The organism is Labilibaculum manganireducens (assembly GCF_002843385.1).
GTDB classification, from domain to species: Bacteria; Bacteroidota; Bacteroidia; order Bacteroidales; family Marinifilaceae; genus Labilibaculum; species Labilibaculum manganireducens.
This window is the reverse complement of the sequence record NZ_MVDE01000006.1, coordinates 115,343-173,013: the sequence shown is the minus strand read 5'-3', so window position 1 is coordinate 173,013 and position 57,671 is coordinate 115,343. Positions and strand designations below refer to the sequence as shown.

The 57,671-nt window shown below is 37.0% G+C and carries 40 protein-coding genes (2 of these 40 running past the window's edge); 7 read left to right on the top strand and 33 right to left on the bottom strand.

The genetic code is table 11. The features are described from left to right. From BZG01_RS06260 to BZG01_RS06155, 21 genes are all read right to left on the bottom strand, one after another. Positions 1-647 carry the 5' portion of a glycosyltransferase family 4 protein gene (locus BZG01_RS06260; RefSeq protein ID WP_101308971.1) on the bottom strand. Its footprint begins 436 nt before the window's first position, so only the first 647 of its 1,083 coding nucleotides appear in the window; its start codon is at positions 645-647; its stop codon lies off the left edge, out of view. 45 nt (positions 648-692) lie between these two features. Further along, complete coding sequence (locus BZG01_RS06255; RefSeq protein ID WP_101308970.1) at positions 693-1,628, bottom strand: polysaccharide deacetylase family protein; 936 nt, start codon at positions 1,626-1,628, stop codon at positions 693-695. Continuing rightward, complete coding sequence (locus tag BZG01_RS06250; protein WP_101308969.1) at positions 1,615-2,697, bottom strand: GNAT family N-acetyltransferase; 1,083 nt, start codon at positions 2,695-2,697, stop codon at positions 1,615-1,617. The genes BZG01_RS06255 and BZG01_RS06250 overlap by 14 nt, the downstream gene beginning before the upstream one ends. Positions 2,698-2,848: 151 nt before the next feature. Next, a complete protein-coding gene (locus BZG01_RS06245) occupies positions 2,849-3,922 on the bottom strand; it encodes a GNAT family N-acetyltransferase (protein ID WP_101308968.1) in 1,074 nt (357 codons plus the stop codon). A 3-nt stretch (positions 3,923-3,925) separates the two neighbouring features. Continuing rightward, positions 3,926-5,185, bottom strand: coding sequence for an O-antigen ligase family protein (locus BZG01_RS06240; RefSeq protein ID WP_101308967.1), 1,260 nt, complete (start codon positions 5,183-5,185; stop codon positions 3,926-3,928). A gap of 181 nt (positions 5,186-5,366) precedes the next feature. Then, the gene (locus BZG01_RS06235; RefSeq protein ID WP_101308966.1) at positions 5,367-6,329 is read right to left on the bottom strand and encodes a glycosyltransferase; all 963 of its coding nucleotides are present in this window, start codon (positions 6,327-6,329) and stop codon (positions 5,367-5,369) included. Positions 6,330-6,356: 27 nt separating this feature from the next. After that, positions 6,357-7,307 carry an aspartate aminotransferase family protein gene (locus tag BZG01_RS06230; protein WP_101308965.1) on the bottom strand — a complete coding sequence of 317 codons (951 nt, stop codon included), beginning with the start codon at positions 7,305-7,307 and terminating at the stop codon, positions 6,357-6,359. Between the two features lies 1 nt (position 7,308). Next, on the bottom strand, positions 7,309-8,556 hold the full coding sequence (locus tag BZG01_RS06225; RefSeq protein WP_101308964.1) for an ATP-grasp domain-containing protein: 1,248 nt from the start codon (positions 8,554-8,556) through the stop codon (positions 7,309-7,311). Positions 8,557-8,560: 4 nt separating this feature from the next. Continuing rightward, positions 8,561-9,730, bottom strand: coding sequence for a DegT/DnrJ/EryC1/StrS family aminotransferase (locus BZG01_RS06220; protein ID WP_101308963.1), 1,170 nt, complete (start codon positions 9,728-9,730; stop codon positions 8,561-8,563). Then, the gene (locus tag BZG01_RS06215; RefSeq protein WP_101308962.1) at positions 9,709-11,169 is read right to left on the bottom strand and encodes an MOP flippase family protein; all 1,461 of its coding nucleotides are present in this window, start codon (positions 11,167-11,169) and stop codon (positions 9,709-9,711) included. Before BZG01_RS06215 ends, BZG01_RS06220 begins: the two co-directional genes overlap by 22 nt. A 12-nt stretch (positions 11,170-11,181) precedes the next feature. Next, entirely contained in the window at positions 11,182-12,417 is a 1,236-nt protein-coding gene (wecB, locus tag BZG01_RS06210; RefSeq protein WP_245870282.1) for a non-hydrolyzing UDP-N-acetylglucosamine 2-epimerase, read from the bottom strand. 314 nt (positions 12,418-12,731) lie between these two features. Then, the gene (gene wecC, locus BZG01_RS06205) at positions 12,732-14,006 is read right to left on the bottom strand and encodes a UDP-N-acetyl-D-mannosamine dehydrogenase (RefSeq protein ID WP_101308961.1); all 1,275 of its coding nucleotides are present in this window, start codon (positions 14,004-14,006) and stop codon (positions 12,732-12,734) included. Between the two features lie 16 nt (positions 14,007-14,022). Further along, positions 14,023-14,550, bottom strand: a complete 528-nt coding sequence (locus tag BZG01_RS06200) for a UpxY family transcription antiterminator (protein ID WP_101308960.1) — start codon at positions 14,548-14,550, stop codon at positions 14,023-14,025. An 815-nt stretch (positions 14,551-15,365) separates the two neighbouring features. After that, a complete protein-coding gene (locus BZG01_RS06190) occupies positions 15,366-17,630 on the bottom strand; it encodes an NADP-dependent malic enzyme (protein WP_101308958.1) in 2,265 nt (754 codons plus the stop codon). 732 nt (positions 17,631-18,362) lie between these two features. Then, positions 18,363-18,647 (bottom strand): hypothetical protein, encoded by a 285-nt coding sequence (locus BZG01_RS06185; protein ID WP_101308957.1) that lies wholly within the window; start codon positions 18,645-18,647, stop codon positions 18,363-18,365. Then, positions 18,634-19,359, bottom strand: a complete 726-nt coding sequence (locus BZG01_RS06180) for a hypothetical protein (protein ID WP_218973022.1) — start codon at positions 19,357-19,359, stop codon at positions 18,634-18,636. The genes BZG01_RS06185 and BZG01_RS06180 overlap by 14 nt, the downstream gene beginning before the upstream one ends. A gap of 114 nt (positions 19,360-19,473) precedes the next feature. Next, positions 19,474-21,123 carry a patatin-like phospholipase family protein gene (locus BZG01_RS06175; RefSeq protein WP_101308955.1) on the bottom strand — a complete coding sequence of 550 codons (1,650 nt, stop codon included), beginning with the start codon at positions 21,121-21,123 and terminating at the stop codon, positions 19,474-19,476. Between the two features lie 742 nt (positions 21,124-21,865). Continuing rightward, the gene (yidC, locus tag BZG01_RS06170) at positions 21,866-23,704 is read right to left on the bottom strand and encodes a membrane protein insertase YidC (RefSeq protein WP_101308954.1); all 1,839 of its coding nucleotides are present in this window, start codon (positions 23,702-23,704) and stop codon (positions 21,866-21,868) included. 106 nt (positions 23,705-23,810) lie between these two features. Next, a complete protein-coding gene (locus tag BZG01_RS06165) occupies positions 23,811-25,409 on the bottom strand; it encodes a CTP synthase (protein WP_101308953.1) in 1,599 nt (532 codons plus the stop codon). A gap of 270 nt (positions 25,410-25,679) precedes the next feature. Further along, the gene (locus BZG01_RS06160) at positions 25,680-27,716 is read right to left on the bottom strand and encodes a DUF349 domain-containing protein (RefSeq protein ID WP_101308952.1); all 2,037 of its coding nucleotides are present in this window, start codon (positions 27,714-27,716) and stop codon (positions 25,680-25,682) included. A gap of 315 nt (positions 27,717-28,031) precedes the next feature. Then, the gene (locus BZG01_RS06155; RefSeq protein ID WP_101308951.1) at positions 28,032-28,466 is read right to left on the bottom strand and encodes an Hsp20/alpha crystallin family protein; all 435 of its coding nucleotides are present in this window, start codon (positions 28,464-28,466) and stop codon (positions 28,032-28,034) included. Between the two features lie 269 nt (positions 28,467-28,735). Between BZG01_RS06155 and trmD the strand changes: the two genes are divergently transcribed. Beyond that, on the top strand, positions 28,736-29,413 hold the full coding sequence (gene trmD, locus BZG01_RS06150; RefSeq protein WP_101308950.1) for a tRNA (guanosine(37)-N1)-methyltransferase TrmD: 678 nt from the start codon (positions 28,736-28,738) through the stop codon (positions 29,411-29,413). A gap of 41 nt (positions 29,414-29,454) precedes the next feature. Here trmD and rbr read toward each other — a convergent pair whose 3' ends face one another. Then, complete coding sequence (gene rbr / locus BZG01_RS06145) at positions 29,455-30,033, bottom strand: rubrerythrin (RefSeq protein ID WP_101308949.1); 579 nt, start codon at positions 30,031-30,033, stop codon at positions 29,455-29,457. 536 nt (positions 30,034-30,569) lie between these two features. Between rbr and BZG01_RS06140 the strand changes: the two genes are divergently transcribed. Then, complete coding sequence (locus tag BZG01_RS06140; RefSeq protein ID WP_101308948.1) at positions 30,570-31,322, top strand: TorF family putative porin; 753 nt, start codon at positions 30,570-30,572, stop codon at positions 31,320-31,322. Positions 31,323-31,536: 214 nt separating this feature from the next. Here the strand turns inward: BZG01_RS06140 and BZG01_RS06135 are convergent, their stop codons facing one another. Continuing rightward, on the bottom strand, positions 31,537-32,172 hold the full coding sequence (locus BZG01_RS06135) for a 7-carboxy-7-deazaguanine synthase QueE (protein WP_101308995.1): 636 nt from the start codon (positions 32,170-32,172) through the stop codon (positions 31,537-31,539). A gap of 240 nt (positions 32,173-32,412) precedes the next feature. On the opposite strand from BZG01_RS06135, the gene BZG01_RS06130 reads away from it, so the two are divergent. After that, positions 32,413-33,858: a bifunctional metallophosphatase/5'-nucleotidase gene (locus BZG01_RS06130; protein WP_180327237.1), complete on the top strand. Its 1,446-nt coding sequence runs from the start codon at positions 32,413-32,415 to the stop codon at positions 33,856-33,858. Positions 33,859-33,911: 53 nt separating this feature from the next. Here the strand turns inward: BZG01_RS06130 and BZG01_RS06125 are convergent, their stop codons facing one another. Further along, positions 33,912-34,823 (bottom strand): hypothetical protein, encoded by a 912-nt coding sequence (locus BZG01_RS06125; protein WP_101308946.1) that lies wholly within the window; start codon positions 34,821-34,823, stop codon positions 33,912-33,914. A 274-nt stretch (positions 34,824-35,097) separates the two neighbouring features. Between BZG01_RS06125 and BZG01_RS06120 the strand changes: the two genes are divergently transcribed. Together BZG01_RS06120 and BZG01_RS06115 are read left to right on the top strand one after the other, a co-directional pair. After that, a complete protein-coding gene (locus tag BZG01_RS06120; protein WP_101308945.1) occupies positions 35,098-37,881 on the top strand; it encodes a TonB-dependent receptor in 2,784 nt (927 codons plus the stop codon). Between the two features lie 20 nt (positions 37,882-37,901). Further along, the gene (locus BZG01_RS06115; RefSeq protein ID WP_101308944.1) at positions 37,902-39,032 is read left to right on the top strand and encodes a phytase; all 1,131 of its coding nucleotides are present in this window, start codon (positions 37,902-37,904) and stop codon (positions 39,030-39,032) included. Positions 39,033-39,075: 43 nt separating this feature from the next. Here the strand turns inward: BZG01_RS06115 and BZG01_RS06110 are convergent, their stop codons facing one another. The 5 genes from BZG01_RS06110 to BZG01_RS06090 all read right to left on the bottom strand — a co-directional run bounded on the left by BZG01_RS06110 (position 39,076) and on the right by BZG01_RS06090 (position 48,894). Further along, complete coding sequence (locus BZG01_RS06110; protein ID WP_101308943.1) at positions 39,076-42,456, bottom strand: PAS domain S-box protein; 3,381 nt, start codon at positions 42,454-42,456, stop codon at positions 39,076-39,078. Positions 42,457-42,564: 108 nt separating this feature from the next. Continuing rightward, on the bottom strand, positions 42,565-43,026 hold the full coding sequence (locus BZG01_RS06105) for an Lrp/AsnC family transcriptional regulator (protein WP_101308942.1): 462 nt from the start codon (positions 43,024-43,026) through the stop codon (positions 42,565-42,567). A gap of 372 nt (positions 43,027-43,398) precedes the next feature. After that, the gene (locus tag BZG01_RS06100) at positions 43,399-46,218 is read right to left on the bottom strand and encodes an alpha/beta hydrolase family protein (RefSeq protein WP_101308941.1); all 2,820 of its coding nucleotides are present in this window, start codon (positions 46,216-46,218) and stop codon (positions 43,399-43,401) included. A gap of 34 nt (positions 46,219-46,252) precedes the next feature. Then, the gene (gene cysQ, locus BZG01_RS06095; RefSeq protein WP_101308940.1) at positions 46,253-47,068 is read right to left on the bottom strand and encodes a 3'(2'),5'-bisphosphate nucleotidase CysQ; all 816 of its coding nucleotides are present in this window, start codon (positions 47,066-47,068) and stop codon (positions 46,253-46,255) included. Positions 47,069-47,112: 44 nt separating this feature from the next. After that, entirely contained in the window at positions 47,113-48,894 is a 1,782-nt protein-coding gene (locus BZG01_RS06090; protein WP_101308994.1) for an SLC13 family permease, read from the bottom strand. A 187-nt stretch (positions 48,895-49,081) separates the two neighbouring features. On the opposite strand from BZG01_RS06090, the gene BZG01_RS06085 reads away from it, so the two are divergent. Beyond that, positions 49,082-49,651, top strand: a complete 570-nt coding sequence (locus tag BZG01_RS06085) for a DUF2284 domain-containing protein (RefSeq protein ID WP_101308939.1) — start codon at positions 49,082-49,084, stop codon at positions 49,649-49,651. Between the two features lie 55 nt (positions 49,652-49,706). Here the strand turns inward: BZG01_RS06085 and BZG01_RS06080 are convergent, their stop codons facing one another. The 4 genes from BZG01_RS06080 to BZG01_RS06065 form a co-directional block, all read right to left on the bottom strand. Next, entirely contained in the window at positions 49,707-50,258 is a 552-nt protein-coding gene (locus tag BZG01_RS06080) for an HDIG domain-containing metalloprotein (RefSeq protein WP_101308993.1), read from the bottom strand. Further along, complete coding sequence (locus BZG01_RS06075) at positions 50,242-51,483, bottom strand: isocitrate/isopropylmalate dehydrogenase family protein (RefSeq protein WP_101308992.1); 1,242 nt, start codon at positions 51,481-51,483, stop codon at positions 50,242-50,244. The genes BZG01_RS06080 and BZG01_RS06075 overlap by 17 nt, the downstream gene beginning before the upstream one ends. Before the next feature lie 304 nt (positions 51,484-51,787). Continuing rightward, positions 51,788-52,570, bottom strand: coding sequence for a toxin-antitoxin system YwqK family antitoxin (locus tag BZG01_RS06070; protein ID WP_101308938.1), 783 nt, complete (start codon positions 52,568-52,570; stop codon positions 51,788-51,790). 57 nt (positions 52,571-52,627) lie between these two features. Beyond that, a complete protein-coding gene (locus BZG01_RS06065) occupies positions 52,628-55,891 on the bottom strand; it encodes a UvrD-helicase domain-containing protein (RefSeq protein WP_101308937.1) in 3,264 nt (1,087 codons plus the stop codon). 379 nt (positions 55,892-56,270) lie between these two features. Here BZG01_RS06065 and BZG01_RS06060 point away from each other — a divergent pair, with 379 nt between their 5' ends. After that, a protein-coding gene (locus tag BZG01_RS06060; RefSeq protein ID WP_101308936.1) for a fibronectin type III domain-containing protein crosses the window boundary here: on the top strand, positions 56,271-57,671 show its beginning. The gene runs 2,496 nt beyond the window's last position; the window shows 1,401 of its 3,897 coding nt (coding positions 1-1,401); its start codon is at positions 56,271-56,273; its stop codon lies off the right edge, out of view.

Genomic DNA, 57,671 nt, shown 5'->3' with positions numbered 1-57,671 from the left:
ACTTCTCCATTACCGGCAATCTTTAAGCATAGTCTCCCCTCAAAATTGGTTCTGTTTTTCGAAATGGTTTTTAATAAATCAAATATTCCCTTATTGTCACCAATTAAGCCCAAAAAGAGAAACTGAAGTTTGCCATTCAACACTATTTTATTGGGTTCGGCCGGAGGAATAATCATGTTGTTTAAAATCACAATCCGCTTCGGATGAAACGCGCTGGAAAAGAAATGCTTCCATTTTTCAGTCAGGCAAAAAACAACATCTGCAGATTGAATTACGTAACGAATTCTCTTTTGTATAAATACCGGTGATTCCAAATAAAAATCGCGAAACCCACCTCCGTGGATATGATAGATCAGTTTCTTGTTAAACAGCCTGTGAACAATCGAGAACAGAATGTATTTGCGGTAAAAACTGCCTTTCGATGCTCCGTGAATATGAATAATTTTAATGTCTGAATCGTTTAAAAGGCGAAGTATCAATTCAATTACACAAGCAGGAAACCAAATACTATTCAACACTTTTGAGTTGAATCGGTGAGTAACAATCAGCTTAAATGGTTTGATGTGTTTCGAATAATTATTTACACACAAGCCGATTCCACCTTTACTTTTTGTATTTCCCGGAGCAATAAATAATACTTCTTTCATTAGAAATGTAATATGAAGTTTATAAGGTGAAAAACAGTTTCATTTTCAAGAATACTGATCTATGATTTGAACACTGACTTTCCTGTTTTCTGATTTTAATTTCAATTGCAAAGGCTGAATGTACTGATGCCACAAACCCAACATGCGTGCAATGTTCTCGTACTTCCCTCCTTTTGTATTGATAGAAATTCTGGGGAGTTCGTACATTCCATTATTTTCCCGGCTAAGATTTGGACTTGTAGTAAAAGCCATTTTATAGCCGTTCTTTTTTAAGAATTCAAAATCTCTTTCATCGTAATCGCCGTTTGGATATGCGAATGAATTAATTTCCGTTTTCAACCAGCTCTCTAAAATCTTTTTCGATTCGGAATACTCAAATGCCAGTTCCTCATCGCTGCATTGAATACCAATTGGATGATGATAGGTATGCGATCCGATGGTTACAAGCGGATGCTTGTGCAAATATTCCAGTTCTTTCAGATTTACAGCCGATCTCTTTAAAATTCGTTCAGCAGCAGCATTTCGAACATATTCCATTCGCTGACTGTTTTTCATCCTTTTTAAATCATCTGCACCACTTATTTCGGGATGCTTACTTTTTAAATAAGGAACATATTCCCACCAATAATTTCCCGACACAACCGGTTTAACGGGTGTAAAAATTGAAATTGGAATTTGATATTTCTCAATAACAGGAATCAACTTTAAGTTCCCTTTCCAGGCATCATCAAACGAAACAAAGGCTTTCCTTTCCTTCAACTCATCTCTGCCAAGCGCAAAATCATACAATTCTTTCTCACTGATAAAATGAAAATTATGAGCTTTTAAAAACTGAATTATTCCTTGAAACAAGAAAGGGGACGGGTTGTGAAAATAGATGGACAAAACATGTTTATCGAACTTCTTCAATCCATAACTTTTAAAAAGTAAAAGCAGAACCCAACCCAAAATATCTCCAAGTATTTTCTTAAATCCTTCCATTGCCGTTTATATTTTGAAGATTTTTAATTACTTGCTGATCTTCCTTTTTTAACCTGTATTTAAAGTAAGGCAATGCAAGTAAGGATTTTAAGCGAAGTTTATAATCGAAACACATATAATAGCGGTCAATCTGATTGGTAAATTGAAATTTATAGCTGTCCAGTCCCATACCAAAAGAGATCTTCTGCTTGCCGTCTTTAAAACTATTCTGAATAATTGAATCAACACAATGGATTCCTACTCCATAACTTCGGTAATCTCTGTCAAAAGCTGCATCTATACCTATTCTTTCCCCATTACAATCAATATAAGTACCATAAGCTACAGCATGCTTGTTCAATTTTAGGAAAACAACCTGAGAAGGGAATAATTTATACATCTGCAATTGAAATGCTTCTTTTTTTATATCAGCATATAAAAAACTTTTCCCGTCAATTTTTTTCGTTTTCGCAATTCTTCTAATTTCGGCTAAACTCTCTTCGTTTATTGTATTGAAACTGATTTCGGACTCAAAACCATCCTTTTTAATTTTTCGAAGTTTTTTTCGTAAATCCGAATGAAATCTACGTGTATAAACCTGTGAAGAAAACTCTTCATAATTCTGATAATCCGACACCTGAACAAAAGGAGCTCCCGCATAATGAAACATTCGGAATTTTTTATTTAAAACAGATGTTTTAGGCAGGTATCTCAAAAACAGAAAATGGAAATGAATATTCTTTTTAATCCAGAAAATTAACTCCTCGGTAAAATTATGATCCAAGGATCCAACAGCAATAATATCATTTCCCATGCTACACCACTGCTGATCTAAGAACTCAACAAATGTAAGCTTTAGACATTTACAATAAATCCGCTGCAATTTTACAAGAGGAACAATTGCTGCCAGTTTACCATTGCAATAAGCGGAAATAATATAAGGTCGTTTCTTGTAACCCAATACATTGTTTTCAACGTTTTTAAAAATTGAGAACCAATTGGAAATCCAGTTGGAGTCACAACTTAAAAAATCTCCGTGATAATCAATTTCCTTCAGTTCTTTCAGTGAAATAAATTGAAAATTATACATGCTTTTAAGAATTAAATCTGATCGGTTTTTTACGATATATTTTTGGAAAGGAAAAATGCAGGTTCAAGTACTTTTCTTTCTGCAACCTCCGTGGTTTTTTTATAACAAGATCATCTTAAATTCACCTTCGTCACTAGCTTTGGCTTACTGATTATTTACCTTCAGCCAGCAAAAGTTTCTCCGTCACCATTTGATCTTCCTTTTTTAACCGATACAAAAAGTAAGGCAATGCAAGTAAGGATCTTAAGCGAAGTTTATAATCAAAACACATATAATAGCGATCAATTTGATCGGTAAATTGAAATTTATAAGTGTCTAATCCCATACCAAACGACATTTTCAGCTTTTTTTCACTAAAACTATTCTTTATAACCGCATCTAAGCAATGAATTCCTGCACCATATTTTCGGTAATCCCGATCAAAGGCGCCATCAATCCCAATTCTTTCTCCATTCCAATCGATACATGTTGCATAAGCTACCACTTGCTGATTAAACCTGACAAACACGACCTGCGAAGGAAATTTTTCATACATTTTTAAATGAAACTGTTCTTTTTCAGCATCTTCGTACAAAAAACTTTTCCCATCAACTTCTTTCGATTTCGCAATTCGTCTAATTTCCGATAAACTCTTATCATTTATTTTCTCATAACTTAGCTCGAACTCAAAACCATCCTTTTTAATTTTTCGAAAAGTTCTGCCCAAATCTTCGCGAAATTTTCTTGCATATACCGCATCCGAGAACTCCTCATAACTGCTGTATTTATCTACACGAACAAAAGGCGCACCAGCGTAATGAAACAACCGGTACTTGTTGGCCAAAACCGATGATTCGGGCAAGTATTTAAAAAAGATGAAGTGAAATTTTATATTGGTTTTTATCCACGAAATCAATTCAGATGAAAAGCATTCTTCCAGATCACCAAACTTTATAATATCATTGCCGAGGCAGGACCACTGCTGTCCCATAAATTCTAAAAATTCAATTTTCACCACTTTAAAATAAGTCCGGTATAATTTCACAAGCGGAACTACAGCAACAAGCTGATCATCTTTATAAGCAGCTATAATGCAGGCCTTTTTATTGTATCCAAGAACATTGTTTTCAACTTTTTCGAAAACAGAAAACCAATTGTAAATCCAGTTGAACTGATTACTTGGGAAATCCCCTGTATAACCAATCTCCTTGAGATCATTTAAAGTGATAAAGCGAAAATGATACATGTTTTAAATTGTAGTTGAGTGAGTCATCGAATCGGACGATGCGAGCCGATGTTTTATTTCAATGTAACGGTTAATCCTATCTTCTATCAATGAAATTCCTATGAACAGAGAAAGAAACAGATCCAATAAAAAGTAATTTGCCTGCTGGGTTACCAAACAGGAAATAAACATGAAAAAGATTGCTGCAGTCAATTGATTGTAACTGCTTTTTGCAGGAGCAATTTCTCTGAAAATGGCATAGAGAAAAACCAAATAAAGCAGGAAACCCAGTATTCCGTTATCGACTAAAGTTTGAACAAAACCATTGTGTGCAAAGAGTGGCATTCCATCCTTTTTCTCATACCTGTTTTGTGATTCCTGCATGCCCATTCCCACTAAATAGGTAACAAAATTACTTTCGTACAAATTTTCCAAATATACCGTGGCAATCTGCAATCGCCCGGAACCTACTGTTTCGTAAGCCGGTTTATCTTCCTGCCCGGCCCGGTCGTCCGTCACTCTGCGGCGGAAACCTTCGTTGGTTTGATACAACACAACAAGACCCGCAAATAAAAGAACACTAAGAGCCAATATTTTTCCTGCTTCTTTAAAAGTAATTTTTCGTACAAAAAGAATGCTGACTCCAAACACAAACATGAGCCATCCGGTTCGTGTGTAGGTTTTGAAAAGAAAGAATACTCCTAACACTAAAAGTGGCCCCAATACTAAATTCAGCAGCATACCGCCTCTTTTTTTAACGATAAACTCAAGAATTACAATGCAGGCGATGGATAATAAAGCCGAGGTATAATGCGGCGCTCCCAATATGCCAACCAAACCATCCAAAGAGGAGTCCTCCATCCAAAGCATGGTTTTACTTACCGGAGCCGAAAAAACACCCAAATAGTAAGGAATATTTGAAACAATAAGAAAGCTGGCCAGATAAACCGGCAGCATCCGTAATTTCTTCAGGTTTTCGACACTGTTGATATTCAAATAAATCCAATGAACCACCAAGGGTATGGTTAGGTATTTAGAGAAATTGATAATGGAGTCAACCGGATAATCGAAAAAAGAGGTATTCACCAGATTCTTAATCGCGAAAAGATAGCCGAGAATCAAAAAATTGAAATGGACTTTTTGCCCCAGAACACCAACAAATAGAAAAATAAGTAAAGGCAATTTCCAAATGTAAGCCATTTCCTGACCGCCAATTGTATAACTCTTTAAAAAAAGAGCAATAAAAAAAGCCAGCATCCAAAATCCTGTTTCAATGTACTTCATATTTATATCAGCGAATTAACAAATTCCATAATATCCAGCTAATTTTGCACGCAAAATACTTGAGATCTGAAAAGCAGCACCACCAAGTATTAACAACCTCTTTCCTTGCAAACACATATCACCCTTATTTTTTAACTATCTAGCATCACAATATTTACCAGTCACAGAGGTTTAAATTGCCCTAAGCTATAATCTTAAGTTTCTTTCTGGATGTATACAAAAAACAAAAAATAGAATCGAACATTTTGTATCTGGAAAGTATTCGGTACAAATACTCATTCCCTTTGGCTTTTTCCTTAAAATAGGTACTGCACTCCTCCCTTAAATCCTCTTTTTTTAAGAAAATAGCATATTTCAAAAGTTCCCTATGATAAATATTTGATATATAAGGCAGTAAATGCTCACGATTAAATTTCCCGATGTAATATTTTTTAATAAGATATCTGTCTTTAAAAAAACGATAATCTCCATTCCAATCTAATTTATGGGTCACCGAATCGTCGTGAATCCGATAAGTAATGGTATCGTCTTTCATGTAATGAACTTTTGTTGCGGCGGCTGTTTCAATCCATAACGGATAATCCCCCATTTTCCATTTTTCATCAACAATTTTCTTCCCGATATTAATTTGTTGAAGCAAATCATTTTTCATGCACACTGTTGCCGTTGCAATGTGATTTCCCTTTAATACATCGTCTAAAACATTGCCCGTCGGTAACATTTCCCCGCCCCGAAGACTCTTTATTATTTTGCCGTCTTTAACACACGAAAGATTGGTGTGCACCATTCCGTAATCAGGATTGGCTTCTAAAAAATCAACCTGCTTTTGCAGTTTATGCGGATCGGTCCAAAAATCATCACCTTCACAAAAAGCAACATATTTCCCTTTGCAGGCAAGGTCAGTTCTATGATCATTTGCAGCTGCGCCCACATTTTTTTCATCGGTGATGATCCGGATTACATCAGGATATTTGTCCGCATATTCCTGAACAATTTTCATTGTACCGTCTGTACTGCAATCCTCACCAATAATGTATTCAAACGGGAAATTGGTTTTCTGCATCATAATTCCTTCAATGCACTGCGCAATAAACTTTTCATGATTGTAGGTAATCGTTTTTATACTAACAAAAGGGGTCGTCATATTTTATGAATTTATTGAATGTTTTTTTTATAACACAGCCAGTAATACTTTACAAATCCGCTCCATATCTTCTCTGTTGTATCTCTGATCGACAGGAAGAGGAAGTATGTATTTTGCCAGCTTGTAATCCAAACTATCTGCCGGACATTCCTCCAACACATTTGGCCAATAGCAGGCTGTAAATATTTTATTTTGAAGTAATTCCTTTCTCACATTTTCATTTTCCACATACAACGGATAAACCATTGGGCCATTTACGAGCAAATCGGAGAAATCGAATTGATTGACACCGGACAGTTGCTGATGCAGATACCGAAAGTTTTCTTCTCTGATTTGTTTTACTTCGGAATAATCAATGTGACTTAAAAGAGACTTGCTTAGCTCCGACATCTGCAGAATCGGCTGCTCCGACAGCTTTAAACTATTCTCCTGAAAATCGGAATAGCCGCTTTCTGCACCCAATTCCAAACGCTTTAGCAAATGTGACATTCTATCCCACGAATAATCCATTTTCAATTCTTCCTCCAAAACCAAATTGCTTGACAGATAAGCTCCATCGGGAACACCAAAAAACTTACGGGCCGAATAAAATGTTCCCAAAGCCGATGTTTTATCTGAAAAGAATGCCTGCGAATTGTCAACAATCAGATTCTCGATCTGATGACTCAACTGCTCAAGCACAGCATCTTTAATTCCGAAGTAGTTGATGTAAAGCACAACCTCATCCTTCTTTGGTGAAAAATCTAAAACAGGATTTAAATTCTGATCGACGCGATAATACTCAAACTCGATATTGAGTTTTTTTATGGGTTCCAAAAGCACTTTACATGAAAATCGCGGCAGATATATTTTTTTGAAATTACCCGCCCTAAGTAAATATTCGAGACAATTTCTGCCGGTATTCAAGTGCAGCAGATCTGGGTAATATCCCGGTCCGCCAACTACTTCCAACTCAAAATAGCCACCAATTGCTTTCATCTTAAATTGCTAACCGATTTGTATTCGCATTGTTCACAAAAATTATTTCTTCCGATTCGAGTTTAATCTGAATGTATTTTTCGCTGTTGTTTATCTTTTCATACATCTCATCCCCCGACGAAAATTGCAGTAAAAGAACACCAATGGTTGCATTCGATCCTTGAAAGGATATCACCGAATCACCGGTGTTTTTAAAAATGTGCTTCTCCAAAATATTTTCGGTTAAATCCGGAGATATAGTTATTTCTTTTAACAGACCATCCCGATCGCTGTGCAAAACATAGTAAGCAAAAAAGCCTTTTTTGTGAATATGATCAACAATAACTTTCTTTCCCATGGCTGCTTCAATAGTCGCATTCACCATATTAAATCCGCTTGCATACTGCTCCAGCTGAGGAACCAAATTTCCTCCGTTGCGAGGACCGGCTTCCATTAAAAAAATTCGGTCTTCCTCATCAATTCTAACTTCAATATTAAAGGCTCCCTGCTTGATAGCAAGAAGATCGAATAAGCGCTGCAATTCCAGTTCAATCCGGCTCAAAACAGCTGCGGAATGTATCGATGGCAATGTTGTAGAGTAAGGAACAAATGGATTTACTTTTTCATCGAAATGGTGATCGCCCAAATAACAAAAACATATTTTCCCCCCGCACACAAATACATCACCATGAATCTGCGGTCCTTTCTTAACAAGAAACTCCTCCATCACAATCCTTTTGGTTCTTGAAAAACTCATCGCATATTCAAAAGCACTTACCAGCTCCCCCGCCGAACGAATCTTTCGAACCCCCTTACTTCCCGATGAATCAACAGGTTTTACCATCAATGGAAATGAAAAATCATCTATTTCAAGCAAAGCATCTGCCAGGCTTTCAAATCCTTTCGATTTTGGCAGATTAAATCCATTCTTTTGAAGAAAATTCCTAAACAAATCTTTCTCTGCCAAAATTTTCACCGATTGGTATGAATTCCCCGGCAGATCCATTTTTTCGGATACATATGCGGCAGTTGGTGCCGCAGGATCCGAAGCATAGGCCACAATACCATCTATCTCCAGTTTTTTAGCCAATTCGAGCACCAGTTCTTTATCCGTAGTGCTAATGTTGTAATATTCATCGGCATATTGATGCCCGGGATTTTCAGGCGCAAAATCACAGGTAATTGCGTGATAGCCCAACTTCTTTGCAGAAAGAACAGAAGGCACCTGAAAATAAGAACCCCCAAGTAGTAATATCTTCTTCTTATTCATAGCTTTACTCTATTTTTCTTTTAATTTGACTCAATATCTTCACAGGAATTTCTCTGCTCTCAACCCGCGCCATCCCTTTAAGAACAGACACAACAGTATCAACTACTTCATCGGGTAAATCAGGATACAAGGGAAGACAAATTACCTGTCGTGATATCTCGTAAGCAATATCCAAACCTTTTGCTGACGGCAATCCCCGGTATGTTGAAAATTCACTGATTAAAGGGTAAAAATACCGCCGGCCGTAAATGTTGTGCTTTTTCAGTTCTTCATATACATCATCTCTCGATCTGCCGAACTCCAATTCGTCAATAAAAACAGGAAAATAGGAATAGTTGTAATCAACATCCACCGGATTTTCGAGGTAACGTACCCCATCTATATCTTTCAAGCCATCGCGGTATTTTTCAGTAATGTGCTGTCTGCCGTCAATTGCCGAATCGAAATATTTTAATTGCAGAATACCGTAAGCGGCCTGCAATTCGTTCATTTTAGCATTAATACCAGGAGCAACAACGGTTGTTTCATCAGCAATGCCAAAATTTTTCAAATAATCAATTCGCTTTTTTGTTTTCAAATCATGACAGATGATTGCTCCCCCTTCGATGGTATTGAAAACTTTGGTGGCATGAAAACTGAGAATGGATAAATCGCCGTAATTCAGAACACTGGATCCTTTGTATTTCACGCCAAAAGCATGAGCGGCATCATAAATTACCCGCAAGCCATATCGGTCGGCCAAATTCTGAATCTCATCAACATCACACGGATTTCCATATACGTGAACAGGCAATATTGCGGTTGTTTCAGGAGTAATTGCGGCCTCAATCAATTTAGCATCCAAATTGCAGTAATCAGCTTCAATATCAACAAAAACAGGTTTTATTCCATTCCACCATAAAGAGTGGGTTGTGGCTACAAAACTGAATGGTGTAGTAATTACTTCTCCTTTTATTTTCAGACACTGCAAGGCTGCCATTAAGGCCAGCGTTCCGTTCGAAAATAAGGATACGTAAGGTACTCCAAGAAAAACGGCCAGTTGTTTTTCAAATTCCTGATGGTATTTGCCATTATTTGTCAACCACCTGCTGTCCCAGATATCCTCCAACAAAGGGATAAATTCATTTAGTGGCGGCAATTGCGGCCGGGTAACTAATATTTTATGTTTTTCCATCTTCTTAGGGGTATTACTTCTTTTAAAATCAGTAATCCATCGGTCAAAGCTTCTTGTTTTGTTGCTATTGCCAACAGTAAATAAGATCCGATACCTACAAGTATCTGGTAAGAGAGAGAAAGAATTTCATTATTGATCAACCAACCTGTCATCATAAAAGCAACCATTAAAAGACTGATTAAAAAGGTTTGACTAATGTCGTTAAGTTGATTGGGTATGGTATAGGCAATCAATTTTCCTGTAAAAAAAGCATTGATAAAAAAGCTTATGAAAGAGGTACAGATCTGGCCGATCACCAAGCCCATTATTCCCCAATTCAATCCGATAATAATTGCAAGTATCACAATCGATTTTTTAACAATTTCGAGGTACAAGAATAAATCAGAACGGCCTTTTACCTTTAAAATATTCAAATTAGAAGCGTGCAAAGTGTAGATCATTCCTGCAATACACAACAACTGAAAATAAGGTACCGACGGCAGCCATTTTGCACCTAAAATTAAGACCAGAAGTGGTTTGGCGACCACAGCCAGTCCCAGCATCAGAGGGAAATTAATAAAGACCAAAAGCTTAATCAGTTTTCTGAATCCTTGTTTCAACTTTTCGTTATCGTCCTGAATTTTCGAAAAAGCCGGAAAGGTTACATTTCCCACCACCTGTGCCAATGTAGTAACCGGAACCTGCTGCAGTTTTTTTGCCTGCGTGTAAAAACCCAAAGCTGATGCTGAAAACATTCGTCCGATTACCATTAAGTAAATGTTCTCGAAAGTTTGACTGATAATGCCGGACAGCAGCAGTTTAGAACCAAAACGAAACAGCTGTTTAAAAGATTGAATGGAAAAAATAAATGAGGGCCGCCACGAACTTTTTATCCAAAACAAAACAGTTCTAAAAAAATAGATGCCAATAATTTGACCTGCAAGCGCCCAAACACCAAAATTGAGTAAAGCCATTCCTATTCCTACAAAAGCCGATAAAAAATTGGCAATTACCACTACCTGAGCAATGGATTTAAAATTCATTTCAATTTTAAACTTCACCAAATGAATTAAGCCAAAAGAGTTTACTGCCAAAACAAGACAAACAACCCTCGTTAAATCTATCAGCAAAGGCTGATGAAAAAAGTCGGCAATATAAGGAGCTGCAGCAAATAACAGGAAGTAGAGTACAAAACCTATTGCGATGTTAAAATAAAAAACCGTTGAATAATCGGTCTGATTCACATCCTTTTTCTGGATGAGTGCATTATCGAATCCACTATCGATAAATGCCTGGGAAACTCCAATAAAGATGGCCAGCATCCCTATCAAACCAAAATCTTCCGGCTCCAGCAGTCTGGCAAGTATAACCTGAGAAATCAGAAGAATGAACTGGCTTCCAAATTTTTCAAGGAAACTCCAGAATACTCCTTTAATGGTTTGACTCTTTAATTCGGACATTTATAAATGTAGTTAAGCAACAATTTTTTCCCGAACTGCAATCGCTTTTTTCAATTCCTGTACTATTCTGATACACGCATTTCCATCGCCGTAAGGATTGCTGGCGGTTGACATTTTTCGGTAAATGGCATCCTCCTCGAAAAGCATTTCCACCGCTTCAATAATCCGGGAAGAATCCGTACCAACCAATTTTACTGTTCCGGCCGACAAGGCCTCAGGACGCTCGGTTGTATCTCTCATCACCAAAACAGGTTTCCCCAAAAACGGAGCTTCTTCCTGTATTCCTCCCGAATCAGTTAAAATCAGGTAAGAAAGATCCATCATGTAAACAAATGGCAAATAGTCAATCGGATCAATCAGGAAAATGTTTTTCGCACCGGCCTCCCCGTTCACCGGATTCTTACCCAAAATTTCGTAAACCGGTTTCTGCACATTCGGATTCAAATGAACCGGATACACAAAATCGACATCAGGATATTTCGCCGCTAAAAATTTAATCGATTCGCAGATATTTAAAAATCCCTTCCCGAAATTCTCCCGGCGATGTCCGGTTATCAAAACCATTTTTCGTGCACGGTATACCCAGTCGGCCACTAAACTGGTAGGAATTCCTTTGGCCTGCAGCACATTAATTATATTCATTACCACCCGCGACGAACGGTGAATTTTGGTTAGGGTCAGCTGCAAAGCATCGATAACGGTATTGCCGGTAACAACAATTCTGCTTTTGCTGATTCCTTCATCCATCAGGTTTTTTTGAGCCATAATGGTAGGTGCAAAATGCCATTGTGCCAATCTTCCGGTAATTTGACGATTGCCCTCTTCGGGCCATGGCGAATACAAATTATTGGTTCGTAAACCTGCTTCGATATGCGCAACAGCTATTTGCTGATAGTAAGCGGCCAAAGCTGTTGTCGAAGATGTGGATGTATCGCCGTGCACCAATACCAAATCGGGACTGGCTTCTTTCAGCACATCGCGCATTCCAATAAGCACCCGGCTGGTAATGTCATATAAATCCTGACCGGACTTCATGATTTCAAGATCGTAGTCGGGTTGAATATCAAACAAATCAAGTACCTGATCGAGCATTTCGCGATGTTGGCCGGTTACGCAAACAATCGTCTCAAAATCATCGGGATACTTCTGAAATTCTTTTACTAGCGGCGCCATTTTTATGGCTTCGGGGCGGGTTCCAAAAACCAATAACACCCTGTATTTTCCATTCCCGTTCATAATTCGGTTCATTTAAAAGTGAATAATTTTTACTGTTCCGCTCCTAAAAATGTGGTTGTCCTTGAGCGGTACATTGGTAAGTAGTACTTAGTAGATAGTACTTAGTAGATAGTACTTAGTAGATAGTACTTAGTAGATAGTACTTAGTAGATAGTACTTAGTAGATAGTACTCAGTAGATAGTACTCAGTAGATAGTAAACAGTAGATAGTAAACAGTACTAGTAACCGGTAATGACAACTGGTAATTGATAATCAGCAGCTGATAAACAGCACAGTAGAAGTTGTATATTAAAAAGACCTGCTGCTAATTACTGAGTACTTATTCCTATTTATTGACTGATCTCTTTACAGCTGATTCAACACGCACGGCTTCGAGATCTTCTGTTTGCTTGTTGGTTACTCCACAAAAATCCAAAACCAATTTATTCTTTGATTTCGGTAAAGAATAAAATTCTCTGTGTGCAACCAAATAAACAACCATATCTGCAGCATCAAAAGCATTTTTATAATCAGAGAGTTCAAATTCAGGATGTGAATCAATATTTGGTTCAACAAGCAGGATTCCGTTCTGTTCGGATCCGATTACTTTTTGCGCAATGTATTTGGCAGGCGATTCGCGCAAATCATCAATATTTGGCTTAAATGCCATTCCCATTAAAGCAATTTTTGGTTCGTATCCATGTTTCAGCTGAAACTGCAGACTGGCATTCTTAATTTTCTCAACACACCAAAAAGCCTTGTAATTATTTATTTCTCTGGCTTTTCCAATGATCTGACTTTCCAGGGGATACTCCGAAACAATAAAGTAAGGATCAACTGCAATGCAGTGCCCTCCTACTCCGCAGCCGGGAGTTAAAATAGTAACCCGCGGATGCCTGTTCGCCAACTCAATCAACTCCCAAACATCAATACCTGCCTTATCGCAAATAATTGAAAGTTCGTTGGCAAAAGCAATTTGTACATCGCGGGATGAATTCTCAACCAATTTGCACATTTCAGCAGTTTTTGAATTGGTCCGGTGCAATTCTCCGGTCACAAATTTTTGAAAGAATTCACAGGCCCGTTCCGTCGATTCTTCATCAATACCACCAATTACCCGGTCGTTGTGTTCCAATTCATAAATAATATTGCCGGGCAATACCCGTTCCGGACAATAAGCAATAAAAATTGTTCCTTCCAGATCCGGACGTTTTGAATAAATCAAATCTCTTACCTTCCCGGTTGTCCCTACCGGAGATGTTGATTCAATTATGAACAAATCCCCCGCCTTCAGTAAAGGAATAACAGCATTGCCTGCAGCAAGCACATAGGAAATATCCGGCTCATGATTTCCTTTAAAAGGAGTAGGTACAGCAATAGTATACACATCGGCTTCCACGGGCTGCAGGTGAGCGCTTAAATAACCATCCTCCACCACTCTTTTTACCAAAACATCCAAATCGGGCTCAACAATAATAATCCGGCCTTCGTTCACGGCCTCAACTACCTTTGGGTTTACATCCACTCCATGAACTCTCATACCGCTGTTCGCAATAAGAGCAGCCGTAGGCAGGCCAATATACCCCATACCTATTGTGGTAACTATTTCCATTTTATTCATAAGATTTACTGAAATTTTAGTGCGTGACTGGTTGAACTTGTTTAATGGTATCCAGACTAATATCTGTATAAACACAAGTTCCTAAAGAATCGAAGCGGATAACAATCCGATTCTTCCCCTTTATTTGTGTGATTTCGCCTTGAATGCCTTTTAGAGGGCCTGCAACAACTTCAACCAACTCTCCTTTTTCCAGATGATCTGAACAAAGATCAACCTTGCGGTTTTTATCTTCTAAAAAAAGTCGAAGTGCTTCAATTTGTTGTTCGGGTATAGGCACAGCTTTGCCACCGAAAGTTACATACCTCACTGCAAAAACAGAGTTAATTACATTGTAGTATTCTCTTTCGCTGACTTTCACAAATAAATAGGACCGAAGAAGGGGTTCTTCCACCCATTTCGTACGGTCACTCCATTGTCGAAGCTCTTTTTGTAAAGGAAGGTAGCACTCGATATCTTTCGAGCACAATTCTTGATGGAGCCTCTTTTCAGCCCGCGACCGGGTATAGATCGCATGCCAAAAGTAAGGTCTTTTGATGGCTTGCATGGTGGTTGAGTTAAGGTTGACAAGTGAATAAGGTCTGCAGGAAAATAGACGATAGTTGGTTGAAGACTATATGTATCTACTCTCGTGGAGGAGCGGTTGGTTTCTATCTGATAGGGCACAGCTTCGCTTCCTCGGTCACAGAAAGATGTTGTACCGTTATCTTTTTACATCTAATCATTCATCGAAAAGTAAAACTTTCGAAAAACAATGGTTTTGTTCGTCAAAGAAAATCAGACTGCTTTTTTTCTTCAATGCCATTCGCATATTCTTTGAACGGTAAATAAAATTTCGGGAGATTTTTGCTAAGGAACAAATTTGAAGGTTCTTTACTTAGACAGAATCTAAACAATTTTGGTAAGGGGAGACTATTATCTGACTAATGCATCTTTTTTACTGATATTCAATGGATAAGGAAAATTAAACAAGCCTGCTTTGTTTATCTTATTTTAATATCCAATTTTCGCATTCCGATAGAATCCTGTATTGGTAATCTTAAACAAAGCGATTTCAGTCGCTTCCCTACATGGATTGAATGAAGAAAAAAAAAGTTATTTATCGACCATTCATCTAACAAATGAATCAATTAATGGAAAAAGCTTCAGCGAAAATCATAAAATATTCAACTGAAGCTTCGCACTTATTTTGCATCTAGTTACTTGCAGTACTTGCCACTTGCAACTTGTTACTTGCCACTTGTTACTTGTTACTTGTTACTTGTTACTTGTTACTTGTTACTTGTTACTTGTCACTTGCAACTTGTCACTTGCCACTTGTCACTTGTCACTTGTCACTTGCAACTTATTACTTGTTACTTGTCACTGTCCCTGCGCATCCACCACAGCAATGGTAACCAGATTCACCAATTCGCGAACCGAACTTTCGAGGGGAACAATATGAATTGATTTATTCATTCCCAGTAAAATTGGCCCGATTGCTTCTGCTCCACCCAACTCCTGCATAATTTTGTAAGCAATATTGCCACTGCTTAGGTTCGGAAAAATAATCGTATTTACTTTCCAGTTCCCCAACTTCGTGAACGGAAACATTTTGGTTCTGAGTTCGTTATTCAATGCAAAATTCATCTGAATATCACCATCCACAATTAAATCAGGATAATCGCGATGCAAAATTTTCACCGCCTCCTGCACCCGCACCGGACTTCCCTCACGTATCGATCCAAAATTGGAGTAGGAAACCATTGCAATTACCGGTTCGATATTGAATTTGCGAACCGCTTCGGCTGTCAGTAAAGTGGTATCGACCAAAGTTTGTGCCTCAGGCCGGGGATTCACCGTTGTGTCAGAGAAAAAGATGGGTCCCTTATTGGTCATCATCAGATACATGCCGGCAATGTGATTGATTTCGGGTTTAATACCAACGGTTTGAATTGCCGGCCGGATGGCTTCAGAATATTTCGAAGTAGATCCGCTGATAAAAGCATCGGCCTCACCCATTTCAACCATCATGGCACCAAAATAATTACGATCCGTCATTTTATCGAGAGCCTCGGAATAGGTTAAGCCCTTTCGGCTGCGTTTCTGAAACAATACCTTTGCGTACTCCTCTCTTCGGGTTCTTTCCTCTGCTCCCCGCCAATTAATAATAGGTACATTTCCCAAATCCAAATCGTTTTCCTGAATTAATTTTTCGATGTATTCCGTATTCCCCAGTAAAATAGGCTGAGCAATTCCTTCGTGCAATACGGTTTGAGCTGCTTTCAGAACCTTAAAATTAGTTCCCTCGGCAAATACCACCCGTTTCGGACTCCGCCTGGCTTTATCGGTTAAAGCCCTCATTAGTTTATTGTCGCGGCCCAAACGCTCTTCCAATTGCAGTTTATAAACCTCCCAATCGGTAATCGGAGCGTGCGCAATGCCCGAATCCATTGCCGCTTTGGCAACTGCCGGAGCAACTATTGTAAGTAATCGAGGATCGAGTGGCTTGGGGATGATGTAATCAGCACCAAAATTTAAATTCAATTTTCCGTAAGCAATGTTCACCATATCGGGTACATCCTCTTTGGCCAAACCGGCCAAAGCCCGCACGGCTGCAATCTTCATTTCCTCGTTAATGGCCGTTGCTTTTACATCCAAAGCACCGCGAAAAATAAAGGGAAAACCCAGCACATTGTTTACCTGATTGGGATGATCGGACCGGCCGGTAGCCATAATTAAATCCTTACGGGTTTCCATGGCCAAATCGTAATCAATTTCGGGATTTGGATTGGCCATGGCGAAAACAATGGGTCTGGCTGCCATCGACATAATCATTTCGGGCGTGAGCACATCGGCTACCGATAAACCCAAAAACATATCTGCGCCTACTAAGGCTTCCTTTAGTGTGTGAACATTTTTACGGGTAGCAAATTCCTTTTTAACGGCACTTAAATCGCTGCGCGATTCGTGAATTACGCCTTTGCTGTCGACCATTACAATGTTCTCTTTTTTAACGCCAAGCGAAATATACAAACGCGTGCAGGCCACTGCCGATGCCCCGGCACCGTTTACCACCAGATGAATGTCACCCGGTTTTTTGTTCTGAATTTCGGCCGCATTCAGCAATGCAGCTGCCGAAATAATGGCTGTTCCGTGCTGATCGTCGTGCATTACGGGAATTTTCAGCTCTTTTTTTAGCCGGTCCTCAATCTCGAAACACTCGGGTGCTTTTATATCCTCTAAATTAATACCTCCAAAGGTGGGCGCAATTCCCTTCACAATCTTCACAAACTCATCCACATCTTTGGTATCTACCTCAATATCGAACACATCGATATCAGCAAAAATCTTGAACAGCAATCCTTTTCCTTCCATCACCGGTTTGCCGGCCTCAGGACCAATATCGCCCAAACCCAAAACAGCCGTTCCGTTCGAGATCACCGCCACCAAATTTCCTTTCGCGGTGTACTTGTACACATCACCAGGGTTCTTCTCAATGGCCAAACAGGGTTCGGCAACCCCCGGCGAATAGGCCAGCGATAAATCCAATTGGGTGGAATGAGGTTTGGTGGGTACTACTTCAATTTTTCCGGGACGTGTGCCTTCGTGATAGCTAAGTGCATCTTCTTTGGTAAATTTAGCCATTGCTAATTTGATTTAGGAAATGAGATTGTTTGTTTACTGTGTATGAGAAGAGGACTAAAAGACGGAAGCCTTTGCAGAGATATTTTGAAAACTTCCCAACTTCACTGTCTTGCTCACCAGAGTTTTACACCCTATAATTTCCGCCAAAATTTATTTAGAAGAAAGCTAAATAGGAGCAAAACAAAACACCTCTCCCTACTCTTTACAAATATAAAACCTCATCTTGTTCTTTTACAAAATATAAAACCTCACCTGATTCTTTTTCGAAATACCTCTCCCTAGCCTATCCGGTTTAAAAACCACATACCAAACCGTCCAGATCAAAATACCTCTCCCTAACCCTCTCCTGAAGGAGAGGGAACTGAAAATGCGCAATTAGGAGAAGGAGCTGGGGGATGAGGTGTTAAACCTGAAAATATTCATTCGAAAATCCAAAAATCTCTGTTTGGCATCTTCGAAATACCTCTCCCTAGCCCTCTCCTGCAGGAGAGGGAACTGCAGAACCACCGTCAGGGGTTGGAACCGCTGATGGAGTATTATTAAAACGTGGATTCACACAATTTGAAAGGGATTGCTGTTGCCTTATGCTTCGGCTTGGCAACGACGGCCTGGTTCTGTTCTCCCTTTTTTAAGGGAATCCCAAAATTATTCGGGACGATGGACAGGGTGGAATCCATTCAAACAGAACCGCCATCGGGATGTAAAGTCGTTACTCATCAGCCTGTTAACAGGCTACAGTAAAGCAGCGAACTTTGGTATTTTCTTTGCAATTTTAACAGCTACATTACCCAATTCTTTAATATTATGGATTAATTGGGCTTGTGACAGATTGTCTTTTGATGCTTGGTCAACCGCATTTATAAGATCCAAATATATTTTTGAATCGGTGGTTTTAGGGATAAGAGCATCAATTTCTTCTTTCGATAATCCTTTTAATTCATTTAATTCCTGTTGGTATTTGCCGGTAAAAGCTGCATCAGCTTCAGCAAATAAATCATCATATTTATTTTTCGCCATTGCTTTGTTTTTTATTGGTTATCTCTTTTATCTGATTTGTTATTTTCTGGATTTGTTTGTAGGCATCATCGCTTTGTGCATCGATTTTTTTCCCTGTTTCAACAGCCTTCTCAACCTGTTCCGAAACTTTCACCAACGAATTTGTAAGCAGGCTGTCTGCTCCTTGTAAACCGATCATTGAAAGTGCTTCCTGCTGTGTTTCTTTTAATTTTCGCAACGACTGCAGGTAAGCTGTAATGGTACGATTGGCAGTAAGGGCATTTTCGTACGACTGATTGATTGATTTGGTAATTTCGGAATGCTGCTGTTTTATTGGCAGCAGCAACTCCTTTCTTTTGCCGGATATCTGATTTTGAGCCGCTTCAAGAAATTCCTGCATATCATTAATTGCAGCTTTCGCTTCTTCTTCTCCTTCTTGTTTTCCTGCCAGCTCAATTACACTGTACAAACATGGTTTTCCGTCCTTGTAATCCTGTAACTGACTTTTTAATGCATAATGAATTACAAAAGGAACATAAACATCATCAACAAAAGAATTAATATCATTTTCAATTTTTTTGAAATAGAGATCGGTAATATCGTTGTGCGATTGATGCAATATCTGCAGATCGCTGCCGAGGGTTTGAGATAATAATACTGTCTCTTTTGGAATTGAGGCACAGGCGGTAAACAGAAACAATGCTGCCAGTACTCCTATATTTTTCACTCTCATCATTTGGATTTGTTTGTTTTGAAACTATTTAATTTGATAATTGCGGGCGGATACTTTTCATGATTTTTTGACTTTCATTAAATCGCATCAACCATTTAAACGGGTGATAAATTGCTAGACCATAAACAATGGATTCTCATTAAATTTTCTCCAATCTTTTTCGAGTAGTTTGTACATGTCATCTATTTCTTTCGAAGAGATATCATTCTCCTTCAGCTCCAAAATATAATTCATCAGGTTGAAGCAAGTGGTAAACTGACCGCATGCTATGAGTGAATCCATTCTATCGGTAGAGACATCCTCTTTATCCCACCACAATGATGTTGGAGCTTCGGAGGCTATTAATGCAACCTGCTTCAGCTGCTTTCCTGCCGGAGTGATTTGTATGTTGTGCTTGAAATTGTTTTTGTACAATGTTTCTTTGCCATTCAACTTATACACAGTAGATGTGATGATTCTATTTTTCAATTCCTCTTTGGAGTAAATCAAATTGTAATTTAAGCGTCTGATCTGTTTCAGGAAAACATCACTTACCATTTTAGCCCCCGATGTGGCTCTTTCAATCAGCATTCTTTTCACCAAATCAATATCCAATCTCTGAAAAGACATTACTTCGTCCAACAACTCCTCCGGAACATTCTTCTCGAATACCGACTTCACTTTTCGCAGCACATCACTCTTTAGATACCCTGCAGCAACACCGATTAAGGATAAACAAAAACCGATACCTGTTACTACTCCCCCCAGCACATAAATGGATGGCCAGGCTCTCCCCTTAATTAATTCCAAAGAATTAATCAGCATCAAAACAATGCCTGCCAGCAGAGTTGCCCAATATGCCCAGTGAAACCGGAAGTAGTTTAGCAATTTCAGCACCATTTTCCGAACTGTTACCTGAGAAGAACCGGTAGAAGAATCGCCCAGCCAGGGAACCATTTTATAACTCCCCACATCGTTCACAATAATTAAATCCAATGCTTTACCGCGTTTCCCTTCCATGGATTTGTTGATGTTCATCATGCTGCCAATCCCTTGATTATCGACAATTCCTCCATCCATTATACCAACACCTTTGGCAAAATTGTCCAGCCTTTTTAAAGCTTTATAGTCTAAATCATTCCTGTCTTTAAAGTAATCATCAGGAAATAGTAATGGTTCAAAACCTATCGGAAAACATGATGATGAGGCTACAATATCTGCAAGGTCAATTTTTCCGTTTATTTTATTGATCTCAGTGCAATTCAATGGATTGTTTCCAAACTTTCCGGTACTTTGAAACCGGAAGGCCAATCCGAAAGAGAAATCAGTAGCATTAAAACAAACATGCTTTAAATTTAAAGAGGTCATATTTTTAAACATCTCAAATTTCCCCTTAAATATATCAAGATCGGAATAGGCAAGGGCGAAGGCATTGATTAATGATCTTTTCTTGTACGAACTGTTCTTCCAGACTGAATTATCCTCCAATTTTGAAATTGCATTTTCGAGCAGCCGGTCTGCCCCGGGAGTAAATGTTGAATAAAAACGATCGTAAAAAGAATCGAATTTGAAATTGGAATCCTGCACTGCTTTTGCATAAGCCACTGCCAGCAACGTGCCGCCACTGACCGAACTAATGGCCTCAACATTGCTAAGGAGCGGCTTTTTCTTAAATTCTATTTTATTTAAATAAGATATTACTCCTAATGAAAAAAACGTGGCCCGATATCCTCCACCGCTAAAGCAAAGTCCAATACTTTCAAAAGCTTCAAATTTAGTTTCCATGCTTGTTTGTTTTTGATTTTAACAGATATAGTTTGTTTCGTGTTTCACAAATAATCAGGGGGCAACATTTATCCCGGTTCTCATTCAAATTATTTTTGCTTTAAAGATATTGCCCAAATAAGTATGAGATCATTCATTTTTAGCAATACTTAAGTTAATCATATTTAATGCAACCAAAAAAAATAATTTCCTATTCATTCTCATTTAAAAGAAGATAACCGACTCTTAACAACCAAATATCCTATCTAACGATACAAACAAATAACAATCAACAGCCACTACCCTGTTTGTTTACAGAAAAAATCATTTCATCACAAATAATGAGATGCTTGCCTGCAAACAATGAATTCACCATCGGATATCAGCTAATCATATTTTACGCTTATTTTTCAATGATTTATATTCAACAAATCTACATCGTCACTATTTATTTGGGGTGCCGCAACCTGACACATTTTAAAATCACAACAAACAAATAACCTTCTGTTAAAGTGTTTTTTATATTCAACTTAAACTTCCTGTGTTCAATTGTTTATTATTGAATAATACCTCTCCCTACTTTTTACTAATTGTAAAACTTCTCCCCATATAAAAACCTCAGACTGATCTTTTCTAAACACCTCTCCCTAGTCCTTTGGCAAAACACCTCACCCTAACCCTCTCCTGAAGGAGAGGGAACTGTAAAACAAAAAAAAAGAGCTCCAATACTGGAGCTCTTTCTATATATCAATGTAATAGGATCTTATTTTTTGCCTCTTTGCTTAGCGGCTTCTTCCAAACGTTGTTGGAATTTCGATTTCTTAACCGGCTTTTTCTTATTTGCTTCTAACATTGCCAATACCTTATCGTCATCAACCATAAATTTACGAATGGCTATGGTTTGAAGAACAGTAAATAAAGTTGCAATAAAGTAGTAGTAAGAAAGACCTGATGCATAGTTATTAAACCATCCTAAGAACATTACCGGCATTAAATACATCATGTATTTCATACCTGGCATTTGCTGCGATGATTGCATTTGTCCATTCATACTCGTGTACACCAAGTTGGTACCTGCCATCAACAAGCAAAACAAACTTACGTGATCGCCATACCATGGAATATTCCAAGGTAGTGTCATGATTGAATCGTATGATGATAAATCTTTTGCCCATAGGAAACTTTGCTGACGCAATTCGAATGATGCAGGAAAGAAGCGAAACAAGGCAATCAGGAATGGAAACTGTACCAACATTGGCAAACATCCACCCATTGGGTTTACTCCTGCTTTTTTATACAGAGCCATAGTTGCCTGCTGGCGTTCCATTGCTTTGTCTTTTGGGATTTTCTCATTAATAGCATCTATCTGAGGTTTCAACACCTTCATTTTTGCTGTCGACATGTACGACTTGTAGGTCAGTGGTGCCAAAAGCAACTTAATAATGATGGTTAAAATCAGAATAATGATTCCGTAGTTACTAATAAATCTTTCCAGGAAATTAAAGATTTCAATCACGAAGTAGCGATTGATCCATCCAAAAATTCCCCATCCTAAATTTACCATGGATTCCAATTGAATATCCTTACCATACTTTCGCAGCGTTTTGAACTTATTAGGCCCAAAATAAAATTGCATTGGATAAGTTTCAATTTTGTTTCCCTGATAAGGAAGAGAAATTTCTGCTGAGAAATTCTTCAGAACCCTGGAAGTTTCATCCATAGTAGACGATTTCAGCTTTACTCCCTTAAACGCCTCATCAGCAATTAAAACAGAAGAGAAAAATTGTTGTTTAAATCCAATCCACTTTACTTTTGTCGCTAAATCTTCTTCTTTTTCTCCGGCGGCCGATAAACTTTCAACAGCATCTTCGAAAAATTTGTAATACAAAGCGGTGTATTGATTCTCAAACTTACGTCCCTTTTCCTGACCTGGGATATCTTCCTGCCAATTGAAAGTAACGAAATTGGAATTACGGGAAATCACATCCTGCATTCCTACCAAGTTCACAGTAAAATCGACCATATAAGAATCAGGAGCCAAAGTATATTTATACTCAATATACTTATCATCTCCAACCATCAATCGCATACTAACCCCTTTTTCAGAGCTTGTTGCATCTACCGCATCAGCACCATTCGCTTCAACAAAAAACAAGTCCTGAGTGTTCATCGGCTTGTTTTCGGAATAGAATGTTAATCCAAACTTACTGTTCTTTTCTGCCCATAAAAGCAAAGGCAGAGAATCGTGGGTTTGAAATTTCTTCAACTGAACATTACTAATTCGCCCCCCTTTGGTATTCAGAGTTAGCTTTACCAATTTGTTCTCAAGAGTAATGAATTCTTCCTGCTGATTTACCGCACCAGCAAAAGCACCATAGGATTCTTTCATTGCAACAGTATCCTCTTTTACTTCAGCATATTGAGCCTTTAAGCCTTCCAGTCTGGCAGCTTCGACCTCTTCATTGTGCAGGCGATCAACCCGCGCAATTGAGTCTCTGGTGTTTATGGCCTTGATTTCCTCTTCAGATGGCTTTGTCAGGTACGTATACCCAATCAAAATCGCTCCGATGATCAACAAGCCAAAAATCGAATTTCTATCCATTTTATATTTTTTAAATCTTATGTTCTTAAAGTAACGAGTACATCTACAGCTTAAAACTCCTCCTGCGAGGTCTTTAAATGCATTAGAGACTCGCGGCGCTCTTATTTTACTCCATTGCCACTTTCACAAACTCTACAAATAAAGGATGTGGCTTAATAACAGTACTCTTGTATTCGGGGTGAAATTGTACCCCAACAAACCATTTGTGTCCTTCCAACTCAACAACTTCAACTAAGCCTGTATCAGGATTCATTCCAGTCGCTTTCATTCCAGCTGCTTCGTATTGCTCTAAATACTCATTGTTAAATTCGTAACGGTGGCGGTGACGTTCTGATATTTCCTTTTGTCCGTATGCTTTTAATGCTTTCGAACCATCTTTCAAAATACAATCGTAAGCTCCCAAACGCATAGTTCCGCCTTTTTCAGTTACGTTTTTCTGTTCTTCCATAAGGTCGATTACCGGATATGGAGATTTAGGATTCATCTCTAAAGAATCGGCATCTTCCAACTTTAATACGTTACGGGCAAATTCAATTACCGAAACCTGCATGCCTAAACAAATTCCAAGGAAAGGAATATTATTCTCGCGGGCATATTTAGTGGCAAGAATTTTTCCTTCAATACCTCTGTGACCAAAACCCGGAGCAACTAAAATTCCTTTAAGGTCTTTCAATTCTTCCTGATAATTTTTATCAGTCAGCTTTTCGGAATGAATCCACTGAATATTTACTTTGCATTCGTTTACCGAACCCGCATGTAAAAACGACTCAGCAATTGATTTATAAGCATCATGTAATTCAACGTATTTTCCTACCAAACCAATTTTAACTTCTGATTTTGGGTTCTGTAACCGATTCAAAAACTTAGTCCATTCAATTAATTTAGGCTCCTTTTTTAAATCCAAACCTAGCTTTTCACAAACAATTACATCGAGTTTTTCCTCTCTCATTTTTAAAGGAACCTCGTAAATTGTTTTTACATCAATCGACTGAATAACTGCATTTGGTTCAACATTACAAAACAATGCTACCTTTCTGCGAACATCATTAGGCAATTCGTGCTCGGTACGTAACACCAAAACTTCCGGCTGCACTCCTGTTTCCAACAATGATTTTACAGAATGCTGAGTAGGTTTGGTCTTTAGTTCGCCCGAAGCAGCAAGATACGGCACCAACGTAAGGTGAATTACAATAGCATCGCGTCCCAACTCCCACTTTAACTGACGAACAGCTTCGATGTATGGTAAAGATTCAATATCTCCAACAGTACCACCAATTTCAGTAATTACTACATCAAATTTATGCTTTGAACCAAGCATTTTGATGTTTCTCTTAATTTCATCGGTAATATGAGGAATGATTTGAACTGTTTTCCCCAAAAAATCTCCTTTTCTTTCCTTATTAATAACATTACGGTAAATTCTACCTGTTGTAACATTATTAGCCTGAGAAGTAGGAATGTTGGTAAAACGTTCGTAATGTCCCAAATCCAAATCGGTTTCAGCCCCATCATCGGTTACGAAACACTCACCATGCTCGTAAGGATTTAAAGTACCCGGGTCTACATTTAAGTAAGGATCCAGTTTCTGATTGGTAACAGAATAACCTCTGGCTTGTAATAATTTAGCCAATGATGATGCTATTATTCCTTTTCCTAATGAGGAGGTTACCCCACCTGTAACGAAGATGTATTTGGTTGTTGACACTTGCTGAACGTTTTATGAATTATTAAAGGTGCAAAAGTAGTTAATTTATGCATTTTTAGGAAACTATTTTCCTATTTCACAAGATCAAATTTAGGGAATCCTGCTTTTCAGATATTTTCCAGATAGAAAATAAGAAAACACAAACGTTTTGCTCTCCCCTAAATTAAACCAAAATACATCTGATAGTTAGAGCCTTCAAAGCTTTTGTATTCAATCAAAAAATCCTCCACTATAAAAATGGAGGATGATATTTATTCCGATCAATTTATTCTATGAAACCAACCCATCAATAACTTTCAATTTTTCCTGAAGAAGTTTCAAACTCTGTTTTCCTTTTTCGATTTTCTCTTCAATTTCCTGAACTATAGAATCTGATGTTTTTGAGGCAGAAAAGAATCCAATGTTATTTTCCCATAAGCCTATATCAGTTTCCAGCTGCTTAATTTTACCGACAATTTTATTTCTCTCGCCAATAATTTTGTCTTCGGAATGATTCATGCTTAGGAAATTATCAATTTTTGATTGAAATTTCTGAACTTCCTTATCCTCTGTTTCCAGATCCATCTTGTCATAAACAGCGTTTAATGCTCTTCTAAAATCCTCCTGTATTTTATCTTTCTTCTTAAAAGGAACGTGTCCTATTTGTGTCCATTCTTTCTGAAATTCACGAAGAACGGCTAAATTTTCCTCATCATCACCGCTAAATTGAAAATTTCGAATCTTATCAATCACTTCCTCTTTAAGTTTCAAATTTTCAGCATGATCAGTATCTACATGATCAAAATGTTTCGATTTACTGCTGAAAAACTTATCACATGCAGCTCTGAACCGAACCCACAATTCCTCTGAAACCTTACGAGGTACAGGCCCTATCTTTTTCCATTCTTTTTGAATAGCGATTAATTTGTCTGTTGTTTCCTTCCAATCTGTACTGTCCTGCAGACCCTCTGCAAGCTCGCACAATTCTGTTTTCTTCTCCAAATTATCACCAAGCTTATCCTTCAGCTTCAAATAAAACTTACGCTTTTTATCAAAGTACAGATCGCAGGCAGTTCTGAAACGCTGATAAATTTTATTGTTGTCTTTTTTAGGTGCAAAACCAATTGTCCGCCACTCTTTTTGAAGATCTAAAATTTCCTTAGAGCTCGCATTCCAATCTTTATGAGATTCAATGTTAGCATTGGCTATTAATTCCACTTTATCACACAGAACCTCTTTTTTCTCAAGATTCGTTTTTTGTTCTGATTTTAAACCCTCGTAAAATTCCTGATGATTTCGGTTAATTATTGTTGTGGCCTCCTTAAATCGTTCCCAAATCTCTTCTTTTTGTTCACGGGGAACCGGTCCAATTTCTCTCCACTGTTCGTGATATTTTTGCAAAGTATTAAAAGCCTTCACTACCGAAGGGTCTTCCAATAATTTTTCAGTCTCCTCGCACAAGCGAACTTTAGCCTCCAAGTTCTTTTTTAAATCGAGATCGCGCAGCTCTTTATTAATTTTTATATAATCGTAAAAATTCTCAACATGATGATGATAATTATCCCACAAATCTTTAAGAGCAACCTGCGGAACCATACCTGTATCGTGCCATTTTTTCTGCAAATCTCTAAATTCCTGAAAAGTTTTATCGAAAGCTTCTTTTCTATTTACCAGATCTTTTATATCCTCAATAATCTGATACTTAATCTGTAAGTTAGTCTCTTTTTCCTCTTCCAAATTTCGGGTCTGAACGATCCGGCTCCCTCTATAATCATGAAGCAGTTCCTTCATTTTCAGCTCTAATTCATCTTTTCCGAAATCAAATTCCTCCTCTTTTCCCCCGTCCTCCAAAAATTTCTTTTTGGCTTCGGCAAGCTCTTCATTGTGCTTTTTATAAAAATTGTGTTTTATTGCATCCAGTTTGCCCTTTAAACCTTTCGCAGGCTTATGTTCCAGCAAAAGAGTTAAGCGGTCAACCAACTCACTTTTTTCCATTATTGTATAATCGGGCTCTGCCTGCACTTCTACCACCTCTTTCTGATCTTCTGAATTACCAACAGATTTTTCCTCCGCAACTTCAGCCACAGAAACATCTTCGTCTTCTTTAACTTCTATTTCGGGAACCTCCCCTTCTGATTCCATTTCCTCATTTATTATTTCGGAAGATTCCTTTTTATCTTCAGGAGTCTCCTTCATTACAGGCTGATCATCTGAAGTTTTTTCTTCAACAGATTCATTTTCATGAGAATCACCACCTGCTTCAGATGTTTCTAAATTTTCATTCGCTTCATTCTCATGTGAGAGGTTCGATAGATCTTTTGCTTTCATGTAGTTTGCATTAGAGTAGCAACTCAATAATTTAAGTGCCTTGTTAACAATACAATTATCAAAGGAATTTTAGGTTCATTCCTTACGAATTTAACTAATTAAGTGTTAATCCTCAAAGATTTTCAATATTTTTCTTTTCCTTATAAAAACAAAGAGGCTCATGCACTACACGAACCTCTTAACTAAAACTAACAAATTAACGAATCTAACATTTTTGTTTTATTTGTAAAATAAACAATTCACGCAACAGATTACGGCTTCCTACTTAGCATTTTCACACCTTACAAAAGCCTAAACAACTATCTGATTTTTTAATTACTGAATTGTAATCTCTTTAACTTTAGGCTCTTCCTCCTTAACTTTTGGAAGACTAACAAAGAGAATTCCATCCCGAACTTCTGCAGAAATACTTTCCTGATCTATTCCTTCCGAAAGCTTGAAGGCCCGCTCCAACTTAGTTGCACCAAATTCCTTTCTTAAGTATGTTCTATCTGCATCTTCCTCTTTCTCTCCGGTAATTTTTAAAAAACCATCTTCAACCTTTATAGCCACATCTTTTTTTGAAAAGCCCGGGATAAGCATTTCAATCACAAATTTTTCCTTTTCATCAACAACATTTGTACGTGGACTCAAAGAAGCAACTCTTTGTGCTGAATTTTGCAAACTGCCATTTGTTTCTCTAAACAATTGATCCATTATTTGATTTGTTAAAAAATCGTTTGTTCCTTTTGAGTATCTTAAAATTGTCATAACGTTTACCTTTTATAAGTTAATACTATCTTTTTGGGGCTCCGGAATCCAAAAATAATTTTCATTTTCATCCTGTTATTTCCAAAGTTTATACCAACAGGTATTTTTACTGATTAATGACAGAAAAGCCCCTAAAACTTACGACAACATGTCTGTTTATTCATAAAACACAATGACATCTTGTCCTGTTTTTAGAATTACATGGATCGTCTTTCAATTTCTCTTGCAAGCCAAGCTTGGGTTGCATACTTTTACACAAAATTTAAAAAATGAGAATCGATATACTTACCGTTGTTCCAGAGCTGCTGGAAAGCCCACTTAATCACTCCATAATTCAGAGAGCAAAGGATAATGGCATTGCCGAGATCCATATCCACAACATTCGAGACTACTCTGAAGATAAGCACAAAAAGGTTGATGATTACGCATTTAGCGGTGGAGCGGGAATGGTTATGAGACTAGAGCCAATCGTTAAAGCAATTGAGTTTTTAACTGCTCAGAGAACCTATGACGAAATCATTTTCACCACACCCGATGGTGATCTTTACGATCAAAAAACAGCAAACACCTTATCGATAAAAGAAAACATCATGATCCTTTGCGGGCATTATAAAGGAATTGACCAGCGAATTCGTGATCATTTTATCACTAAAGAAATTTCGATTGGCGATTTTGTTTTAACCGGAGGAGAATTAGCAGCAGCCATTATTGCAGACAGCGTAATCCGGCTTATACCTGGTGCTATGGGCGATGAAACTTCTGCTCTCACGGATTCATTCCAGGACAATCTGCTTTCTCCGCCTCTCTACACTCGACCTGCAGAATTCAGAGGATGGAAGGTACCGGATATACTGATATCGGGAGACCACAAGAAAATTGAAAAATGGCAGGAAGAACAAGCCTACGAAAGGACAAGGCGATTGCGCCCAGACCTGTTAAAAGAATAAAAAAAAGAGACTCTATTGAGTCTCTTTTCACATACAATATACTAGTAATTTTCTCCTTTAATCTCAAAGTACGCCTGAGGATGCTCACATGCCGGACAATTCTTTGGTGCTTTTTTGCCTTCATGAACGTATCCACACTTTCTACAATACCACTTTTCATTTTCTTCTTTTTCGAAAACAGAATCCTCTTCCAAATTAGCCAATAGTTTCAAGTATCTCTCTTCGTGAACCTGCTCAACCTTAGCAATCAATTTAAAAGCAGAAGCTACTTTCTTGAAACCTTCCTCTTCTGCAATACGAGCAAATTCTGGATACAACTCTGTATATTCTTCATTTTCCCCATTTGCCGCTGCCTTTAAATTTTCAGCTGTAGTTCCCACTTTTCCTGCAGGATAAGAAGCTGTAATCTCCACATCTCCTCCTTCTAAAAAGCTAAAGAACCGTTTTGCATGCTGCATTTCCTGCTCTGCTGTTTCCAAAAACAAAGCAGAAATCTGCTCATACCCTTCCTTCTTAGCTTGCTTTGCAAAATAAGTGTATCTGCTTCTCGCCTGAGATTCACCAGCGAAAGCTTTCAATAAGTTCTTTTCAGTTTGAGTTCCTTTAATCGATTTTTCCATTGTTTCTATTTATTGAATATAGTTTCACTATACGAATATCTTGATTTTTAACAAGACACAATAAAGATTCCTGCTAAAACATCATAATTTATAATCAATAAAAAATAAGACTCCCCTAAACTTCAATTTTAGTCCGGTTCCAAACGAACCCAAATTAAAAATTCCACAAGCATAAACTTAATTAACCCATTCCCCTGAACATCATCAACAGTTAATCAATTTTAACCTTAAAAACACCTCACAATCGATTAAAATACTTTTTTTTCAACAACACCCCCTCATTTAAAACCTTTGCATTGATAAAAATGCATTTTTTTCAACAAACACCCCTTTTTAAAATAGCAATTGTAATTTTTTTTCATACTTTTGAAATCGAAACCCCATCATATTAGGGTTAGGATAGAAATTAGTTGATTCAAGCCAACACCACCCCCTTCAAAAGAGGGGGTGGGTTAGCAAAATTCATAAAACAATTAGAAACCACATTTTATTCATATTAACTATTTACCACATTTATTAATCTAAAATCTATTACTATGTTGAAAGCAAGAAAATTTTTCGCATTACTTATAGGTACTCTTGTAGTAACAGGAAGCCTGTTTGCACAGGAAGAATCAGGAAACGGAGAAATTTCGTTTGGAGCGGATTTAATGAACAGATATGTTTGGAGAGGAACTCAGTTTTCAACAGGCCCGGTAATCCAGCCTTCGGTTGAATACAGCAATGGTGGTTTCGCTCTTGGAGCTTGGGGATCTTACGCACAGAATGGTGCTGACGGAGCCGAAGCCGATCTTTATGCATCCTACACTTTTGCAGATGATCTATTCACTGCTACTGTTACTGACTATTTTTTCCCAACCGATGGAATTGCTGTTAACAACAGCTATTTTGATTACAAAAAAGCATCTACCGGACATATCATGGAAGCTACTTTAGCTTTTAACGGGAGTGACGGATTTCCAATTAGCATATTAGCTGCCATGAATTTCTGGGGTGCTGACCAAGATACAAATGGTGATCAGCAAAACTCACTTTATATTGAATTGGGCTATGGCTTTAAATATAAAGAAGTAGCTATTGATTTATTTGCAGGTTTTACTCCAATAGATGCAGACGAATCGAAAGGTGAGTCAGGCTTTTACGGAGATACTGCTGGTTTTGTAAACATGGGATTCACTGCATCAAAAGAAATTGCAATTACCGATAAATTCTCTTTACCAGTATCAGCTTCTGTTATCGCTAACCCGATGGCAGAAAATCTATTCCTTGTATTCGGAGTTTCGTTCTAACCACATAACCACACTAACCCAAAGTGAAGCTTCTTTGGAAGCTGGTAAAAAGGCAGTCAGATTTTCTGATTGCCTTTTTCTATTCTATTGTCCCATGCTAAATAGTAGTCAAGAAAAAATAATTCAATTAACTTTTCGAATTGCATTTCTTCATCAAAACTAAAAAAGCTGAATCAACAATTGATTCAGCCTTTTAAATATCCTATATTGCCCGTTACGGTATTCTCATAAACTTGTGCGACTGTAAGGAGATATTCCATTTTGGATTGTTCTTTACGTATTCTACAATTGGTTTTATATTGTGAACATACTGACTCCACTCCGACTGCAAATACAACAGGCAATCATCTCCTACATTTTTTGATAACTCCTCAGCCCATTCAAAATCTTTTTCTAAATCGAAAATAATAACTTTCAGCTCATTTGCTTTTTCATAAGAAGATGGTACAGGCAATTTATTTCTCTTAGGCGATAAACAAATCCAATCCCATTCCCCACTTATCTCGTATGCCCCAGAAGTTTCCAGGAAATTTTCAATATTGTGCTTCTTTAATTCAGTACACAGTGGTTCCAAGTTATACAGCGAAGGCTCTCCTCCTGTTACAACTACTGCTTTGGCAGGCGATTCAACAGCTTTTCGAACGACCTCTTCAACAGAAATCAGGCGATGTTCTGCAGGATTCCATGAAATCTTACTGTCGCACCACCGGCAACCGATATCACATCCTCCAATACGAATAAAATAAGCAGGCTTTCCTGTGTGATATCCTTCACCCTGTATGGTATAGAAATCCTCAACCAGAGGTAAATCTGTTCCTTTATCGAATATTTCTTTGTACTTGTCTTTCAAATCGTTCTTCTTAACCAATGATAAAATCCTAATTTTTGGTTGTTCAGTAAACCGGGATACAAAATTACACGCTTTTTAAGGATTTCAAAATCAAATAGGAATATTATTTAAACTGATTCTCGTTTACAATAAATGCTTTTAAATATATTCTTTAAAGACAAACACATTATGATGAGTTTAAATTTTTCCTTAATCTTACAAAAAATAACACACAATTATACTTACAGATCAAATCACACAATGAAAAACATTAAATTCTTACTTCTCTACCTGTTTATTTTCGCGTTTGCATCTTGTTCCAAAGACAGTAATTCGCCAGATAATCCTACTGACTTCACGCCAAAGGAATTGACCATTTTTTGTATAAATGATGCGCACGGTCAATTGGATAATTTCTCAAAAATTAAACAAATCGTTGATAAAGAGAGAGAATCAACCAATGTGATCGTAGTTTCCGGTGGTGATCTGTTTTCAGGAAATCCCACTGTTGACAATCATCCTGAAAAAGGATATCCAATGATTGATGTGATGAATAAAATTGGGTTTGATGTTGCCGTTTTGGGAAATCACGAGTTTGATTACGGGCCCGAAATTCTAAAAGACAGAATGGAACAGTCCAATTTTGCCTGGGTTTGTGCAAATGTGGACAAGGGAACTACAGATATTCCGGAGCCATTTGAATACAAAACCATTACCCAGGAAAATATCAAAATAACTTTCCTGGGTTTAATTGAAACCAATGGAAAAAAAGATGCAACAATCCCATCAACTCATCCTTGGAGAGTTAAACAATTTCATTTCGACCGGCCTGAAGACATTGTTTCTCTCTATTCAAACGTTAAAAATGAGGAAGAGTCAGATATATATATTGCTCTTAGCCACTTAGGATACAATGGCAATGACCAAATATTAGGAGATGTTCAGCTAGCCAACAAGTTTCCCTATTTCGATTTAATTATTGGAGGGCATAGTCATGATAAAATTAACACTAAAGTAAATGGAATACCTATTTATCAGGCTGGCAGCAATCTAAATTATCTTGGAAAGATATCAGTTACCATTATCAACAAAAAAATAGAATCAATTACCGACGAACTAATTAATTTAAACACATATCAAGAATATGATTCTGAATTAAAAACAACAATTGATGGATACAACAATCAAGACTATTTAACAGAAGTAATCGGGGTTTCAAAAAGAGATCATAATACAAGTATGGTTGGCTGTTTTTATACAGATGCATTACGAATTCAAATGGGTGTTGATGTTTGTTTTCAGAATACCGGCGGAATTCGGTCAAACTTAAACGAAGGCGATATCACCAAAAGAGAAATTTACGAAATTACTCCTTTTAGCAACGGAACGGTTATTTATGAAATGACGGTTCTTGGCATTAAAAAATTTCTGGCAGGAAGCGGATCAGGATTTTACTATTCAGGCATTCAGATTCAACAGGTTGATCAAGAAATTGAAATAAGAAATATGCAAGGGCAAAGATTATCTGATGACACAATACTAAAACTTGGACTAAACGATTACATTCCGGCAGTATATGACAAATACTTCCCTGAATCTGGCCAAGTTCAAAACATGACAGATGCAGAAACTGTGATTTCTTATCTGCAAAATATTAACAACCAAGTGGATTATCCTGTTTGCGACCGCTACTTTAGAATGAAATAATTGTTTTACAAACAATAAAATACAAAATGATCAAGGTAATAACTTTGGTCATTTTAGTTTTTCATCCACTGCTCGTACTCCACTTTATAAATTGATTGGGGCAATTTAGTTTGCTCTGTAGAGATGTACAAAGAGTCGTTTTCACCAAAAACAATACCTTCGGTTTGTGCTCCACCAAGAGGCCTCAGATCTATGCGCAAACTTTTCCCTCCAAAAAAGTCAGTGCCTTCAAATTCATAAAACAAAATTATATAACTTAGATAATCTTTATAACCAACCAACGCCAACAATTTTCCATCAGAACTGATATCAGCACCAGTAACCAACATATTTGCATTAAATTCAGCCTTTACCTTTAATTTCTGAACTTCAATATTTTTAGATGCCGAATACAATCTGGTTTTGTAATTGGCCCAGTTTTTTGTGAAAAAGAAAAGAGAATCACCATATGATAAAAAAGCTTCGCAGTCGAAATCATGTTTTTGTAAATGCCTGGTAAAATCCTCCTGATCAGCCCATTCTATTCCAATCATCTCAACCTCTGCTTTTGACAATTCAGAAGTTCCCAGGTCATCTTTTTTTAGTCTTAATACACGCAGATCTTTACGATTACCAAAATTATTGCCAAAATCCCCAATATAAATGTAGTTCTGATCTGCAGCCAAGTCCTCCCAATCAATGTTTTTAGCATTAGTGATTTCAAACTCTTTTTTAATTACTCCATCCCTATCATAGGCATATAACACTGGTTCACAATCACTATCATTGTTTATCCAAAACAAATTTTTGTACCACATCAAGCCCGACTGCTCATTTACCTTAGCCGACAGAGAATCAGAAACCAAAATGGGTTGGTAAACAATTGAAGCATTAGAAACTTTCAATTGTTCATTAATTGATTTGTTGGAACGACACGCCCCTAAAAACAGAAATGAAAATAAACTGGAATAGAATAAATATTTCACGATATAATTAATATTAGAACATAACAAATCTGTTCAAAATAAATGAATTCTCAAAATTAGAATTAACACCAACAATTCTCCCTCTCCTGTCAAGCGGTTAAAAACCTCCAAATTGATAACATTCTCTTAATAAACGTATTTTTCATTTTACAATAAGTTTACAAAATAATTATACTAAGCTAATCCTTACCCGTAAATCAAAACCTAGTTTTGAGTGTTTAAAAATCTATGGAAAAATATCTAATAAGCTCATCAATAAATTAAAATCTTAAAAATGAAAACATTATTTATTACTTTAAATCTCTTTGTCGTACTCTTATTTTCGGTCACAAGCACTATTGCCGAAAACAATGCAATTAACGTAAAAAGAACAGCGACAATAACCGGTCGTGTTATCGATTCTGAAGACTACCCATTACCAGGGGCAACATTAGTATTAAAAGAGACAAACCAAGGTGTTGCATCAGACAACAACGGAGTTTATCGCATCAACAATATCATCCCGGGAGAATACACTCTTAAGATTTCGTACATTGGTTATGAAAGTGTTGAGAAAAAAATAGTATTTGAAGAATCAACTACCCTAACCGAAAACTTTACTCTTTCGGAAGGTGTAGTATTGCAGGAAGTTGTGATTCAAGGACTACTGAAAGAACAATCACGTGCTTTAAATCAGCAAAAAAGCAACGTAAACATTACCAATATAGTTTCATCCGATCAGGTTGGACAGTTTCCTGATAATAATATCGGTGATGCTTTGAAAAGAATACCGGGTATTAACGTGGAGTACGATCAAGGAGAAGCCCGGTTTGGACACATTCGCGGTACTGCTTCAGAATACAATTCTGTCACCATTAATGGCGATCGTATCCCTTCTGCTGAAGCAGGAATCCGATCGGTACAGCTTGATCTTGTTCCTTCGGATATGATTCAGACTGTTGAGGTAAACAAAGTGATAACCCCGGATATGGAAGCTGATGCAATTGGTGGTTCGGTAAACCTGATCACCCGATCAAATCCATTTAAACAACAAATTTCTGCCCGTGTTGGAACCGGATATAATTTTTTAAGTGATGATCCTCAATTAATTCTTTCGGCTCTATATGGCAACCGCTTTAAAACAGGAACACAATCAAACCTAGGTATGGTATTCTCTGCCTCATACCAGGACAATCAACTGGGATCGGACAATATTGAAGCTGAGTGGGAAAAAGATGACAAGGGAGCCATCTACACATCCGATTTTCAGATTAGAACCTACTACGTTCAACGAATTCGTCAAAGCTATTCTTCTTCTTTTGATTACAATTTTAACCCAAATCACAAAATCGAATTCAAAGCCATTTATAATCACAGAAAAGACTGGGAAAACCGTTTTCGTTTGCAATACAAAGACATTGAGCAAAAGGATGGAAACTGGATTACGGAAGTTCGCCGCCAGACCAAAGGCGGAACCAATAAGAACCGCAGACTGGAAGATCAGCAGACAATGAACTTTGCTTTAAATGGAGAACACCACTTGGGAACTATTGAAATTGATTGGAAAGGCAGCTATTCCAAGGCTTCTGAAGATCGCCCCAATGAACGCTACATCACATTAAATGCTAAGAAAGTTGCGATTACACCTAATTTCTCGAATACTGAAAAACCAATGTTTTCTGTAAACGACCCTCAATTAGCAGATTTAAGCAGCGAATTTGGTTTAAAAGAACTTACAGAACAATTTCAATACACGGAGGATATTGATAAAAATTTAAAAGTTGATATCAAATTTCCAATCCTTAGCGGAAAAAACAAGAACTCTCTTCAAACTGGTTTCAGATTAAAAAGCAAGGAGAAAAACAGAGACAACAGCTTTAATGATATTGAGCCAAATGATGAAAACGGCTTTATAAGTAATGCCTTAAACAATCAGTATGATGCCAGTAAAAGTGATTTTATGGCTGGAAATTATGCTGCCGGACACTTTGCATCCAAACAGTTTCTTGGAGGATTAAATTTTGATAATCAGTATAACCAAACCCGAAATGTTGAAGAGGAAGCCGGTAACTTTGAAGCAAAAGAAGATGTTTACGCCGGATATGTTCGTTTGGATCAGGATTTTGGAAAAAAACTTAAAATGATTTTTGGTCTTCGTGCAGAACAAACAAAATTAAAATATTCCGGTAGAATTTTGGATATTCCTGCTGACGGTGATCCAACGATTAGTACTACTGCAAAAGAAAAGAACGACTATACCAATATTCTTCCCAGTGTAATTGCAAAATTGTCGCTATCCGAGAATACTAAACTAAAACTAGCCTGGACAAACTCTATTTCACGCCCGAAATACTACGATTTGGTTCCACACAGCAAAATTAAACAGGAAGATAATGAAATTGAAATAGGCAATCCTAAACTGGATCCAACCAACTCAATGAACTTTGATGTAATGGCTGAGCATTACTACTCAAATGTTGGATTACTTTCAGGTGGTTTCTTTTACAAATCGTTAAGTGATATTTCGAACACCATTGAACACAGAGATTTCAGCTACAGTGGGAAGACCTGGGATAAATTCTACCAACCTATTAATGTTGGTGATGCTGACCTTTATGGTTTTGAGTTTGCTTTTCAAAGACAATTGGATTTTCTACCAGGTTTCTTAAGTGATATGGGATTTTATGCCAACTATACCTACACTCATTCAAAAATGAAAAACGTGAATATTTCGGGTAGAGAAAATGAAGATTTATCGATAGTAGGAACACCGGAAAACAACGTTAATTTGTCTTTATTTTACGAAGGTAAAAAACTTAATGTACGTGTATCATTACAATATGCTGATGATTTTATTGATGAGTGGGGAGAATCTGCATTCTACGACAGTTACTATGATAAAGTAACACATATGGATGTAAGCGCTGGCTACAACATCAATTCCAATTTCAGCATTTTCGCATCGGTAAACAACATCTTAAACGAACCTTTACGCTACTACCAAGGAGACAAGAGTCACACCAAGCAAGCTGAATACTATGGCGCAAAAGCGAATATTGGTTTAAAAATGAATTTCTAAGCAAAAAAACAAGTTTTATTATGCATAAAAGACCAAATACAATAATTCTGCTAGGGATAACTGCATCACTCCTAATTGCCTGTTCATGCGATCGCTCAAGCGAAGGTTCGAGAAAAGCTTCTTTACTGATTGAAAAAGTTACTGAGGCAGACGGCGAAACGGATGCACTGAAAAATAGATTGGCAACCGAAGATGCTGCTGATGACCCTGCAATATGGGTAAACCCTGACTCTTCGGAACAAAGTAGAATTATAGGTACAGATAAAAAAGGCGGTTTAGCTGTATATGATTTAGATGGCAATGAACTGTTTTACTATGCTGATGGCAACATGAATAATGTTGACGTCCGCCAAAACATTAAAAATGGGCAGGATTCAATTGATATTGCAGCCTGTTCGAACCGAAGCTCAAACACTCTGGATTTCTACAGCATTGAAAAAGACGGTAGTTTACATCGATTTGAAAATGCCATTCCTGTTGAAATGAAAGATGAAGTTTATGGTTTTTGCCTGTCTAAAAGTCAGGATCAACTTTACGCCTTTGTGAACAGCACTTTTGGAAATATTGAACAATGGGAAATCATGCCGGAAGGCAAAAAGATTTCCGCGAAATTGGTTCGACGACTAAAACTTGCCAGTAAAACAGAAGGAATGGTTTCCGACGACGAGGCTGGTATACTTTTTATAGGAGAGGAAGCCAAAGGAATTTGGAAAATATCAATAGATCCAAACAGTACAAAAGGATTTGAGCTTCTTTCTCAGAGTACGGTAGATCAAAATGAAAACATTTATGAGGACATCGAAGGTTTGTGCATTTACAAGCAATCGAACGGATCCGGATACTTAATTGCCTCCAGTCAGGGAAACTATTCTTATGCTGTATTTGAAAGAAAAGCACCTCACAACTATTTAGGAAGTTTTAGAATTGGTGATGGGGTGATTGATGGTGCAGAAGAAACAGACGGTATTGAGGCCATTAATCTAAATCTCGGAGAAAAATTCCCGGAAGGAATGTTTGTTGTTCAGGATGGGTTTAATAAAAAGGATGAAAAATCAATTGCCCAAAACTTCAAAATGGTACGATGGGAAAAGATCGCAAATCTTTTCGAGCCAAAACTAAATATTGACACTCAATGCATTGCTGCTAAATAGCGGACTGTATAATCTAAAAAGAGCAGGCTTTAAAAGTCTGCTCTTATTTTTTTTTCTCCTTTATAGTTTTAGGATAAAGAAACTCATACAAAACCCGATACAAGACATATTTATCAATTGGTTTTGAAATATATCCCTTAAAACCTTTCTCTAATATCTTCTTTTCATCTTCTTTCAAAGCGTATGCCGTTTGTGCAATTATCGGAATATTTGGATTCATCTTTAATATCTGTTTTGATGCTTTATATCCATCCATGACAGGCATTTTAACGTCCATCAATATTAAATCAACATCTGTTTTATCTTCTATAATTTTTACAGCCTCCATTCCATTTTTTGCCCATATTACTTTTACTGAAGTTGGAGCCAAAATTTCTTCAATCAACAAATAATTAAATTCAATATCCTCAACAACAAGAATGGTCTCATTTCTTAATAAAGGTATCGGAAATCTCTTTTCAAAACCCTCTGTTTTTCTCTGTTGTGAATGAACCACATCTCTTAATCTAAAATAGAAAACCGACCCTTTTCCCTTTTCTGATTCAAGCCACAATTCACCATTCAGCAAATTCGAAATCTCTTTACAAATAGCCAAGCCTAAACCAACACCTGACTGCATGCCCAAACCGGTTTCGTCAACCTGTCGGAAAATATCGAAAATAATTTTTGTATGCTCCGGCAAAATACCAATTCCAGTATCCGACACATAGAAGGTAATATCCGATCCTTCAACCTGATATCCATACGTAATTATTCCTGATTCTGTGTACTTTATTGCATTATTCAAAAGATTGGTTATTAACTGTATCAATTTTGTTTTATCCGAATTCAAATACAAGTTGTCATCATCAGGAGTGCATTTTAACCGTATTGCCAGATTCGACTTATTGCTCTTATTTATTTCTGATTTTACATATTGTTGCAATGTTAAAAATAATTCAGACAAAGAAAAATCCTCTTTTTTAACTTTAGCCTCTTTTGTCTGAAGAAGTGATACATCGAATATCGATTCAATTATTTTCAACAAATGCTGCCCACTTAACTTGATGATCTCATTCCATTTCACAATTCTGTCAATTGCCGAATTTGAATTAACCAATCCACTAAATCCTATAATCGCATTTAAAGGGGTTCTTAATTCGTGAGACATAGATGCCAGAAATGCAGATTTCAATTGATCACTTTCTTCTGCCTTTTCTTTTGCAAATATGAGTTTTTGTTCAAATTTTCTCCGGCTAATTACTCCTGCTAATACGTCAGCAAAGGTATAGAGCAAGTTAATATCTTCCGAATCCCATTCTTTATCATGAAAAACAGAATCGAAACCTACAAAACCCAGTAAGGACTCATGTGACAAGATTGGAAGAACTAATAATGATTTAAGATCGGAATGAAAATTACCCAGCTTTTTCTGTATTTCTTTTGAAGAAAGTTTGGATAAAGGGAGATAAAGGTGCTTGCGTTGCTTAAATTTTTTAATCCACTGTTGAAAATCTTCTATTGACAAATTTTGTGAAATCTCTTTCATAGAAACAACACTTTCCCGACACCATTCGTGAGTATTATTTAATGAAATTCTATTTTCCTCAAACAAAAACACATAACTTCTATCTGTATTCGTAAATTCACTTATATTCTTTAATGCACGATTAATTAACTGATCTATATCGCTTAAAGAAGAGCCAATAAAATCAGCAGAAATATCAATTAGTAATTTTTCTATTTCCGTTTTATGCTTTAACCGAGCCTCTGATCCCTTTCGATAACTAACATCCCGAACAATAGATTGAATGAATCTGGTTCCATTTAAATCAATTAAATTAGAATTAATTACAACAGGAATAATTTCACCTGATTTGGTTAAATAATTCGTCTCAAAAGAGACTTTTCCTTCATTTCGCAAAGCCTCTCTTATGGCATTTATCTCACTGTCAAAATGTTCGTCTTTTAATCTTAAATTTACCAAAGTAAGTTTATAAAACTCATCCCGGGAATAACCATAACGCTTAATGGCAGCATCATTAACTTCAACAAATTTTTGAAAATTAAAATCATCCCATGGATGAACAAAAGCAGCATCGTTTAAAGAATTAAAAAGTATTCGAAACTTGTTTTCACTTTGTATTAAATTCTGCTCAGAAATCTTACTATCAGTAACATCAGCTATGTATCCTTCAATAAATAAAGGTCGGCTCTTTTGATCTTTTATAGTAATTCCCTGCTCAAACACCCATTTAAGAGTCCCGTCTTTACTAATGATTCTATACTCAATTGTAAATCTTTTATTTTTTGAACTTGCTTCATTAACGACTCGTGCAACAAAATCCCGATCTTCAGGATGTATTATATCATTATAAGCAACATGTGAATTATAATTTAATTCTTCGGGCGTATACCCAGTTAAGCTTAAACTTCCCTGACTAACGTACAACATAGTCCAGGACTCATCAGCCAAACACCTGTAAATCATACCCGTAAGATTACCCATTAAAGTTGATAACCGTCTGGTAGCCTCGATGGATTTACGCTGTAATTTTTTTTGCTCTGTTACATTTCTTACAATTGCGGTAATTTCTCTTTCACCGCTGCTGCTGATTCTGAACTCAAAATAACAAACTCCTCTACCTTCTATTCTAAGCCGATAATCAAAAACCTGCACTTTCCCGGTATCCAAGGCCGCCTCCATAGAATTCGCAAACTCACGAGTCAAATTCTCCTCAAATACTTTTCGGATATCCAAACCAACAATTGATTCCTCATTTCGGAATAAGCCTTTCTCCTCTCCATGAAGATCAATTACCTTTCCATCTCTTGATATTCTTAAAATTAAATCGGGAATTGTTTCCAGCAAGGCATTTGCTTTTGCCTCACTTTCTTTCAAACGTTTTTCTGCAGCTAACCTTTCTGTGATATCTTCAAATATGGTAAAGACTTCTTCGCTCAATCCCGTTTCCTTATTCATTAAAGGTGTTGCTGTAATACTAATCCAGATATAAGCTTGTTTTTGAGGATTATATACGCCAAGTATGGAATTAGTCACCTCTTTGCCTGTAGTCAGGGCAATTTTTGCAGGGTGTGTTTCCTTGGTCATTAAAGAACCATCTGCAAGGATGTTCTTTATTCTTGGTTCAAAGCTTTCAATGTTGAGTAAAAATTCCTTTTCAACACCTAATATTTTTGATGCGGAAGGGTTTGCATAAATTATCTTCCCGTCCTGATTTCGAATTAGTATTCCTTGATTTGTAGCATTATAAAGAAGATCAGCCCTGTTAACGATATTCTTTTTTCCGAGGCTTTCTGAGTAACAATCTCTTTCCTTATTCAATTCCTCAACCTGCTTTTCCAACTCAGCAATTCTTTCCTTGTATTCGGAAAGTATTCTTTCGAATGCATCAGAAGACATATGTTGATTGTTATCAGTCATGAATTAAGATATTGCCTAATAAAACCGAATTAGCTTATCACAAGTTACTAAAACAACATCAGGAATTTATTAGAAATAAGCATAAATTCTTTAGCTCAACAGTACCTATTATATATAATACTCAGATGTTTGTTTGATTTCCTTAATCAAAAATATACTATTCAGCACTCCTATGTTTTTAATTTTAGAAAGTTTATAACGTAAAAATTCATGATATTCCTCCAGACTTCCGACATGAATTTTAAGAATAAAATCGACCTGACCAACCGCATGATAACATTCCTGAACTTCTTGTAAATCCTGAATTTGTTCTTCGAATTCATCAATAAAAGCCTCATTATGATATCGCATGGAAACCTGACACATTACTGTAACGGCTTTACCTATTCTCATTTTATCAAGAATAGCCACATATTTTTTAATGAAGCCTTGATTCTCCAACCTCCTAATTCTCTCGTAAACAGGTGATACCGTAAGATTTAGCATCGACGCAATTTCCTTGGCCGTCTTCTTTGAATCATTCTGAAGTATTCTCAGAATTGTTTTATCCGTTTGATCTAAATTCTCCATATCAGAAAAAATTACTCCTTTTACAACGTTTGCACAATCACCTTTAGTAAAAAAAAGGTCTAAAACTTATATTTGCAACAATTATTACTTAATTATTTAATAAATATATGAAATAATACCGAAACATATTTACTTTGCTAGCAAATAGTACTAATACAAACATCAGATTTTTTGTAAATCGTTGATCTTAAAAATATAGGTTAACAGCCGAAGTAAAACAACAACAAACACACAACAACACACCTACAAACACTAATTCGAACGCCTCTTTTCCATCCGGAATCGAGGCGTTTTTCCATGTCCCAATTGATAGAAAGATCAGAATACAAAAAATGCGTTCTGAAAAGGACGCATTATAACCATTTTAATAATCTATTTCTTTAAATCGTAACCATCTGTAATTCCTTTTTCAACAGCCGGAATCCCATCTACCATCCATTCAGGAGCTGGTTTTCCTTTCAGATAATAGTCAAAAAACTGCATGGTTCTGATGGATAAATCCACTCTGTTTGGCCGCTTTTTTAGATTATGATCTTCATCGTTATAGGATAACAACCAACAAGGTTTTTGCAAACGCCGCATCGCTACAAACAATTCAATCCCCTGGTACCAAGGTACTGCGCCATCATGATCATTGTGCATCATTAGTAAGGGAGTTACAATTTTTGGCGCATAAAATATCGGCGAGTTCTCTATGTATTGCAATGTGCTGTTCCAAAGAGTTCCTCCAATACGACTTTGTGTGTGCTCGTACTGAAACATTCTGCTCATACCTGTTCCCCAACGAATTCCACCATAAGCTGATGTCATGTTGGATACGGGAGCCCCGGCCATTGCACATTTAAACAAATTTGTTCTTGTTACCAAATAAGCAATTTGATATCCGCCCCAGCTTTGACCTTGCAATCCAATATTTTTCTTATCGATAAAAGAATAACGATCCAGCATGCTCAGAGTTCCAGTTACAACAGCACTATATGCACATTCGCCAGGATATCCGACTTTATGATAGGTGATATCAGGCATAAATATCAGGTAATCATTACTCACACAATAGCTGGGATTGATAATTGACCAATTGGGTTGCGGCACGTGGTGACGATGCAATGCATCGGAACTTCTCTCATAAAAATAAACTAACATTGGATATTTTTTATTTGGATCGAAATTTTCAGGCTTGTACAATAAACCTTGCAATTCTTCACCATCACCCGAAGTCCATTTCACCAATTCAACATCTCCCCAAAGGTAATTTTTCTGCTGTGGATTCGCATCCGATACTTGTTTTGAATTTGTAAACCTCATGTTACCAGTCCACAAATTTGGATAATCTTTAAAAGTAGATCGTTTCCATATCAATTGGTTTGCTTTTTTTGCTTTCAAAGGACTATTGAAACCTGCATCCTCAAAAACCAATTCTTCGGGTTCTTCATCTTGCTGTAAGCGGTAAAAACCCGATTTTTTTGTGAACTCATGAAACGCACTCAAAAGAACCGGCTTTTTCAAATCAATAAATAGTTCCTCTTCATCCAATTTCACGTAATCGAAGCGAATCTTATTTCTACGACCAAAGCTATTGGTAATATTTTCAGAACCTTTCACTCCTGTCGGATCCAACTTCCAAAAATCATATCGATCACTAATAATTACATACTCATCTCCTTTTGTCCATCCCACTATTCCATATGGACTGGGATCACTCGGAGTATCATGAGTTTCATCGTAAAAATTAGCTTTTATCTTCTTTGTTAATGCCACCGTTTTGCGATTCTCAATCTGATACGAATACCAAATACTATCCTGAGTCTCGAACCAGATCAAGTACTTCTGAGCAGGGGAAATATTAACGCGTGAATTTTTCTTTTCCAGCACCATGTCTTTCTTTCCCGTTTTTGTGTCTACTACATAGTAATCGGAATACCAATCATCCCACGATGTCAATTGCTGATATGGCAATGATGAAGATCCAAGTGCTAATTTTGAATTTCCATCATCATACAATTTCACATCAGGTAAAGTTTCATTTCCCAACTGCAAAACTTTATTCTCCAATGGATTATATACGGCTAACCAAGTTCTTTTCTTCTCTTTTTCGGCTTGTACTTTCTGTTGAGGCTGCAACAAAGGATCTTTCCAGTTCCACACATCAACATGATATTTTTCCTCGTCAAGCAGAGTGTCTTTTGGCTCATCAATCGGTCTGGGAGCTACTCCAAAAAACAATTTCTCTCCATTTTTCGAGAAATATATTTCGCCATTCTCACTTACCGTCCAATCTTTCTGAATATCCTTACTTAAGGTATCCACCAAAACCTTTAGCTCATTAGGTTTTATATTTTGATAGTATAAAGCAAAAGTTTTATTCTTGAGAGTATCAGAAGAAAAAATAAAAGAAAGCTGATCACCATTAGGTGCTAAAGATGTTTTCTTTGCAATTCCTTCTTGTTCGAATACAGTTTTAACCTGCTCCTTATTAACAGTAAACCAATTCACCTTTGAGGTTTGAATACTATCCCCTTCAACCTGAACAAAAGAAACAGCATTTCCATTTTCAGATAAGGCATAATCGGAAACATCTTTGTATCGATAGTCTTTTCCCGACAGGAAATTTAAAATTACAAGCTCTCCTTTTTCAATTTTCTCTTTGTCCTTCACCCCCTTTTCACCTTTAGTTTTCTTTTCTGGCTTTTCAATCGAATCGTTAGCCAAAGAATCCTTTTTTTCCTTAGGCATTTTCAATAAAAAGGCCATCCAATTTCCTTTTTCCTTAGGCATCTTAAACGATTCCAATTCCGGAAATCGAAGAATGCTGTCTGCCATTAAATTCCAAATCCCCAATGAATCTTTTGGCAAATCCTTCTTTTCAATCTTCTTCACCTTTGCTTGCCGAATGGTATCAAACTGAGCTTTAATATTGAAACTTAAAATTTCACTTTCCGGCGAAAATATCGCCTGATATCCTCTGGCTACAGAATCCAACTTCCCCGTACTTACCTGATACAGGTAAAGATATCCATCTCCTTTCTGAGGATTCACTTCATAAGTGATCCATTCTCCGTTAGCAGATATCTGTTGATTTTTAAGGTTTTTCCAATGATCATAGTCGGCATGACTTAATGGAATTTTATTTGTTTGTGCCATTAAGCTGCCAATAAACAGACAAAACAATATGGCAAGTATTGATTTTTTCATTCCTAAATTTGTTGTGTTTGTATGTATTGTTTGTTTAGTATTCTCTTTTGCAGATGAACCAAGGATTTAAAAGGTCTTCCTTGTTGTATGAAATCTCAGCACCGGAGTTTAAATGCAAAACCTTTCCTCCTGAAGCCGATACAATTGCATGGCCTGCCGCAATATCCCATTCCATTGTAGGAGCATACCGTGGGTAAACATCAGCCTCTCCTTCTGCAATCATACACAGTTTTAAGGAGCTTCCCTTTGATATTAACTCAACATTACCGTGTTCCTCTTGCAGCTTCGAAATAAAATCTTTCGTTTCCTGATTCATGTGAGAACGAGATCCCACCACCCGAACAGACTTTCGATCCTGAGAAAGAGGCAGCGCTATGGAATGCCCGACTAATGAATCTAAATCACCAGACCAATCCACAATATCATCCATTCTAAATGCGCCCAATTCCTTATCGGAAAAATACAATTGCTTATAAACAGGTACATAAATAACACCCGCAATTGATGTTCCATTTTCAATTAAAGCAATGTTCACAGTAAATTCATCGTTCCTTTTTATGAATTCTTTCGTGCCATCGAGCGGATCAACGATCCAACAATATTCCCAGTTTTTTCTAATTTCGAAACCCAAATGTTCTCCCTCCTCACTTAAAACAGGTAAACCCAGCTCATCCAATATCGACACAATAGCTTGATGCGCCCTTTGATCAGCAATTGTCAACGGACTATTGTCCGATTTAATTTGAATCTCAAAGTCTTTGGAATTATAGACCTCCAATATCTCTTTTCCGGCTTTTAACGATGCAGTTACCGCCGCAAAAAGAAGTTCTTTTCTTTTACTAAAATTCATAGGTTTTTATACTTAACAATCCCTAAGGATTGTGAAATTATCAATTAATAAAAATAGATGTATGACAGTATCAATACAGTAACCAGCATATAAATAATGGTCAGAGGAAATCCTATTTTGAAGAAATCTTTAAAGGTATATCCTCCTGGTCCATATACCATTAAGTTGGTTTGATAACCAATTGGAGTCATGAAATTTGCTGCGGCTGCAAATGCTACAACCAATACAAATGGTTCCGGATTTAAATGAAGATTTAACGCTATTGTAAGCGAAATAGGAAATACAATAGCAACAGCAGCCTTATTGGTTATATAGGCAGCAAGTACCGATGTAATTAAATAAATTCCAAATAAAACACCGACTCTTCCTAACGGAATAAAGACTGAAATTAACAGGTCCGCAATGATCTCCGCCAATCCGGATTTTATCATGGCTGTGCCAAATGCCAAGGCAAGAGAAATAATTAAAGCCAGATTAAAATCAACCCTTGATGCAATATCTTTAGGATTAGAAATTTTCAAAGCCAGAATAACAATAATCATCACAATTAAAGTCATGAACAAAGGCACAATTTTTAGGGCTGACAAGACAACAGCCAACACCGTTCCTCCAAGCAGTAACCATATTTTATAAGCCTCCTGCTTTCTGAATTCTTTTACTTTCGATATAAAATAAAAATCCTGAACCAAATGAGAACGATCAACAAAATCGTCTCCTCCTAAAAGCAATAATACATCACCGGCACGAAGTTTTACTTCCCCAATTTTACCACTTACCCGACCTCCATTTCGGTGAATACCAATTACTGCAGCATCAAAATGGCCTCTAAAATTAGCCTCTTTAACTGTTTTGGATATCAAGGTTGAGTTATGAGAAATTACAATTTCAACAACCTCAATATGCTTTTTATGAGTCAGCATCCCAACCGTAGGAAGCGTTAATCCTGAATTGGGAAGCACCAAATCGGCAATGGTTTCGGTATCGCCTGCGAACAATAAACGATCACCTTCTTCCAGTCTGTATTCATGCGAAACTGCAGCAATTCTAACATCACCCCGGTTGATCTGAAAAAGGTAAAGACCTTTCAAATTTCTTAAATCAGCCTCTTCAATTGATTTTCCAATTAAACCGGAATTGGATTTAACATGCGCTTCAACAATATACTTTCGCGAATTTTCCGAAAATTCACCCAACACATCCTCTTTCTCAGGCAACCATTTCTTACTTACCAATAAAAGGTAAATCGACCCAATAAGCATCATTGGAATTCCAACATATGCAAAACTAAACATATCGAGAGAACCCAATGCAGGTATAATTTTCTGATCGATAACCATACCATTGACAATCAGGTTTGTGGATGTGCCAATTAGAGTTATACATCCTCCCAATATAGCTGCGTATGATAATGGAATTAATAATTTCGATGGAGAAATATTATTGCGCTTGCTCCAATTATGCACATATGGCATCATAACAGCAACAAGAGGTGTATTATTTAAAAAAGCTGAAAAAGCTCCCACCAGAAATATCATGCGTGCCATGAATTGCCGATAAGTAGTGGCTTTTTGAAATACCTTATCAAATAGAGTTTCAACAATACCCAAATCCCTGATAATATCTCCAATCAACAAGAGCATTAAAATGACAAAAACCTGATCATTGGCAAATCCACCAAGTATCTCTGAAGGAGTAAGAATCCCAAAAATCCCAAGAACAACAACTCCAATCAGGAAAGTAAAAGCAGGCCCAACCCATTCTTTATAGAATGATATCAGAATAAAAACCAACACGATTAATACAACGATCGCATCAAATGAGAGCATAAATAAGGTTTTTGGATTGAGTTTAAGGTACGAAGATACAAAAATACTGTAAGCTGAAAGCTCATTTTTCAATCCTTTGCACGTCTGAATTATTAAACTGTTCAATTTTTTGTTCATAAACCTTTAAGCCACCCAACTAAAAGTTATCAAAACCATTAAATTTGTAAGGCTTACAAACAAATCAAACATGAATAATTACCAAACAGGCTCCTTTGAGAAACAATTTCACAACAATACAATCACGATTCATTACAAGCAGCTTAACCTCAAAACAAGTGAAATTCTTTCCTATCTAAATCCGAAAGAATTTAACATTTATTGTAAAAACGGCTGTCCAAATCATTCTCAAAAATGGACTTGTCCACCAAACTGTCCAACTTTTGAAAATTATTCCAAAGATTATTCTGTTGTATCTCTTTACTTATTTTACACCTCTCCTCATCAATTTGAAAATAATGATAACAAAGCCCTGTACTCTTACAATTTCATTAAAGAAGAACTGCAAACCTATCTTCGAAAAATTGAGCCGGCGAATGGAAAAATGATTGCTGCAAATAGTTGTGAGCTTTGCTCTACCTGTGGGCTTGCTTTGGGAAAGGAATGTCATATCCCGGAAAAAATGCGTTACAATTTGGTCGCCTTTGGTTTTAACGTAAGCAAAATAATGACCGATCTGTTTCAACACGAACTACAATGGGCTTCGAAAGATCAAATACCTGATTTTGTAAGCAGTGTTGGAGCCATATTAAAAAAATAACTCCGGCAAATTAGTTGCCCGGAGTTTTTTTGCATGATTTTTATTTATTAGACAATTACACTTTTAATCTTTCTTTAAAAGGCAAAAAAGTCATGAAGTCGGCATGGTGAACAATGTAGGCTTCGGTGCTTCTTTTCACCATATTTCCTTCTCCTGCATGGGTTGCAATAATGTGGCAAACCTCGGGTGGAATACCACACTCCTCAGCCAATGAAACCCCTGAAAAAGGATGACGGATGTATTTTCCATATGTGCCCTGAACTGCATTATCGTCCTCATCCAAAATATATTCCAACAACTTACCTACGTCACAAAGTATGGCTCCGGAAAGTAAAACATCCATATCCACAGGCAACTCGTCTTTAAAAAAGGAATTCATTTTTTCGCCGCTTTCTTTTGCTATATGAACTACGCATTGCTTGTGATCCATAAAACTCACTTTAAAATCAGGTCCACATAAAAGTGTAAAAGGAATTCGTTGCAGATCTTCATCGGACAGTACACTTCTTTCCAAAGCAATCTCCCATACTTTAGTCGTTTTTTCTCTTAGCACCTCATCTTCAATCCAATTGAGTTCGGGCCACAATTCCTTAACTATTTTTCTCATATTCATAATCAGGATTGTTGGAATATTTCGTTTTTAACTTTTCGATAATTACATCTGCCATTTGCTGAGTGGATGCAGCACCATTAGCAAGCACATCTGCACTGCCTGTCATCTTCATCATATCGTAGGTTTGTACCTTTCCTTCTTCAATTACTTCGGCAACCGCTTTTCTAATTCTTGCAGCTACTTCCTTTTCTTCCAGATACTCCAACATCATACAAGCTGATTCTACCATTGCAATAGGATTTACTATGGAAACCGGATAATCGGCATATTTGGGAGCAGAACCATGAGTTGGCTCGAACACAGCAATTCCTTCATCAGACATTTGTGCACTGCAGGCAAAGCCTAAACCTCCAATAAGCCCGGCAAATCCATCAGACACAATATCTCCAAACATATTGCCCGCCACAATCACTCCGTAATTTTCAGGATTTTTGGTCAGCCACATCATTTGAGCATCAATGTTTGTGTTCCAAAGTTCAATTTCAGGGAATTTTTTCTTCTGGATTTCCTGTGCCAGCTTAAACATCATTCCTGAAGTCTCGCGAATAACATTTGGCTTTTCGCAAAGCGTAACCGATTTATATCCATTCTTTTTGGCGTACCCGAAAGCTGCCATTAAAATTCTGGTGGTACCGGTTCTCGTGAAAATTCTTGTGGAAATGGATAAATCTTCCCTTGGTACACTGCCAAAATTCTTCACAAATTTAGGATGTGAAGTTAGTGCTGCATAAACAATATTATCTGGATTTGACCATTCTACCCCGCCGTACAAACCTTCTGTGTTCTGTCTGAAAATTACGACATCAACTATTGGTTCTTCAATTGCCCCTCCTTTGCCTCTGCGGATAAAATTTAACGGATTTCCTTTATAGGTTTTGCAGGGACGAATGCAGATATCGAGGTTGAAGTACTGCCGTAAACCAACAATTGGACTTGAGTACACCAATCCTTTATTTTGCAAAGCCGGAGCCAATTCATTCGCTGCATCATCCTTTGGTTTGGACGTTATGGCACCAAACAATCCTATTTTATGTTTTTTTAGCAGTTCAATCGTTCGCTTAGGAAGAGGATTCCCTTCCTTACACCAAAATTCCCAGCCGATATCACCTTCTTCGTAATCTGCTTCAAATCCTGCAGAATTTAAGATCCTAATGGTTTCGTTAAGTACAACTTTGCCTATTCCATCACCGGGCATAGCAACAATAGTTCTCCTGGTCATAAGTTTCTGTTTTGTAAGTTTATACCAAATTAACATCAAAAAATACCTCATAAAATGTTTCTTTTTAGCTATATCTTCGTTAAAAAAGATGCATCGTAACATGGCTATGCTTTACTTTTTGCCTCGATACAGCTAAAATTTAATTCATTTTAATTAAAGTCTATTTTGAAATTAAATTGTATTAGTGTGATATATCATCTTAAATATACCAAATTACAAACATTTATCTTATGAGGAAAATCAGTGTTTATTTTAACAAAAAAAAGCCCCTAAAGGAGCTCTATATCAATAACAAAATTAATCTTTAGTTAGGATTTCGAATCGAAACAGGAACTATAATACTTAAAAGCCGATCATTTTGATACGTGGTTTTTTCCACTGCCACAATAGAAATGTTCTTTTCAATATTAAAACCTTTAGAAATAGGAATTCTTAATTCGCCTACTCCTGCAATGGTTTTCAATTCTGCAAGACCTCGGGTACCAATTGGAAAAAATTTCCCATCGATTAATTTACCCTGATAAAATTGTACTTTATTCCGCCCATTGCTCAACCGGAATTTAAGAACATATTCCTCCTTTGTTTTTAAAAGATCAATCTTCTCCACTTTAATGTAAGGTTCCGACTTCTCCTTCCCTGTCTTGGCATACTCTTTCAAGCCCACACCAAGCATATCATTTTTGTATAAAAGTTCAGATTTTAATTTCCCGTTTTCCCAGAATTTCTTCTGAAATCCATTCTTTTTACCTTTCACGTAATTGGTTTCCCGATAAACCTTTCCATCCTTATAATACCACAAAACAACACCATGTTTCATCCCATCAACATAGGGAATATCATACTGTTTCTCGCCGGTTTTATAAAAGGTTTCACTGACACCAACTTTTTTATTGTCTTTATACTCAACAAAGGATTTCAATTCTCCAGTCCCAAAATAATACTTTTTGATTCCATTTTTCACGTTTGACTTAACAGTGTCCTTTGTTTCAATCATCTTACTATCTGCTTGTTCTTTCGATTTCCCCGACAGTAAATCACAGGAATTAAGTAGGAGTAAAACGCTTATCAGCAATACAATATTTTTCATCGATATTTTTTTTTGACTGTGCAAAGTAACAAGATTTCAATTTGGAAGCAATAATAATTATACTTCCTCTATTTCAGACAGTTTTCCATAGAGAACAAATGCTTTCACCTTTTCGAATCCAAGTTGTTGAATCAATTTCTTGTAAGCTAAAACCTGCTTTTTGTGAATATTCTCCTTATTCTTTCCGAACTTAAAATCGATAACAACCGCCTCTTTTCCTTTATAAATAACTCTGTCTGGCCGCAGCACTTCCCCTTTTCCCAAAAGAATATCTCTCTCGTTAACCACCGTCCAATCTTTCGAAAACCATTCAGAAACAATTGAGTCATTCAATAACTCTTTAGCAAAAAGTGAAACTTCCTGAGCTTGAATCTGATCCAGTTTCCCTTCAAATTGCAATTGACTCACCGCTTTGTTAACATCCTCTTTGTATTCTATCAGTTGAAACAGCTGATGCAGAATATTTCCTCTGCTTACCGGAGAAAAGGTCTCAACCGATTCTGCTTCCGAGAAATCAAAATAATCTGCCGAATGCGCCCGTAACTTTAACCGGTCATCGAGCAAAGAAGCAGGATACCCGCTCCTCTTCTCTTTTGTTTTTTGAAGCCCTTCGGAAACTCTGACTTTCAATTCTCCCAATTCGAAATATTTACCTTCCTTGTTCCAATTCTGAGCTAAAGACACAATTTTATTTCCATTAAAATCAGAAGAATAGTTGTCTGAGTTTTCGAAGATGAACAAAAGCAAGTCTGAAATATTTCTCAAATCCCTCTTGGCCGAAAGTGGTGAATAACTGATAAAAACCTCTTCGGCTCTGGTTTGGGCAACATACAAAAGATTCAGATTATCAATGTATGACTGCAATTTTTCAGTGAAATATTCCTGATAATAGATGGTTTCCTTCAAACTGCTGCTATATCGAACAGGAAGTACATCCAAAACATTAAAACCTTCTACTTTAGGCTGACACCAAAGTATGTTTGTGTGCCGTGCATTGTCAAGATCCCAATTGCAGAATGGCAAAATCACCACCTTGAACTCCAAACCTTTCGACTTATGAATCGTCATGATTCGGATTGCATCCTGTTGGTCTGAAACCGAAATCACCTCCTTGTCTTTTCGTTCTGCCCAATAATCCACAAAAGAATTCAAATCCGGAGCATCTGTCTTTGTAAATCCCAACACCAGATCCTGAAAAGCCTCTAAAAACGGAAAGTCCTGAGCACGCTCATTCAGTTTGAAAATGTGAATTAATTTCTCAACCAAATCATACAAAGCCTGCCTTTTTAAAGCAGGAATATTGGCCGTAAATTCATCGGGGAAAATAGATTCAAATGTATTTTCATCTTTAGAAACTGTGTACAATTTATCCTTATCTTCCTGTTGCTGATTTTGAATGTAAACCTGATATTCCTGCTTTAAAAACCCAAGATTTATTTTATCATCAAGATATACAAAGCAGGTCAGTAAATGAGTCAGAAAACTAATTACAGATGAGTTCTTTAAATAGAGTGAATCGTTTGAGATCACATCGTAATTGACACCTTCTTTCGCATTTTCGCTTGCGCGATACGCCATTAAAGTATCAGCTATCAAACCACCTTCTTTTCCATTTCGAACCAATATGGAAATGTCTCTTGCCTGATAACCCATTTCCTGAAATTGCTCAATTTTTAACGGCAAATCTTCCAGCACCTTCTCAATCCAGTCTGAATCAGTCTCTTTTTCAATAAAATGGGCTTTTACGTATCCAGAAAATTTGTCTTTACTTTCCGGGAAGTGCTGATAAACGTCCTGATAAGCTCCTGTAATTTTCTCCTGCTCCTCTGCTAATCCTTCCGAAATATCGGTTGGAATAGAGGCATTGTATTCATTCTGCAAAATCTGCGCTCCAAGCGCAAACACCGAATTATTATAGTTGATCACATTTTTAGAGCTTCGCCAGTTGTAATTCAGGGTCATGCCATTCACACCAAAACCTTGAAAATCCTGATCCAATTGTTCCGATAAGATTTTCCAGTCACCATTCCGCCATCTGTAAATGGATTGTTTTACATCTCCAACAACCAGAGAGTGATTCCCTTCGGCCAAAGAATTTGTCACCAATGGTTTGAAACTCTCCCACTGCATCGACGATGTATCCTGAAACTCATCAATCATGAAATGCTTGTAAACATTCCCGATTTTCTCATATATAAAAGGCGTGTCATTATCTCCAATAATGCTTCGAAGCAAACGACTCGCATCCGACAGAAGAAAGATGTTTTCGCTCTCGGAAAACTCCTGAATTTTTTTAGACAAGTCTGTTAATATGCCCAAAGTATAAATATAACTCAAGGTTTTATCCGTTGATTTATACAACATCGACTGCTCATCGTAATGATTAACAGCCTTTTTCAGCAAATCATTCAAGCCTGCATTACAAGCCTCTCCAACAGCTTGTTTCGTTGAAGAACTTGCTTTTCCTGTTGTCCATTTTTCAGGAGTATCAACAGCTGATCTGGCTCTGATTCCCGGCTCCATCTTTCCTCCGTCTCCTAAACCCGATAAATAACCTGCAACACCCGATTTTCCGTATGCAAACTCAGTAATATCCAAAGCATGTTGAGCCAAAATCCGTCTTGTTTCCTCTCCTATTTTATTGAAAAAGCCTTCAAAATCATCTTTTATCTCCTTTAGGATTTTACGATAGGAACTCAGGAAATTTTTATCAGAAAGTTTGTCAATTAATTTATCAGAGAAATTTTTAAAATCTTCTTTGAAAACTTCATTGCCAACGTCTAAAATTTCCTGTTTAAAATTCCAGTTTTTTCCTTCTCTGATTTTCGATTCTGCAAAATCGGTTAGCCATGATCTTAACTGCGGATCCTTATCTACATCAGTAAAAAGCAAATCAGCAGCCTCATTCAATACCCTTCGTTGGTCCAGTTCAATATTATAACCCATTTGCAGGCCAATTTCGCGGGTGAAGGAACGAACCACTTTCTGGAAAAAACTATCAATGGTAGTGACCGAAAACCTGGAATAATCGTGAAGAAGTCTGTTTAAAATTTCTTTTGCTCTGGAAACCAATTCAACAGAATTCAGATTGTGCTTTTCTTTTAATTCTTTGGCATAAGGCGAATCATCAGATTGTGACAAAAGATAAATTTCTTTTACAATTCTAGACTTCATCTCATCTGTAGCCTTGTTGGTAAAGGTAACAGCAAGAATACTTTTATAATTTAAAGGATCTTCAAAAACCAAATTTAGATACTCTTTGGTAAGCGTATAGGTCTTTCCTGACCCTGCAGAAGCTCGATATATGGAAAGTTCGGACATATTTTAATCTTTATTTAATCCGAAAATAGCAATAATAATTATGAGGTGGGAAGCAATGCAAAAATAAAATGATCATTTAACTCCAAACCATCTTGCAATTCTAAATAATAAACAAATGCAACATTATTTACAGTTAACCTAATAACAAATACAGTTTAATTTAAAACAACATTAAAAACATCAGGTGAAAACTTAAACATGCCAATTTATATGCAAAACAAAAGCCTTATCTATCACAAACTAAAAAGTAACATAAAAATATAATTACATAGAAATACAACAATATATTCGTTCATCATAACAAACAACTATTGACATCGTCTTTTATTTTTCCTAACTTCTGCTTTATTATCAAAATATTCACTATAATCCAATAATTATGAAAAAAATCTTTACTCTTCTTCTTTGTTGTATTTTTATTCTTTCCTCTGGATATTCCCAAAAACGGGAAATAGACAATGATGGAAAATACAAAGGAATTATCAGGATAAAATTCTCTCCCAAATCCGATAAAAAGGTAAACGAGTTACACCAGCTTCTTATAAACAGAAGTCAGTCAAAAACAAAAAGCACTGAAGAATTTGTTCGCACCAACATCGCGAATCTTGACAAAGTAAACCAACAGTTTAAGGCAAATAAAATGCGTCGTGTGTTTCGTGATGCTGGTAAATTTGAGGCTAAACATAAAGAATTTGGCCTGCACCTTTGGTACGAAGTGGAATTTAATACGTCAACTCCGGTATCCCAACTCATAAAATCTTATCAGAATGTTGCTGAGATTTCGATGGCTGAAGGAATTAATGCAACCAAACAAATTGAAGGTGTTAAACTTCCAGAACGTAATAATACTCCTGTCCCAACTACTCTTCCTTCAGGAACCAATGATCCCCGTTTTGTTGATCAGTGGCATTACGAAAATACAGGCCAGAACAATGGAACTCCAGGTGCCGATATCAGTTTACTGGATGCCTGGCAGGTAGAGACAGGAAATCCGAACGTTATTGTAGCAATTGAAGATGGTGGTGTCGATTATGACCATGAAGATTTAGCCGCAAATATGTGGATAAACCCTGGTGAAATTGCCGGCAATGGTATTGACGATGACAACAATGGATATGTTGATGATATCTATGGATATAACTTTGCTGACAATACCGGTGACATTTACGTAGGTGATCACGGAACTCACGTTGCCGGAACGGTTGCAGCGGTATCCAACAACGGAATTGGAGTTAGCGGTATTGCAGGCGGAAGCGGAAACAATGACGGTGTAAAATTAATGTCATGTAATGTTTTTAGTGCCTCAAGCGGTGGTTTTGCTGAAGCATACTCTTATGCGGCAGATAATGGAGCAGTTATTTCGCAGAACAGTTGGAGCTATACTTCCCCTTATCAATACGACCAGGCTGTTCTTGATGGTATTGACTATTTTATTGCCAATGCAGGTGGTGCAAATGCTCCGATGAACGGCGGTATTGTAATTTTTGCTGCAGGTAATGACAACTCTCAGAGCAGATACTATCCTGCCTACTACAGCAATGTACTTGCAGTTGCTTCTACCAATAAAAATGATGTGAAAGCGTACTATTCCAATTACGGAACATGGGTTGATATTGCAGCTCCCGGTGGAGAGCTGGAAACAACTAATGAGGATCCTACGGCTGTTCTTAGTACTTTTCCCAATGACAATTACGGAGTATTCCAGGGAACTTCAATGGCTTGCCCACATGTATCAGGTGTTGCAGCTCTTGTTGTTTCAAAATATGCAGGAAACATTACT

What these genes read in the sequence shown, in the direction of transcription:
- BZG01_RS06255 (WP_101308970.1), bottom strand. Translation starts at nt 1,628, where the DNA reads ATGGAAGGATTTAAGAAAATACTTGGAGATATTTTGGGTTGGGTTCTG.
- BZG01_RS06250 (WP_101308969.1), bottom strand. Translation starts at nt 2,697, where the DNA reads ATGTATAATTTTCAATTTATTTCACTGAAAGAACTGAAGGAAATTGAT.
- BZG01_RS06245 (WP_101308968.1), bottom strand. Translation starts at nt 3,922, where the DNA reads ATGTATCATTTTCGCTTTATCACTTTAAATGATCTCAAGGAGATTGGT.
- BZG01_RS06240 (WP_101308967.1), bottom strand. Translation starts at nt 5,185, where the DNA reads ATGAAGTACATTGAAACAGGATTTTGGATGCTGGCTTTTTTTATTGCT.
- BZG01_RS06235 (WP_101308966.1), bottom strand. Translation starts at nt 6,329, where the DNA reads ATGACGACCCCTTTTGTTAGTATAAAAACGATTACCTACAATCATGAA.
- BZG01_RS06230 (WP_101308965.1), bottom strand. Translation starts at nt 7,307, where the DNA reads ATGAAAGCAATTGGTGGCTATTTTGAGTTGGAAGTAGTTGGCGGACCG.
- BZG01_RS06225 (WP_101308964.1), bottom strand. Translation starts at nt 8,556, where the DNA reads ATGAATAAGAAGAAGATATTACTACTTGGGGGTTCTTATTTTCAGGTG.
- BZG01_RS06220 (WP_101308963.1), bottom strand. Translation starts at nt 9,730, where the DNA reads ATGGAAAAACATAAAATATTAGTTACCCGGCCGCAATTGCCGCCACTA.
- BZG01_RS06215 (WP_101308962.1), bottom strand. Translation starts at nt 11,169, where the DNA reads ATGTCCGAATTAAAGAGTCAAACCATTAAAGGAGTATTCTGGAGTTTC.
- wecB (WP_245870282.1), bottom strand. Translation starts at nt 12,417, where the DNA reads ATGAACCGAATTATGAACGGGAATGGAAAATACAGGGTGTTATTGGTT.
- wecC (WP_101308961.1), bottom strand. Translation starts at nt 14,006, where the DNA reads ATGAATAAAATGGAAATAGTTACCACAATAGGTATGGGGTATATTGGC.
- BZG01_RS06200 (WP_101308960.1), bottom strand. Translation starts at nt 14,550, where the DNA reads ATGCAAGCCATCAAAAGACCTTACTTTTGGCATGCGATCTATACCCGG.
- BZG01_RS06190 (WP_101308958.1), bottom strand. Translation starts at nt 17,630, where the DNA reads ATGGCTAAATTTACCAAAGAAGATGCACTTAGCTATCACGAAGGCACA.
- BZG01_RS06185 (WP_101308957.1), bottom strand. Translation starts at nt 18,647, where the DNA reads ATGGCGAAAAATAAATATGATGATTTATTTGCTGAAGCTGATGCAGCT.
- BZG01_RS06180 (WP_218973022.1), bottom strand. Translation starts at nt 19,359, where the DNA reads ATGAGAGTGAAAAATATAGGAGTACTGGCAGCATTGTTTCTGTTTACC.
- BZG01_RS06175 (WP_101308955.1), bottom strand. Translation starts at nt 21,123, where the DNA reads ATGGAAACTAAATTTGAAGCTTTTGAAAGTATTGGACTTTGCTTTAGC.
- yidC (WP_101308954.1), bottom strand. Translation starts at nt 23,704, where the DNA reads ATGGATAGAAATTCGATTTTTGGCTTGTTGATCATCGGAGCGATTTTG.
- BZG01_RS06160 (WP_101308952.1), bottom strand. Translation starts at nt 27,716, where the DNA reads ATGAAAGCAAAAGATCTATCGAACCTCTCACATGAGAATGAAGCGAAT.
- BZG01_RS06155 (WP_101308951.1), bottom strand. Translation starts at nt 28,466, where the DNA reads ATGACAATTTTAAGATACTCAAAAGGAACAAACGATTTTTTAACAAAT.
- trmD (WP_101308950.1), top strand. Translation starts at nt 28,736, where the DNA reads ATGAGAATCGATATACTTACCGTTGTTCCAGAGCTGCTGGAAAGCCCA.
- rbr (WP_101308949.1), bottom strand. Translation starts at nt 30,033, where the DNA reads ATGGAAAAATCGATTAAAGGAACTCAAACTGAAAAGAACTTATTGAAA.
- BZG01_RS06140 (WP_101308948.1), top strand. Translation starts at nt 30,570, where the DNA reads ATGTTGAAAGCAAGAAAATTTTTCGCATTACTTATAGGTACTCTTGTA.
- BZG01_RS06130 (WP_180327237.1), top strand. Translation starts at nt 32,413, where the DNA reads ATGAAAAACATTAAATTCTTACTTCTCTACCTGTTTATTTTCGCGTTT.
- BZG01_RS06120 (WP_101308945.1), top strand. Translation starts at nt 35,098, where the DNA reads ATGAAAACATTATTTATTACTTTAAATCTCTTTGTCGTACTCTTATTT.
- BZG01_RS06115 (WP_101308944.1), top strand. Translation starts at nt 37,902, where the DNA reads ATGCATAAAAGACCAAATACAATAATTCTGCTAGGGATAACTGCATCA.
- BZG01_RS06110 (WP_101308943.1), bottom strand. Translation starts at nt 42,456, where the DNA reads ATGACTGATAACAATCAACATATGTCTTCTGATGCATTCGAAAGAATA.
- BZG01_RS06105 (WP_101308942.1), bottom strand. Translation starts at nt 43,026, where the DNA reads ATGGAGAATTTAGATCAAACGGATAAAACAATTCTGAGAATACTTCAG.
- BZG01_RS06100 (WP_101308941.1), bottom strand. Translation starts at nt 46,218, where the DNA reads ATGAAAAAATCAATACTTGCCATATTGTTTTGTCTGTTTATTGGCAGC.
- cysQ (WP_101308940.1), bottom strand. Translation starts at nt 47,068, where the DNA reads ATGAATTTTAGTAAAAGAAAAGAACTTCTTTTTGCGGCGGTAACTGCA.
- BZG01_RS06090 (WP_101308994.1), bottom strand. Translation starts at nt 48,894, where the DNA reads ATGCTCTCATTTGATGCGATCGTTGTATTAATCGTGTTGGTTTTTATT.
- BZG01_RS06085 (WP_101308939.1), top strand. Translation starts at nt 49,082, where the DNA reads ATGAATAATTACCAAACAGGCTCCTTTGAGAAACAATTTCACAACAAT.
- BZG01_RS06080 (WP_101308993.1), bottom strand. Translation starts at nt 50,258, where the DNA reads ATGAGAAAAATAGTTAAGGAATTGTGGCCCGAACTCAATTGGATTGAA.
- BZG01_RS06075 (WP_101308992.1), bottom strand. Translation starts at nt 51,483, where the DNA reads ATGACCAGGAGAACTATTGTTGCTATGCCCGGTGATGGAATAGGCAAA.
- BZG01_RS06070 (WP_101308938.1), bottom strand. Translation starts at nt 52,570, where the DNA reads ATGAAAAATATTGTATTGCTGATAAGCGTTTTACTCCTACTTAATTCC.
- BZG01_RS06065 (WP_101308937.1), bottom strand. Translation starts at nt 55,891, where the DNA reads ATGTCCGAACTTTCCATATATCGAGCTTCTGCAGGGTCAGGAAAGACC.